The following is a 54,071-nucleotide window of genomic DNA, read 5'->3' as shown; positions in this document are numbered from 1 at the left end:
GCAACACCACGCCTGGGATCCAGTGTGGCCGTGCCGCTTCGATACGTTCTAGCAAATAGCCCTTATACGGATCCAGCTTGGTCGGCCGTGCCGTTCTGGGACTGTATTGCTCGGCTGCCGTCTCTCGTAGATACCGCCTGATCGTATTGCGTGAGCACCCCAGCTCGCGCGCCATCTCTCGAATACCGGCGCCATGCCGCATTAACACCTTGATTTCCACTGCTTGCTCCTGGGTCAACATAGTCGGCGGCCAAAAAACCACCATATTCGCCCAAGTGGGTCAGTTTTACTCCGGCGCAGTGGGTCAGTATTACATCGGCGCTAACAGGCAGGGTAAAGACATCTTCGCTTCGACGAGCTTGCGCCGCCGGACCGGGGTTCGGCGCTGCAAGGTCGACGGCAGCCGATCATCGTCGGGCGGGAGATCTGAATCATGCGTTTTTTTCTGGCTGCATCGCTGGCCGCGGCGGCGTCAGTTCTTGCGGGCGCGCCATCGGATGCCGCCGCGCAGGAAGGCGGCGTTGCGCCCCTGGAACCCATTACCGTAGAAGGCGCGAGCGGTTCCGGCTTGAAACAGCGCGAGCTGGAGCAGACGCTTTCCAACGTTCCGGGCGGCACCAACCTCATCAACCTGGAAACCCGCAAGGGCAGCCAGGCGACGCTGGCCAGCGTGCTCGACTTCGAGCCCGGCATCATCATCCAGGAATTCTTCGGCGGCAATGACCAGCCGCGCCTGAATATCCGCGGCTCGGGCATCCAGGACAATCCGGTCAGCCGGGGGGTGCAGCTGCTCTATGACGGGCTGCCGCTGAACCAGGCCGATGGCTCTTTCATCATCGGGCTGCTGGATCCGGAGCAGGCCCAGTTCATTTCGGTGTACCGGGGAGCGAACGCCATGCGCTACGGCGCCACGACGCTAGGCGGGGCGATAGACTTCAGCCTGCGCAATGCCGGCAACAGCTCTTCGTCGGCGAGCATCGAAGCGGGCTCCTACGGCATGCGCAAGGGCGCCTTGTCGCTTGCGCAGAAAAGCGATGACTGGGACATCTACCTGCGTGCAAGCCGCTATCAGTCTGACGGCTGGCGCGATCACAGTGAAGCCAGCCGCAACAATCTCGCCCTGAACGTGGGGCTGCAGCGCGGCAACTGGGAAAACCGCACATACTTGAACTACACCGACAACAAGTTCGACATCCCCTTCCTGCTGACCAAGGACCGCGCCTTGTCCGATCCGCGTTCGGTGATGGGCGACTATACGCATTTGCCGGCAGACCAGGGCGGGCTGTTCGAGCAGTTCCTGAACGTGCGCACGCGCGACCCGTACCGGGACACCGAGCAATTGCGCCTGGCCAATAAAACCACCTGGTACGGCGAGACATCCGTACAGACCTTTGGCGTCTATGGGGAAAAGGTCAACGACAAATTCAAGAACCCGGCTTCGCAGGCCAATACCGATGCGACCAACTACGGGGTCGACTACGCCCTGGACTATACGCATCTGGGCTCGGGATGGCGCAAGACGGAATACCAGTTTTTCCTGTCGGCCAACACGGGGCGGATGCCGCGCGAATACTTCCTGGTCAGCCCGGTCGACGGGAGCCTGGTGCGACCCTACGCGGACCTTGGCCAGAGGGCGGACAACGTCATAATGGGCGCCCAGGTCCTGCAGGACCTGGTGCCCGACTGGCAAGGCCTGGTCGCGCTCCAGTATGCCTACAACAAGCGCAAGATCGAGGACCGCAAGGCGCCGGGCGTGCTCGACAGCAACTTTGACTACACCGCGCTCAACCCCAAAGTCGGCCTCATTTACACGCCCAGCGAGAACTCGCGCTACTACGCCAATGTCAGCCGCAGTTCCGAGGCCCCGACCTTCTGGCAGTTGGCCGATCTGGGGGCGGGCTCCAATCCGGGGTCGCCCAGCAGCCTGTACCTGCAAGTCAATCCGCTGCGCATGCAGACCGCCAATACCTTCGAGATCGGCACGCAGCAGCGCTCGCGCTATTTCAGCTGGGAAGCGTCCTATTACTATTCGCGCGTCAAGAACGAGCTGATCGCCGAAGTCCGCGATTACGCCATCGACGGCACCACCGTGAACTACACCGACCCGACCAAGCACCAGGGTATCGAATTGGGCTTTAGCGCCCGCACGAAAACAGGCATATTTTCCGGCAGCGATTACTTCACCGTCCGCGGCGTCTACAACTGGAGCGACTTCCGGTTCAAGGGCGGGCGCTATGACGGCAAGCGCATTGCCGGCGTGCCGGTCCACCTGATCTCCGGCGAAATAGGCTACCAGTTCTCCGACAGGGCGGGGGTCAGCCTGAACGCGCGCTGGCAGCCCAGCGATACCCATGTGGACCACCAGAACGCCGACCTGAAACAGGATGCGTACTTCCTGCTGGGCTCGCGGTTTTTCTATCGGCCCAACAAGAAGTGGGAGTTCTTCGTCGACCTGCACAACATCACCGATGAAACCTACCAGACCGCCTATGTCGTGCGCGGCTACTCGCCGGACAACCCCACTTCGCCCTTGAATATGCCCACGTTCGTACCGGGGCCCGGCTTTCACGCGACGGCCGGCCTGACGATGCGCTGGTGACCGCCCTAATGCTATGAACAGGATGCAAATTATGAAGAAGCTTATTGTTGCCGTGGTGCTGGCTTGGGCGGGCTGGTCGCCCGCGGCGTCGTTCGCGCAGGCCGGCGGCACGCCCGGCATAACCGGCGTCTACCATGGCGAGCACATGATCACCATGCGCGGCTGCCCCGGCGCCTGCGGGCCGCAGAATTTCATTGTGCTGGGCAAAGGCGTCAAGAATGCGACATGGACCTGGAATTTCGATGAAGGGTGGGCCGAGATCCAGGGTACGACGCTGACCGTGGGCTTCGTCTACGAAGTGCAGGATCTCGGCAATGTGGATCCGAATCGCAATATCGCCTATTTCGATGACAATGGCGACGGCACCTACACCTTGCAGCACGGGTTCCAGATCTACAACCCCAATGTCGGCAATCCGCGCGCCGACACGTCGACCAAGTTCCGCATCACGCAAGACGGCAACCGGCTGCTCTTCGAGACCCTCGATGACGAGCCCGACGGCCAGGGCGATGGCATTCCCGGCACGCAGATCGTGGGTATCTTTCCCATGACGGTACAGCCCGGCTTCGACGGGCAGGCGCGCCTGGAAGGCAGCAGCAGCGGCGGCGACGGCATCTCCGACGCGGACAAGCTCAGGCTGGGCCTGAACCCGGACAGGCTCGATACCGATGGCGACGGCATCAACGACGCGGACGAGATCGGCGACGATATCGCCGCTCCGCTCGATAGCGACGGCGACGGCGTCATCGACGCGCTGGAACCCGGCGATGCCGCCCAGGATGCGGCGCGCATCGGCGGCCTGGCCTTGCTGGACGGCATACCGGGCGCTCCCCAGTCCGAGGGTTCCCTGTCCGGCGAAACCGTGGCCTTGAGCGTCAACAATGCGTGGCGGTTCAGCGCGGCCGATACCGGCAACATGGCGCTGGAGGCGCCCGAGGGCGGCGCCGCCATCCCGGACACCTCTCTGGGCGATTCGGGCCTGGACTATCGCTATGGCTATACGGGGTTTACCGTGGTCGCGCAAAACCTGGTCGGCGCGGCGCCCGGCTCGGTGACCGTGCGCATGGCATATTCGACCCCCTTGCCGGCGGACAAGCTGCTGGTCTACGCCCTGACGCTGGACGGCGGAAAAGAAAAATACAAGCTGCTGCCGCAGGACGCCTGGTCGCGCGTCGATGACAGGACGCTGGACGTCACCTTCCAGGACAACGGCGGCTGGGATATCGACAGCGCCCAAGGGGTGGTCCGGGCGGGGATCGCGCCGGTGCAGAACACGCTGGGCGGCTTCGAGGAAAAATCCGGCAACGGCGGCGGAAGCGCGGGCGGGGCGGTTCTGCTTGGGCTGCTGGCTGTCCTCGGGCTGCGGCGCGTGGCGCCGTCCGGCATGGCTTATCGGTCCATGGCCGGGCGCCTTCCGTGGCGGCGGCGCGGCGCCGGGGAGGGCCGATGACCGCCACCGGGAAATTCCGCAAGCGCCGGGCATTGCTCGGCGCCTTGCCGGCCTTGTGGGCATCGCCCTGGGCCGCCGCGCGAGCCGCCGCTTCCGGCGCGGGCGCCGATGCCGGGCCCGCGCCGCGCCGCGCCCGCCTGGTGCTGGCCGGGCCGCCGGCCAGCGTGTCCTATCCGCTGGTTCACATCGTCCAGAGCGGCGCCTTGAATGGCGTGGCCGACAAGGTGGAGTTCATTGCCTGGAGCAACCCCGACCAGTTGCGCGCCCTGGCCATGGAAGGGCAGGCGGACTTCATCGCCGCGCCGACCAATGTGGCTGCCAATCTCTATAACCGGGGCGTCCCGCTGGCCTTGCTAAACGTTTCGGTGTGGGGCATGTTGTGGATGGTTTCGCGCCGTCCGGACTACCGCAGCCTGGCTGATTTCAAGGGGCAGGAAATCGCCATTCCGTTCCGGGCCGACATGCCCGATATCCTGTTCAGTTTCCTGGCGGAAAGGCAGGGTCTGGACCCGCGCAAGGATTTCCGGCTGCGCTATACGGCCAGCCCCATGGACGCGCTGCAATTGCTGGTGATGCGCCAGGTGGACCACGCCTTGCTGGCCGAACCGGCCGTATCGATGGCCTTGCGCAAGACGCAGTCCTTTCCGGTGTCCCTGGTGGCGCCCCAGCTTTATCGCAGCGTCGGCCTGCAGGACGAATGGGGCCGCCTGCTGCGGCGCGATGCGCGTATCCCGCAGGCCGGCATGGCCGCCGTGGGCGCCGTCCGGCTCGACGCCGGACTGCTGGCCAATTTCGAGGCCGCCTATGCCGCATCGGCCCTGTGGTGCGCCGCTAATCCGCAGGCTTGCGGCAAGATGGTGGCGGCCCGGATCGATATGCTCGAGGCCGAGGCGGTCGCCGATTCCCTGCTCGCCGTGCCGCAGCATTACGCAACGGCCGCCCAGGCGCGCCCCGAGCTTGAATATTTCTTCCAGCTGCTGCTGGAGCGGGAGCCCGCCACGCTGGGCGGCAAACTGCCCGGCGCCGCTTTCTATGGCGGCGCGCCGGCGCCGGCCTGAATGGAGTCCACCTTGCGGCGATTGCGCGGCGCGTTGTCTGCAACGCTTGCCTACTTATGGAGCGGCTGGGGCGCCATGGCCAGCCTGCTGCTGTTCTGCGCCTTGTGGGAATGGGGCGCGCGGATTTACGGGCCCCTGGTGCTGCCCGGCCCGATGGCCACATTCGAGCGGCTGGAGGCCATGTTCCGCACTGGCATGGCGCTGCCGGAACTGGCGATTTCGGCGCGGCGCACCCTGTATGGGCTGGGGCTGGCATTGGCCGCCGGCAGCTCGCTGGGAGTGCTGGCGGGGCGCTCGCTGACGGCGGCGATGATATCGCGGCCGCTGGTGACATTATTGCTGGGCATGCCGCCCATCGCCTGGCTGGTGCTGGCCATGCTGTGGTTCGGCATGGGCGACGCCACGCCCGTGTTCACGGTATTCGTGGCCTGTTTTCCCATCGTCTTCGCCGCGGCGATGCAGGGCGCCCGCACGCTGGACAACCATCTGAAGGACGTGGCGTGCGTCTATCGGCTTCCCTGGCATATGATGCTCACCGACCTGTATCTGCCGCATGTGGCGTCCTATCTGTTTCCGGCATGGATCACCGCGCTGGGCACGTCATGGAAGGTGGTGGTGATGGCCGAGCTGCTGACCACGGTCGATGGGGTGGGCGCGGCGCTGGCCGTATCGCGCGCGCAGCTGGATACGGCGACCTCGCTGGGCTGGATCGTGGCGGTATTGGGCCTGTTGCTGGCGGTGGAATATCTGTTCCTGGAACCGCTCAAGCGCACGGTCGAGCGCTGGCGCGCGGCTTCCGCATGAATGCCCTGCATATCCGCCACCTGGCGCATCGCTACGGGCTGACGCAAGTGCTGGCAGGCGTTGGCCTGGATCTGTCGGCCGGCGAGACGCTGGCCCTGGTCGGGCCGTCGGGCTGCGGCAAAAGCACTTTGCTGCATATCGTGGCGGGGCTGTTGAGGCCTTCGGAAGGCGTGGTGAGTTCCGGTTTCCGCGGCGTGGGCTGTGTGTTCCAGCAGCCGCGCCTGATGCCCTGGAAGACCGCGCTCGATAATATCTCCCTGGGCTTGAAGGCGCTCGGCGTGCCCGCGGCCGCGCGGCGGCGCCAGGCCGCGGCGCTGGCCGGGCGGCTGGGCCTGGACGCGCAGGACGCGCACAAATATCCGCACGAATTGTCCGGCGGCATGCAAAGCCGCGTGGCATTGGGGCGGGCGCTGGCGCTGGCGCCGGACCTGCTGCTGCTCGACGAGCCCTTCTCGGCGCTCGATATCGGCCTCAAGGCCGAACTGTATGGCCTGCTGCGCGAACAGGTGGCGCAGCGCGGCACGGCGGTATTGATGATTACGCATGACCTGATGGAGGCGGTGCGGCTGGCGGACCGCATCATCATGATGGCGCCTGGCCCGGGGCGCCTGGTGTGCGAGTTCTCCATGGCTTTGCCGCAGGCCGGGCGCACGGACGCCTGGGTGTATCAGACCACCGGCGAGCTGATGCAGGCCGAGCAGGTGCGCATCGGTTTCGGCTTGTCGCCCGGCAGCCTGCCCATGCCCGCGCACGACGCGGCCCATGCCAGGCATGCGGGATGCGCCGTATGAAAGGCTGGCCTGACTATCGGGTTTCGATCGCCCGGCACCCTCTCTTCATGTGCGGCTTCCGGCCCTTCTTCGTGCTCACGGCGGCCAGCGCCACCTTGTTCATGGCGGCCTGGCTGGCCGCCCTGGCCGGATGGCCGCCGGGCTTGTCCGCCTGGCGCGTGCCGGGCGGCTTGAGCGTCTGGCACGCCCATGAGCTGATGTTCGGCTTCAGCATGGCGTCGGTGGCCGGCTTCCTGCTGACGGCGGTGCCCGAATTCACCGGCACCGCGCCGATTTCCCGGCGCGCCCTGGCGGCGCTGGTGCTGCTGTGGCTGGCGGCCCGGGCCGCCTATCTGTGCGCATCGTGGTGGCCGGCGCCGCTGGGGGTCTGGCCGGCCGCGCTGTGCAACCTGGGCATGTCGGCGGTCTTGCTGGCGCAGGTCGGGCCGCCGGTGTGGCGCGATCCCGAGCGGCGCCATATCGGCTTCGCCTGGGCCCTGGGGGCATTGGGCGGACTGCAGGCGGGTTTCTTCGCGTCCCTGGCGCTGGGCGGCGATGCCATGGCCTGGTTGCACGCGGCCGCCGGCGCTTTCATGATTCTTATCGTGATCGCCGGCAGCCGGGTGTCCATGAGCGTGGTCAATGGCTACATCGAAGCCGGGCGGCCCGGCGCGGCGCCGGCCGGCGAGGCGGTCTACCTGGCGCGCCCGCCGCGGCGCTACCTGGCCATTTTCGCGATGGCGGTGTGCAGCGCGGTCGAGTTCGCGCTGGGCGCCGATGTGGTGACCGGCTGGACGGCGCTGGCCGCCGCGGCCGCCATGTTCAATCTGCTGAACGATTGGCATATCGGCCGGGCGCTGTTCACGCGCTGGGCGCTGATGCTGTACGCCAGCTACTGGCTGATCGCGCTGGGCTACGCCGCCATGGGCGCGGCCTGGCTGGGCGCGCCCATGGCGCCCTCCGCCGGGCGGCATTTGCTCATGGCCGGCGCCATGGCGCTGGCCATCTTCACGGTGATGAGCCTGGCGGGGCGCATACACGCCGGGCAATGGCTGGACAGGCGCGGCTGGGTGCCGGTTGCCGCGGCGGCATTGGTGGCCGCGGCGCTGCTGCGCGCCTTGGCCGGCCTGTGGTCGGCGGCCGGCTGGGCGCCGCTATTGGTGCTGGCTTCCGGGGTGCTGTGGTCGGCGGCTTTCGGCGCCTATCTTTGGCATGCCTGGCCGGTGCTGACCGGGCCGCGCAGCGACGGCCTCGATGGCTGCGCCGAACCCGCCGAGAAATCCGCGGCGCCGCATAGCGAGCCCTGTTGATCCCGCAAGCGCCGGCATGGCCGGCGGCCGCCGGCTAGCTGGACAGCCGGCCTATGGATTGCCTGACATAATTGCAGCAATCGAACAGGCTGCTGCCCAGATGGGCCGAGGGGCGCGGATGGTCCACGGTCATGTCCGGCGCCGGCAGGTCCACCGCCTGGCACAAGCCATTGATATCCAGCAGCACGAGCTCGCGGTTGCGTCCGCCTATCAGGCCGGTGCGCTTGAATCCGCCCAACTGGCGCGAGAGCGTTTCAGGCGCGATATTCAACTGGCGGGCCAGCACGTTCTGGCTGGCGGGCAGGACCAGCCATGCGCTGCCTTGCTGCAGATACACGTCCATGAGGTAGGCGACCAGCCGTTGCGCCGAATTGCTGATCGTCAGCAGGTCGATGCGATTGATCGCCTGCGAAATGCGGGTGGCCATGCTTTCCAGCAAGGCGAAGGAAAACTCATTCGAATGCTTCGCCAGGAAAAGCAGCCGCTCGCGGGCCAGGCGGTAGACGAGGCTTTCGGTGTTCGCGTGCGCCGAAAGAGGATAGTGGCAGGGGCTGGCGAACATGGCGGTCTCGGCCAGGAGGTCTCCGTCGCCCACGATGCGGAAGATTTTCTCGTCGCCGCTGTAGCTGGGCCGGTACAGCGTAATGCTGCCCGACTTCACCCAGAAGAAGTAGGCGGCTTCCTCGCCCATATGGAACAGGTGCTGCTTGGGGCTCAGGCGGAGCAGGGTTGCGTCGGCAATGAGCACTTCCAGTGATTCGGCCCCGGCCCCGGCGAACACCGGGGCTGCGGTAAATGCTTGAATCAGTTCGGATTTTGGCATTGGCAGTGATATATGTTCCATGGTGTTACGGCGTATATCCGATGTGCGATCTTATTGCCAATGAGAATCATTGTCAATTAGAATATGGAATAGTTCTGCTATTGCACGAGTTGATTGATCTCGATGATGGGCAGCATGACGGCCAGGACGATGACCAGGACGATGCCGCCCATGACCAGGATCATCAGCGGCTCGAGCAGCGCGGTCATGGTCATGGCGCGGCGCTCGAGTTCGGTCGATAGCGTATGCGCGGCCCGCGCCAGCATGGTGGGCAGTTCGCCCGTCCGCTCGCCGCTGCCGATCAGATGGATGAGCAGCGGCGGAAAGACTTTTTGCGCCTGCAAAGCCGACCCCAGCGGGCTGCCCTCGCGCACGCGCGCCGTGGCTTCGTCGACCGCCAGGCGCAGCCTGTCGTTGCCCAGGGTGCGGCGCGCGGCCTCCAGCGCGGCCAGCAGGGGGACATTGCTGCTGGTCAGGATGGCCAGGGTAGCGGCAAAGCGGGCGACGTCCACGCCCAGGGCATAGCGGCCCAGCAGGGGCAGGCGCAATACGCGGGCATGCCAGGCCAGCCTGGCGGCGGGCCGGCGCAGATGCCAGCGCCAGAGCGCGAACGCGCCCGCCATGATCGCGATGGCGAGCGCGCCCCACGCCCGCACGAAGCCGCTGACGGCCAGCATCAGGCGGGTCAGCGCGGGCAAGGCCTGGTGCGCCTGGCTGAACGCGCCGACCACTTGCGGCACGACATAGCTGAGCAGGAAGATCACGATGCCTATGGAAACGCAGGTGACGATGACCGGGTAGATGAAAGCCGTCAGGATCTTGTTGCGCAAGGCGCCGCGCGACTCGATATAGTCGGCCAGCTTTTCCAGCACCTGGGCCAGGTCGCCGGATTGCTCGCCGGCATCGACCAGGGCCCTGTAGATTTCCGGGAAATCGCGCGGGCGCGCCGCGAGCGCTTCGCCCAGGCGATGGCCGGCGCGGATGTCCGCGCGCACCGACGCCAGGACATGGGCCACGTGCTTGCGTTCGGCCTGCTCCAGGGTGGCGCTCAGGGCGGCCTCGAGCGGAAGGCGCGCGGCCAGCAGGCTGGCCAGCTGGCGCGTGAGCCAGCCCAGATCCGCGTCGTTGATGCGCGCGCCCTTGATGACGCCGCCGCCCCTGGCGCGTCCGCCGGGGGTGGCGCGCAGCGACAAGGGCAGCAGCCCGCGCGAACGCAAGGCCTGGCGCGCATTGCGTTCGCTGTCCGCGTCGATCAGGCCGCGTTCCGTGCGTCCTGCCGCGTCGGCGGCTTCGTACTGGTAGGAGGGCATGGAGGCTCCATAAATGGTCAGGCGTCGCGGGTCACGCGGGCGATTTCTTCCATCGAAGTCACGCCCTGCGCGATCCAGCGCGCGCCGTCCTGGCGCAGGCTGCGCATGCCGGTGGCTTGCGCGGCGCGGCGCAGGGCCTGTTCGTCGGCGCCGGCGTGGATCATGCCGCGCAAGGTGTCGTCGACGGCGAACAATTCGTGCACGCCGGTGCGTCCGCTGTACCCGGTGTGGCTGCAGGCGGGGCAGCCGCCCGGCTTCCAGCTGGCGGTGCCGTCCGGGTGGACGGCCTTGCATTCCGGGCATAGCTTGCGCACCAGGCGCTGCGCCAGGACCCCCTGGAGCGTCGAGGCCAGCAGGAAGGGCTCGACGCCCATGTCGGTCAGGCGCGTCACGGCGGAGATGGCGTCGTTGGTATGCAGCGTGGCCAGCACCAGGTGGCCGGTGAGCGAAGCCTGGACGGCGATCTGCGCGGTTTCCAGGTCGCGGATTTCGCCTATCATGATGACATCCGGGTCCTGGCGCAGAATGGCGCGCAGCGAGGCGGCGAAGGTAAGGTCTATGCGCGCGTTGACCTGCGTCTGCCCTATGCCCGGCAGGTCGTATTCAATGGGGTCTTCGACCGTCAGGATATTGGTGGTGGCCGCGTCCAGCCGGCCCAGCGCGGCATAGAGCGTAGTCGTTTTGCCGCTGCCGGTGGGACCGGTGACCAGCACGATGCCATGCGGCTGGCGTATCAGTTTGTCCAGCTGCTCCAGCACATCGGCCGCCATGCCCAGCCGTTCCAGGTGCAGGCGGCCGGCTTCCTTGTCCAGCAGGCGCAGCACGGCGCGTTCGCCATGGCCGGTGGGCAGCGTGGAGACGCGCACGTCGATAGGCCGCCCGCCGACGCGCAGGGCGATCCGGCCGTCCTGCGGCAGGCGTTTCTCGGCGATATCCAGGCTGGCCATGATCTTGATGCGCGACACCAGCGCGCCGTGCAGCGCGCGGCGCGGGCTGACGATATCGCGCAAGGTGCCGTCGACCCGGTAGCGGACCACCGAGTGGGTCTCGAAGGGTTCGATATGGATGTCGCTCGCGCCATCCCGCGCGGCCTGGGTGAACAGGGCGTTGATCATGCGGATGACGGGCGCATCGTCATGGGTCTCCAGCAAGTCCTCGATTTCGGGTATCTCCTGCATCAGGCGGTCCAGGTCGATCTCGTTGGCGGCCGCGTCCACCACGGCGGCCGCATCGCCGGTCTGGGCATACGCGGCCGCCAGCAGGGTATCGAGTTCGGGGTCCGGCACTACGCGGGCGGGCAGTTCGCCGTAGCGCCGCCGTATCTCGGCCAGGGCCCAGGCCGGCGTGCGCGGGCTGGTGGTCAGCAGGATGCCGGAGGCGCCCGCCTGGATAAGCGCGCGGTAGGTGCGCGCCCAGGCATAGGGAAGCCGGATGTTCATGGCTCGACGGGGGCGGGCGCCCATTTCCGCGCGGGACGGGGCGCGGCGGTCGGCTCCGCGGGGCCCGCGGCGCCCGGCGCCGGCGCCGGGTTCTGCGCCGCGGGATCGCGCAAGTCCAGCAGGCCGGTGTCCGGGTTGCGTTCGATGTCGGGCAATGCCGCCTGCGTCGCATCGGGAGCGAGCCAGGTGGATCGCAGCGGCAGGCGCGCCTGCGCCGCCCGCATGTAGTTGTAGCGGTCCAGCGTCACGCTGGCGCCGTCCTGGGCATTGCGCACGATATGCGGGCGCAGGAAGACCATCAGATTGGTCTTGGAACGCGTGCGGCTGTCGTAGCGGAACAGATTGCCGATGATGGGAATGTCGCTCAGCAGCGGCACCGCCGTCGTGCTGTCCGAGACAGTGTCCTCGAGCAGCCCGCCCAGCACGATGATCTGGCCGTCGTCGACCAGCACATTGGTTTCCAGCGCGCGCTTGCGCGTCACCAGCCCGGAGGTCGAGGTCGAGGCGCTGGTGTCTATGCTGCTGACTTCCTGGTAAAGCGCCAGCTTGACCGTGCCGCCTTCGGAAATTTGCGGCCGGATGCGCAAGGTCAGCCCGACATCCTCGCGCTCTATGGTCTGGAACGGGTTGCTGGCCCCATCCGCGGCGGTCGTGTATTGGCCGGTGACGAAGGGCACGGTGCGCCCCACGACGATGCTGGCTTCCTCGTTGTCCAGCGTCATCAGATTGGGCGTCGACAGTACGTTGGCGCCGCCCTGCGTCTGCATGGCGCGCGCCAGCATCCCCAGGTTGATGACCTCGTTGCCGAGGATATTGACGGTCCCCTTGACGATGCCCAGGTTCAGGCCCTGTCCCAGCGCGTCGATGGTAGTGGCGCCGCCGCTGCTGATACCGCTGCCGCCCAGGTTCGCCCCGCCGATGAAGGAGGTCTTGCCGCTGGAGATATCGCTGCCGCCCAGCATCCACTGGATGCCGAATTCCGCGGCGTTGTCCGCATTGACCTCGACGATCAGGCTTTCGACCAGCACTTGCGCGCGCCGCTGGTCGAGCTGGTCTATGACTTCGCGCAGGCTGCGGTACAGGGGATCGGGCGCGGAGATGATCAGGGTGTTGGTGGACGGGTCGGCCTGCACCGTGGCGCCGCCGGCCGAGAAGGCGAGCGATTGCGTATTTGCGCTATCCGCGCCGCCCAGGGCGCTGCTGGCGCCGGCGCTGCCCAGGGCCGACGTCCTGCGGCTGGCGCTGCCCGATGAGGCCGTCGTCGTGCCCAGCCCCGAAAGGCCTGTCGCGGACGCGCTGCTCGCCATGCCGCCCGACAGGCCGCCGGACGTGCCGGTGGACGCCCCGCCGGATGCCGACCCGCTCGCGCCCTGGCCGGTCAAGGCGCCGCGCAGCACCTCGGCCAGGCGCGCCGCCTGGGCGTTGCGCAAGTACACCACATGGAGATTGCCCGCGCGGGTTTCGGGGCTGTCTATGCGCTGGATCAGGTCGCGGGCAAGCTCCAGCCTGGCCGGGCTGCCGGCGCGCACCAGAACGTTGTTGCTGCGCGGGTCGGCCACGATGGAGATCTGCTGGCTGGCGTCGCCGCTCGCCTTGGCGTCCAGCAGTTGCGAAGCCAGCGCCGCCACGTCGAGGGCCACGCCGTATTGGATGGGGATCACGTCGGTGTTGATCGAGGAAGGCGTATCGATGCCGGCGATGACCTGGGCGATGCGCTCGAGGTTGTCCGCGTAATCCGTGATGACCAGGGTATTGTTGCCGGCATAGGCATTGATGGGATTGTTGGGCGCTATCATGGGGCGCAGCACCGGCACCAGGTTGACGGCGTTTTCATAGCGCAGGGGGAAGACCCGCGTCATGAGCTCGCTGCCGCCCCTGGCGCCCGCCTGCGCGCCGCTGGCCACCGGGCTGCCCTGCAGCTTGGCGTCGGCTTCCGGCACGACGCGGCTCACCCCGCCGACATCGACGACGGCAAAGCCCTGCATGCGCAGCGCGCCCAGCAGCATCGCATAGGCGGTGGGCCGGTCGACCGGGGCTTCGGACACCAGCGTCAACTGGCCCTTGATGCGCGGGTCGACCACGAAATTGCGTCCGGTGAAGCGCGCCAGCGCGCGCACCACGCCCTGCAGTTCGGCGTCCACGAAATTGAGCATGATGTCGCCGCCAGGCGCTTCCTGGCCGGGGGCGCCGGCTTGCGGGGCGGGAGAGGCGGCCGGGGCGGCCCCCGCGCGGGAACGCGCGCGCGGCGGGATGGGCGCCGCCACGGGGGTGGCGCCGGGGCGGCCTTCCTGGCGCCACCCCTGACCCGATGCCGTGTGGACGACCAGCGAAGATGGCTCCAGGCCGGCGTCGGCGGGCGGCTTCAAAGCGGTGCCGCAGCCGGCCAGTGCGACGGCCAGCGCCGATACGGTGCCGGCGCGGCATAAAGCGGAGCCAGGCTGCGGGGCTTTCTTCAGATTTTTCATAAGTCGTTGCGATAAGCCTGCATATAAAGGGCGCTAGCGAAAGCGCAGAAGAGTCCGGTTTCCATCGCGCGGGCCGAGGGCGGCGAGCAAGTCGTCCAGCGCGGCGCGGATATCGGCATTGGCCGCCGGGTCGGCTTGCGCCGCGCCGTCGAACTGCAAGCCGCCGCTTCCGGTCAGCGTGCCTTTGCCTTGCAGCTGCAAGGGGCCCTGCTGGGTGCTCAAAGCCAGGTCGATGCGGTCTTGGGCGCCTTGCGTTATGGCCAGGGTATAGCTGCCCATCGGCCGCAGGGGCGTCAGTGCCGCGCTGGCGTTGCGCCATTGGATATCCACCAGCTTGGCCCCGGGCGGCGGGCCGCCCGCGCCGATGACGCTCGCCGGCCAACTGAGCAGGAGCTCGCCGCCCGGGCCTATTGTGCTCATCGCGGGATGCAGGGCAATGAGCGCCGAGGCGGGCAGCTGCAAGGTTTGCGCCGATACCTTTATGCCGCGCCAGCCCGGCGCCAGGGCCAGGGCGCCGCCCAGCCACGGGTGGGAAGCGAGCACCCGGGGGCCGCCGGCAAGCGAAACGCGCCAGCGCAGCGGCTCGGCCAGCGTGCGGCGGCGGCCCGGCGCGCCGAGCGCGATCGTGGCGCTGCCCGACCAGATCGTGCCGGCGGCGTCGACCACGGCCAGGGGCCAGGCCGCCGGCAGCGCCGCCATCAGCCAGCGCGCGGGCATCACCGCCAGCGCGCCCGCGCAGGCCAGGAGCAGCAGGCCGGCGGCCCCCAGCGCCAGGCGCGTCATGGCGCGCCCTTGGCCGGCAGCTGGACCACGATGCGCCCGGACACATTGCCCGGCCTGTCCCTGCCGTCGATATTCGCGCGCGCCAGCTCGACCTCCCTGGTTTGCAGCTGCAGAAGATAGGGCAGGCCGGCGAGCCATTCCATGACGCGGGCGGCATTGGCGTTCTGCAGCGTGATTTCCCATTGTTGGGCCGGCCCGCCGGACGGTTCGGCGATCGCGGCCAGCGCGCCCGCCGCGCCCAGCCCGGCGCGCTGCAGGCTGCCCTGCAATGCCGCGGACAGGCCGGCGGGCTCTATTGCGCCCGACTGGCCGCTCTGCAAGGCCCGGGCCTCGATGATCAGGGCGTCGACCTGCACGGCATCGGCGCGCAGGCGCGGCAGCAGCTCGCGGGATTTCGCGATCGTGTCCAGCGCCGGCCGCAGCGCCAGCAGCCAGGCCAGCGCCAGGGCCGCCATGGCCGCGCCGGCCTGCAAGAGCAGGCGTTCCCTGGGCTGGCGCTCTTTCCACCAGGCTTGCGCCTGCTGTTTGCGCATATCGGCCTGCCGGCGCCAGGCGGCGGGCAGCCGGGAGCCGGACAGCAAGGGGCGCGCGCTCATGGCCGGGCCCCTTGCGCGGCCTGCGGGCCGGCGCGCCGGACATGCCAGGTATGCGCGAGCTTGTCGTCTTTTTGCAGCGCAAGCGCGTGCACGGCGGCCGACTGCTGCAAGACCGCTTCGTTGCCGGGCGGCGTATAGCCTTCGCTCAGGGTGAGGGTCAGCTGGCCATTTTCATAATGCAGGGCGGCGACGTGGTTGTCGGTGAATTTCAGCGTCGCGGCCGCGGCCAGGGCCAGCGGCATGAAGTCGTCTTCCCCCGCGGCGCCGCGGGCCAGCCGCAGCGCGTCGCGCTGCCCCTGGGCCTGCTTGACGGGATCGATCACCACGGGAATGGCGGGGAAGGCCTTGCGCACCGCCTGCTCCATCGCCGCCTGCAGCGCGCGCGTCTCGTTGCGCAACTGGGCGGCATAGCCTTGCAGCCCGATCAGCCATAGCAGCGCGGCGGCGCCCGCCCACAGGCCGGCGCCGCGCCAGCGGCGCCCTTGCGAGGCCGGCCGCCATTGCGCCTGCGCCAGGGACCAGCGCGGCAGGGCCGCCAGCCAGCGCTCGTCGACGGGAAGCGCCAAGGGCAGGTCGGGGTGGGGATCGCCCGCCGGCAGGGCCAGGCAATGGGGAACGATGGCCGAGAGCGTGAGGCCGGCGCCGGCCAGCAGTTCCCATGCATTCAGGAGGGCGCGCCGCTCCGCCCAGGCGACGCTCATGCTGCCGTCGGCGGCGCGCGGCCCGTGGGCGATGCAGAGATCCGCCGTGTCGGACAGGGTCATCGGTTCGACGCTGGCCTGCACGGCCGCGTCGAACCGTTTTGCGGGCAATGGGGGCAGGGTGATCGATACGACGATGGCGTCGCCCGGATGCAGTATGGCCTGCACACCGCCGGCGGGCAGCGCCGCGGCCAGCCGGTTGAGCGGCAGTTCCCCCGAGCGCAGCAGGCGCCCTTCGTGATCGAGCAAGGCGAATGGCAGCAGGGATTCCGGCGTGAGGCGGGCGAGGGGGGGCAGCGCCAGGCGCAGGGGATGCTTCATGTCAATCCCTGATCCAGACTATGACGGGCGCCCTGCTGCCCTGCCGGTGCAGCAGCGCCTGCATGCCGACGACGCTGCGGTCCAGCGTCACTTCGCCCGCGACGCGGAACCAGTCGCTGTTCACGCCTATCCGCCCGCCCGGGGCGACCTCGGGGTTGCCCAGCCGGTTGGTGAAATCCGCGAGGCTGTTGAACCACTGCCCGCGGTCGCGCTGCCCGGCCAGCGCCCTGGCCTCGGCCAGCGGCAGACCGGCCAGGTTCGCGCTGAGTACTTCCGCGCTGGCGGTATTGGCGTTGACGGTGGTTTTTTCCGGCAGGACGGTCAGGTAGGGCGCGAGGATGTCCACCATGCCCGGCGTCACGCCATCCAGGCCGCGCAGATCGCCGACCCCGCGCAGGCCCGGCGCCAGCGCGCTTCTTTCCTGGCTGGCCTGGGAATCGGCCACACGCTCGGCGATGCTGGCCGCCACCGATGCGGGGATATTCAGTCCGCCCAGCAATCGTTCCAGGACGAGCAGTTCCTGGGGCTGCACGACGCCGTCGATGGCCAGGTTCCGAAGATTGTATTTGCCCTGTTCGTCCTCGATGCGCCCTGAAAACAGCGCCTGGCGCGCGTCGCCGGGCGGGCTGATTTCCAGCCCGGCGATGGGCTGCGCCCACATCGCGTCCTTGTGGGTGATCGGGCTGCGGCGCGCGTCGTAGCGCAAAATGACGCGCGACCAGTCCAGGCCGCTGCGCAACAGCCATTTGGCCTGCGCGCGGTCGCGCTCGCCGATGAGGGTGCGCGCCAGCAAGGCCTGGCGCTCGACGATGGCGGTGGCGGCGATCGAGGCCGCGGCCACCACCAGCAGCGCGCCGATGACCGCCATGCCCCGCTGCCTGAATGCTTGCAGGCGGGTCATGGCAGCAGCACCACTTTGCGGTAGGGCTCGCCGCGGTCGTTGCGCTGGCGCTCGATCACGATTTCCAGGCCGGTGGCCGTGGGGGAATTGGCGGGAGCGGGCAGGGCGGACCAGCCCCGCCCCGGCAGCCAGGCGCGCACGGTGAATTGCCTGACATGGTCCAGCACCACGTCGCCGCGGCCGGGCTCGGGCAAGGGCAGGCGGTAGGCGGCGGGCCCCGCGGCGCGGAGCAAGGTGTCGCCCTCCTGGCGCCAGTACACCTGCTGCCATGCGCCGTCATCGCCCGCGGCCCGCACCAGGGCCAGCACGGGCGTCGCGCCTTGCTGCGCGAGCCAGCGTATGCCGGGCGGCAAGACGGCCGCCGGCGCCGCGACGGCGCCGGCCGGGATGGCCGGCAGGATATCGCCGCCGGCGCGCTGGCCGATATCGCGTTCGATCTGGCCCAGCGCGCGCACGATGGCGAGAGTGTCGTCCGCGCTGGCGTTCAGGCGTTCGCTGGAGCGCTCGACCACATCGAGCGCCCGCCAGGAGATCAGGCTGACCAGGGCCATCAGGGCCAGGGCGACCAGCACTTCGATCAGGGTGAAGCCCCGCTGCCGGCCTGCGCTTGCGGCGTTCATGGCAGCGACGACAGCAAGCTGCTGAGCTCGGCCAGCACCGGGCCGCCGGCAAGCCGCGCGCGCAGGGTGATCTGCCTGAAGCTGCTGTTGCTGGAGTCCTGGATTTCCTGCTCGCACACGAGCGGCAGGGGGCCTTGCGGGCAAGGCTCGCTTTCCCGGCCGGGTTTGGGAAAGGCGCGCAGCAAGCGGATTTCGGCCAGGCGGTTTTCCGCGGCCTGGAGCGCCAGGCTGCGTTCCCGCATGGCCTGGGCGCCGTTGGCGCTCAGGCCCAGCGCCCGCACGCAAGCCGCCAGCGCGACGCTGACGATGGCAAGGGCGACCAGGACTTCGAGCAGCGTGAAGCCGGTTTGCCGCGGCCGGGAATTCATGGCTCGACCTGGTACTGGCCATTGCCCTGGCGCGCGATGCGGACGGTTTGCCGGCCATCGCTCAGTTCCACCACCATGGGGCCCGGCATCCATTCCGCGTTGAACAGCGCCGCCATGGGCGGATCCACGCTCACCCGGATGGCGGCGCCCCCCGCCCAGGGGCGCGGGCGCAGCGCATCGTCGCCGGTGAAATCGTCGATGGCAATGGCGCCGCCGGCCTGCATGGCCATGCCGGCCGGCAGGACCAGGGCACGCGCGCGGCGCACGAAGCGGTATCCGGCGGCGTCGTATTCCCAGGCGATGGGGCGCCCGCCGCTGCGGGCCTCGGCCTGGGCGATGGCAAACAACTGCGACAGGCGCAAGGCTTCCTGCCGCAGCGCCCTGGCCTCGCCATCGGAAAATGCGCCCAGGCTCACGCTTGCCGTCGCGATGCCGATGATCACCAGCACGATGAGTATTTCCAGCAGCGAAAACCCTTTCTGCAAGGCGCTGGACGGCCGCGGCTTACCTGGCCCAGGAACCGATATCGGCATTGTTGCCTTCGCCTCCGGGCTGGCCGTCGGCGCCCAATGAAAAGACATCGATTTCCCCATGCACGCCCGGATTCAGATATTGATAAGGCGTGTTCCAGGGATCATTGGGCAGCCGGTCCATGTAGGCGCGCCAGTTATTGGGCAGGGGGCCGGCCGCCGGCTGCCGGGCCAGCGCCTGCAGGCCTTGTTCCGAGGTGGGATAGCGGCCGTTGTCCAGCCTGTAGAGCTTGAGCGCCTGCATGATGGCGCCGATGTCCTGGCGCGCCGCCACGGCGCGCGCCTGATCGGGCCGGTCGAGCAGATTGGGCACCACCAGCGCCGCCAATATGCCCATGATTACGACAACCACCATGATTTCGATCAAGGAGAAACCATGCTGCCGGCTGCTGTGCGTGAGACCTTGTGGGGAAATTGATAAATCGCGATTCATCGGGGAATGCCGCTACGAAAAAATGGATGGATATGGCATAGTGGCCGGCGGGCGCGCCGCCGCCAGACGGATGAGAAAGCAAACTATTCACGAGTATATTTTTCAAACCCCGAAACAGTAATTGACAATTGTCATATGTCTGCGGCAAATTGATAAATGGCAAGAGTGTTCCGGGCATTTACGGGGCATCATGGTCGTCTTTTCATTTCATGTTCCCCGGCCCGGATGCCCGGCCGCGGGACGGGCTTGCGCAAAATGGCTTTTTTCCACCTGATGTCCAACGCCGATTGGCCCGCCGTCGTCCGCCGCGCCGGCATCCTGGCTTTTGCCGCGGGCGTGGGCATATGGGGCGCGCTGCTTTTCGCGCCCGCCCCGGGCGCGCTGCCCGCGGCGCTCGGCCCCGCCACGACTGCAGGTTCCGATACCGCCGCGGTGGCGCGCTGGTTCGGCGGCGGCAGCCAGCGCTTGCGGGTCGCCGTGACGGGCCTGATCGCGGCGGGCGGCGATAGCGGCGCCGCATTGCTGGCCGTCAATGGCGGCGCCGCGCAGGCCTATCGGGTCGGGCAGGCGCTGGCCCCGGGCGTGACCTTGGCCGCGGTGACTCCCAAGGCGGTGTCCATAGACCAGGACGGCGTGGTCGAGCAACTGCCGGTGCCGGCCAATCCGGCGGCCGTGATCCAGGGCTTCGTCCCCGTCGCTCCCGCCGCCCCGGCCGCCGGCGCGGCGCGGCCCTGATGCGTGATTTTTTTTCCCCCGCCCGGCCGGCTGCCTGGCTGCGCGCGCTGGCGCTGGGCGCTTTCGCGCTGCTTTTGCAGGCGGGCGGCGAGCCGCTGCGCATGGCCTTGCGCCTGGACCGCCAGGCGCTGGCCGCGGGCGAGTGGTGGCGCGTCTTCAGCGCGCATTTCGTGCATCTGGGCTGGGCCCATGCCGCCTTGAATGTCCTGGGCATATTGCTGTGCTGCTGCCTTGCGCCGGAACTCTACGATCGCCATTTCTGGCGGCGGATCGCGGGCCTGGCCCTGGGCGTGGGCCTGTGCCTGTGGTGGGGCTCGCCCGGCGTCCAGGATTATGTCGGCTTGTCGGGCGTGCTCTACGGCATGTTTGCGCTGGGGCTCCTGCCCCAGGCATGGCGCGGCGACCGCGCCGCCGGGCTGGCCCTGGCCGGCATCGCGGCCTGGATGCTTTGGCAATGGGGCGTCGCGCCCTCGGCGTCCGAGGAAGCCATGATAGGCGGGCGCATCGTGGGCATCGCCCATGTCTACGGTTTCCTCCTGGGCATGGCGGCCATGGGCTGGCGGGGCTGGCGCGGATCACGTCGCCTCACCTGATGCTCGAGGCCGGCTGTGGTGTGTCGACCAGGGCATGCGTATGATCATGCGCATGAATGCACGGAGGTCCGCATGGTTGCGCCACTAGTCAAAAATCCGCCGAAACGAGCCACTAATATCTCTTTATCGCTTGATGTCTACAACGACGCCAAGGCATTGGGCATCAACTTGTCCCAGACATGCGAACGTTTCCTGCGTGTGGCGATTCAGGAGGAAAAGGCGCGGCAATGGGGCGAGCAGCATGCCGGCTTTATCGAGGCGTACAACGTGTCCGTGGAATCGGAAGGCTTGCCCCTGGCCGACTGGCGCTCGCTCTGACGTGGCCCGCTATGACATTTACCGCAATCCGGGACGGCACCAGGAACCACTCCCTATCTGGTCGATGTGCAAAGCGACCACCTCCGCGGTTTGGCGACGCAGGTCGCCATTCCATTGCGATTGATCAGCACATTTCCTAAGGTCGCGCTGCCCGGCGATCTCGCTCCTGTCTTGCAAGTCGAAGGCCGGGCCTGTTTTCTGGACACGGCCAAACTGGCTGCCGTACCCATTAAAGAATTGAAAAAGCCAGCGCAGCCCCGCCTGGCCCGCATATTCGGCCCCTTGCCGCAAGCCATCCAGCAGCGCCTGCGGGTTGCCACCCTGGCGCGGTTGGAAACCTGGTCCCTGAATATTCTGGACGCCGCCACGCTGGAAGAGGTTTTGCAGGAATAGCTTTTGGCGGGCCGGCGCGCCTGCTTGCGGTCCTTCAGCCGGTCGTTCCTCGTCTCCGCCGTCTCCATCAATTATTGGATTATTAATAACTGGCGGCAATCCGCCAATGGGGCCCGGCCTTGCCAGCCTGGCCGCTTTTCACATCGCGATTTCGCTTGGCCAACGCCAGTTGGCCGGACAGCGACGCCCGCGCCAACACGCCAACACGCCAACACGCCAACACGCCAACACGCCAACACGCCAACACGCCAACACGCCAACACGCCAGGCAAAAGTTTTTCCGGCCCGTTGACAATTGTCATTTGTAAGAGTTCCCTCCCCAGCCAACAATGGCGCGAATAAGAATTGTTATCAATTCTTATCGATGGCCTGCATGCCCGGGCGCTTGCGCCCCAATGCCGGTCTTCAGCGTCGATGGCCGATGGCGAGGGGCGGCCGCCGATGATTTTCTCTCTTGCACTCCTATAAAGGAATCGCTATGAAAGCTAGTCAATTTTTCGCCAAGTCCATGCTGGCGGCATCGCTGGCATTGGGAAGCATAGGCATCGCATGGGCAGGCACGCCCAACCTGACGGGCGTTTATGCCGGCAACCACAACTTGACGATGCGCAGTTCCGACAACGTCATCCGCGGCGTCAGCACCTTCAGCCCGGCTTGGGTATTCAACTTTGACGCGAAGACGGCAACCATCAGCAACGGCGCGGTGAGCGGCCCCATGGGAACGTTCGCCTATGCCGCGCATCCGCAGAGTGGTCAAAGCCACGTCACCATCACCGACAACCTGGACGGCACCTACACGCTTGCCTACAACTTCCAGGCCTACAACCCCAATTTTGGCAACCCGGTGGGGCCGACCACCAGCACGCTTGAAATCACCGAAGACGGCGCGGGCAATATCTCCGTCGTCACGCTCGATGTCGAACCGGGCGGCACGCCGGACGGCGTGATAGGCACGCGACTGTCTGGTTTCGGCTTCCCCTTCATCGTCGAGCGCGACTGGACGGGCACGGCCACCCTGCAGTAAGCCGCAAGCCGCGCGGCCAGGCCTTCATGCCCCAGAAAGCATGAAGGCCTGGCCGGTGGCGGCCCGGATTCAACCTTTTTCTTTTTGCCGGATACTTAAATGAAGACTCAACGCAACCCCATGAAACATAAGAACGCAGCGCCTCGAAAGGCTGGGCGGCTTGCCTGCGCGCTGGCTTTGCTGTCGCCCCTGGGCGCGGCGCTGGCGGCGGGATCGCCCGGCATCACCGGAAAATATGTCGGCGAATATCAGTTTTACATGAATTCGGCCATCGATTCCGGCGCGCCGCATTTCCGCATCGTTACCGGGGAAAACGGCGTCAAGTACAACGTGCTGGGCGGCAGCTTCAAGCGCGCCTACTGGGAGTGGGACTTCGACAAGAAAACGATAGTCATGGGCGGCGGCTATCTTCGCGCCATGAACATCGTCTATCCGCCCTACCAGCTGCGCAACTACGGCTATACGAAAATCATAGGCCAGACCATGCCGCCGGCCGTGCCCGACCTGAATGAGGTGACCGGCACCTTCGTCGACAACGGCGACGGCACTTACACCGCGCGCTACGCCCTGCAGATCTACTTTGACATGGCGGGATACCCCGTGGGCAACATCATCCAGAAATTCCGCATCGACCAGCAGGACGGCAAGCTGAAGATAGTTTCCCTGGACGCGGATGCCGAAACCGGCGAGGAAGACGGCATGCCGGGCCGCAAGATCGTGGGCGTATTTCCGTTTGTCGTGTCGCCGCAATGGGATGCGGACGTCATGTTCAAGGACGACGGCACGGACAGCAACGGCGATGGCATCCCCGATGCGCTGGCCCTGGCGCTCGGGCTGGACCCCAAGGTGTCCGACAATGACGGCGACGGCATTGCCGATGCCGATGAGATAGGGCCTTTCGCGCTGCAGCCGCGCGACAGCGACAACGACGCCTCGCCCGACATCTGGGAAGCCGGCGATTTCGCCAACGACGGCACGCCGGACCTGGCGCAGGGCATGGGCAGCGTCAAGGTCGTCAGCAACCTGCGCACCGTCAACGGCGAGCGCGTCAGCTTGTACGCCCCGCCGAACGACTATTTCGTCACGCCCGCGGCGCGCGGCGAAGCCATAGATTCCGACTATGTCCCGCTGCTCGCGGCCAACGGTGCCGACGGCAAGGCGCTGGATTATTCGCTGGGGACCGTGTACTACAAGGTCACCACGTTCGACACGCCTTATCAACGCTTTTACGACTATAACGTTACCCTTCTGACTATTTACGAATTGCAGACAACGCACATTCCCAACCAACAGGGTTACGTGGAGCAAGCACAAATCTGGCTCGATACGCATGATGCGTCTGATTCGGCTTATGCGTCATGGGTAACCCGGCTGACCAACAGGCAGGCAACGCTAGTCGGTTTTCAGAATGATCTGGCCGCCAAGCAAGCCATACTGCCGGACTACCTTGCGGCCTTCAAGGAAGAAGGCACCGCGGTCTTCGGCGAAGGTTTCGAAAATCTTTCTTCGCCCGATTTCCAGGCGCTTCTGACCCCCGACGACACGGATCCAAGCAACGGCCGGGTCGGGCGCTTCCGGGACAATGTCGTCGTGCGTCTGCAGTTTGCCCAGGGCATACCGCAAGGGCTGACGCTGGTGCGCGGACGCAAGTCCTCTTACGCCGACGATGCGGGCCAGGCGATCTGGACGCCTCACATCGATCCGGTGGCGTGGAAGGCGGTGGACGCCAACACGATAGAAGTAATGGTCGACAGTATCCAAAAATATACCGGAACGGTCGCCGATCCTGTCACGCCTGAATTCGTCTCGCTCATTGTCGCCCACACCGAGACCGGCCGCGGCGCGGGCGATAATGATGACGACAGCGGCGGCGACAATGGCGGTGACGGCGGGGCCGTTGCGCCGCCTGTCGCGCATGGCGGCGGCGGAAGCGGAAGCCTGGGCTGGCTTTCCGCCCTGGGCCTCGCCGGCCTGGCGCTGACCCGCCGGTTGCGCAAAGGCCCGGGCGGGCGGCCCGCGGGCCGCCCGGGTTCGGGGGGATAATTGTGGCATGCCGCCGCGCTCCTGGTCCGCCCGGGTTGCGGCGGTTTTTTGGAACGGGGGCATTCAGTGCAAGGCATGTGGACAACATGGAATATAGGCCAGGCGGGGGCGCTGCTGTTGGCGGCGCTGCTGGCGCTGCCCTTGGCGGTCCTGCTATCCAGGGCCGCCTATCTGTTGCCGCGCGCATTGGACGCCGGCATGGCGGCCGAGCCGTCCCTGGCTCACCGGCGCTGGCGCAATGGCTTCCATGCCGCCTGCCTGGGCATGGCCATGCTTTGCGCCTGGCGCTTCGGCGCGACGCTGGCGGCTGTGGCCGCCATCGTATATACATTGACGCTTCTGGCGCTGGCGTGGGTCGATGCCGAAACCGGCTTCCTGCCCGACAGGCTGACCTTGCCTTTGCTCTGGCTGGGTTTGCTGGCGAACCTGGATGGCGCGTTCGCGCCCTTGCCCGAGGCGGTGCTGGGCGCGGCGGGCGGGTATGCGGCGCTTTGGTCCATCCGCCAGCTCTTCCTGTGGCTGACCGGCCGCGTAGGCATGGGCGACGGCGACTTCAAGCTGCTGGCTGCGCTGGGCGCCTGGCTGGGGTGGATGTCTTTGCCTTGGGTATTGCTGGCAGCGTCGTCGTCGGCCTTGGTCGTCGCCCTGGGCCTGCGCCTGGCGGGGCGGGCGCAGGCCGGGGACGCCCTGCGCTTCGGCCCCTATCTGGCCGCGGCGGGCATTCTGGGCCTGTTGCGGCTGTAGCCTGGGCGGGCGCGCGTCAGGCCAGGGCCCGCTCCAGCACGCATGCCACATGGACGGCGTTGTATGGCCCGTCGCTGCGCATGCCGTCGGCGATCTGATGCCGGCAGCTGGTGCCGTCGGCGATCAGCAGGGTGCCGGGCGCGGCCTTGCGGATGGCGGGCAGCAGCGACAGTTCGGCCATCCGCAAGGATGCCTCGTAGTGGCTGGCCTCATAGCCGAAGCTGCCGGCCATGCCGCAACAGCTCGATTCGATCAGCTCCACTTGCAGTTCCGGGATCAGCGCCAGCACCTGCTGTATGGGCTGGACGGCGTCGAAGGCTTTCTGGTGGCAGTGGCCGTGCAGCAAGGCGCGCTTTTCCGGCAGCGCGGCCAGCTTGAGATCGAGGCGGCCCGCCTTGTGCTCGCGGGCCAGGAATTCTTCGAACAAATATGAATTGTCCGCCAGCAACTGGGCGTCGCCGCCCAGTCCCATCACCAGGAACTCATCGCGCAGGGTGAGCAGACAGGATGGCTCCAGACCGACAACGGCTATGCCGCGGCTGACGAAGGGGCGCATTGCCTCGATGACGCGGCGCGCTTCGGCCTTGGCCTGGTCGACCAGACCGGCCGCCAGATAAGTGCGGCCGCAGCATAGCGGCCTTTGCGCGTCGGCGTCGCCGGGCGCGGCGCTTGCAATATGCACCCGATAGCCGGCGGCCCGCAACACCTTGTGCGCGGCGCGGGCGTTCTCGGAGTCGAAATAGTTGTTGAAGGTGTCCACGAACAGCACTACGTCGGCGCTTGCGTCATCGGTCGCGGGCGCCCGGTTCAGGAAGGTGTCGCGGCGCCACTTGGGCAGCGAGCGTTTCGCGGAAAACCCCAGCCAGCGCTGCGACAGCGCCGCGGCGCCCGGCATGGTGTCGCGCAGATTGAACAGGAAGGGCAGGCGGGCGGCCCACGGCGCCCAGCGCGGCAAGGTGGCGATCAGCCTGTCCTTGAACTTCAGGCCGTGCTTGTCTTGCCATTGATGCAGGAATTCGACCTTCATTCTGGCCATGTCCACGCCCGTCGGGCAATCGCGCTTGCAGCCTTTGCAGCTTACGCATAAATCCAGCGTCGCGCGCATTTCCTCGGACGCGAGTCCTTCGGGTCCCAACTGGCTGGACAGGGCCAGGCGCAGGGTGTTGGCGCGCCCGCGCGTCAAGTGCCGCTCGTCCCTGGTAATGCGGTAGCTGGGGCACATCGTGCCGGCGTCGAATTTTCGGCAGTGGCCATTGTTGTTGCACATTTCCACGGCTTTGGCCAAGCCGCCGCTAGGGTCGCCGCCCGTGCCGGGAGCGCTGGTCGTGTCGGCGGCCGGGTCGCTGGCGACATTCCATGCCGACCAGTCGAGCGCCGGCTTCAGGGCGATGGTCCGGTAGCCCGGCTGGTAGCGGAATAGCGAGGCATCGTCCATTTTTTCGCAGCGCACGATCTTGCCGGGGTTCATGATCCCGGCGGGGTCGAAGATGTCCTTGATTTCTTCGAACGCGGCCGTCAGGCGCGGGCCGAACTGCCAGGACACCCATTCGCTGCGCACCAGGCCGTCGCCATGCTCGCCCGAGAACGCCCCTTTGTAGCGCCGCACCATGGCGGCGGCTTCCTGGGCGATGGCGCGCATTTTCTCGGCGCCGCCGGCGCGCATGTCGAGAATGGGGCGCACATGCAAAGTTCCCACCGATGCATGCGCGTACCATGTGCCGCGCGTGCCGTGCTTGCGGAAGACCTCGGTCAGGCTGCTGGTGTATTCGGCCAGGTGCTCCAGCGGCACCGCGCAGTCCTCGATGAAGGATACGGGCTTGCCATCGCCGCGCATGCTCATCATGATGTTGAGCCCCGCCTTGCGCACTTCCCATAGTGCTTTCTGCGCGCCCGCGTCGCTCATCTCGACCACGGATCCCGGCAGGCCCAGGTCGCCCATCAGTTCCACCAATTGCGCCAGCTTGGCCAGTTGCTCCGCCTGCGATTCGCCGGCGAATTCGACCAGCAAAATGGCTTCGGGCGCGCCGATCAGCGCCTTTTCTATGACGGGCCTGAACGCGGGATTGCCGCGGGCCAGTTCTATCATCGTGCGGTCCACCAGTTCGACGGCGCAGGGCGCCAGTTGCACGATATGGCGGGTCAGGTCCATGGCCTGGTAGAAGGTGGGGAAGTTGACCACCCCCAGGGTTTTGCTGGCGGGCAGGGGCGCCAGCTTCAGGGAGATCTGCCGGGTATAGGCCAGGGTGCCTTCGCTGCCCACCAGCAAGTGCGCCAGGTTCACGCCGCCGTCGCCGGTATAGGGCCTGGGGCTTTGCGGATGGAAAATGTCGAGGTTGTAGCCGCCGACCCGGCGCAAGACCGCCGGCACCATGCTTTGCATTTCGTCGCGTTCGCGCAGGGCTATGGCGTGCAGTTGCTCGATGATTCCGGCCACGCGCGGCGGGGCGCCGCGCATCTGGCGTTCATCGCCGAACAGGGCTTCGGTGCCGTCGGACAGCAGGGCGTCGATGCCGAGCACGTTGTGCACCATGTTGCCATAGGCTATCGATCTGGACCCGCAGGAGTTGTTGCCCGCCATGCCGCCCAATGTGCATTGGGCGGCTGTGCTGACATCGACCGGAAACCATAGGCCTTGCGGCTTGAGCCATGCGTTCAGGTGATCCAGCACCATGCCCGGCTCGACCGTGGCGCTCATGGCTTCGGGATTGAATTCGATCAGGCGATTCAGGTATTTGCTGTTGTCGATGACCAGCGCCGCGCCCACCGTCTGGCCGCATTGCGAGGTGCCCGCGCCCCGGGCCAGCAGCGGTATTTCCAGTTCCCGGCAAAGGCCGATCGCCGCGCGCACGTCATCGATGCTTTTGGGAATCAGCACGCCGACGGGGTCTATCTGGTAGATGGACGCGTCGGTGGCGTAGCGGCCCCGGGAGCCCTGGTCGAACAGGACCTCGCCTTCGGCCGCGAGCCGCAGGCGGGCGGCCAGCTCATTGCTTTTTGCGCTGGAAGACAGCTGCGATTGCTTGGGCGTGGGGGCGTTCATCGACGGATTCCTGGTTCAAGTCTTGCCCGGCCCGGTCAAGCCGGGGGGGCGGCGCCGGGAGCCTGCTGTTTCAAGCCTTCGAGCACCGCTTCACCCTTGCGCTGCAGGTGGATGCGCATGATCCGCGCCAGGCGCTCGCCATCGCGCGCGGCCAGGGCCTCGACCATGTCGATATGTTCCTGCATGGCCTTGTCCCATTTTTCGTGGTTCAGGTTGGAGCGGAAGCGCAGGTTCTGCAGGCGCAGGTTGATGGTTTTATACACCTGCGACAACAACTGGTTGTGCCCGGCCGCGTTGATGCGGTCGTGGATCTCGCGGTTGACGTGGTAATAGGCGGGCAGGTCGCGGCGCGCATGGCATGCCTGCATTTCAAAGGTGAGCGCCTTGATCTCGGCGATTTCGCGGTCGCTGATGTGCAGGCAGGCCAGGCCGCCCGACAGCGCTTCAAGCGCGCCCATGACCTCGAAGCTTTCGCGTATGTCTTTTTCCGACAGGGCGACAACCTGGGCGCCGCGATTGGGCTGTATGCGCACGAGGCCGTCGGCGGCGAGCAGCCGGAAGGCTTCCCGCAAGGGCGTGCGCGAAACCTGCAACTGGTCGCACAAGGCGCGCTCGTTCAGGCGGACGCCCGCCGCCAGCTGGCCTTCGATGATCATTTCCCGCAGCCTGTCGGCCACCGCGGTCGGCAGGGTGCGCCGGTCCACGGCCTGCGCCGCGCCGGCCGGCGGGGCGGTGGGCGGCGTGCGCGGGTCCTTGATGTCGCCTAGCTGTTCAATTTTCATTTGGTATACAAAACAAGATTGCCATGCCATGAATTGTAAGCCATGGCCTGAGCGCTTTATGCCGTAGCGCAGCAAAAATTCCGCTTGCGTGCAAATTGCTTGATGTTTATTATTCCCTAAAGTTTGTATTTTGTATACCAAATTTAGCGGGAGCTTGTTCATGATTGCCTTGCATTCTCATCCGTCCGGACGGCATTTTCTGCAGATCCCGGGCCCCACCAACGTTCCGGACCGGGTGCTGCGCGCCATCGACAACGCCACCATCGACCATCGCGGTCCGGAATTCGGCGTATTGGGCAAGTCGGTCCTGGCGGGCATGAAAAAGGTGTTCAAGACCGAGGCGGACGTGGTCATCTATCCTTCATCGGGAACCGGGGCCTGGGAAGCGGCGCTGGTCAATACGCTTTCGCCCGGCGATCTCGTCCTGATGGTGGAAACCGGCCATTTCGCCACCTTGTGGAAAAAGATGGCGGTCAAGCTGGGCCTCAGGGTGGAATTCCTGGAGGGCGATTGGCGCCATGGCATCGATGCCGCGCAGATCCACGCCCGGCTCACCGCCGACAAGGCCCATGAAATCAAGGCGGTCTGCGCCGTGCACAATGAAACGGCGACCGGCGTGACCAGCAATATCGCGGCGCTGCGCCAGGCGATGGACGACAGCGGGCACCCGGCCCTGTTCATGGTCGATACCATTTCATCGCTGGGCTCCATGGATTATCGCCACGATGAGTGGGGCGTGGACGTGACGGTGGCGGGCTCGCAAAAGGGCTTGATGCTGCCCCCGGGCCTGTCCTTCAACGCGATCAGCGCCAAGGCGCTGGCGGCCTCCGGTACGGCGGCCTTGCGGCGCTCATACTGGGACTGGAAGGAAATGCTCGCCATCAATCCCTCTGGCTATTTCCCCTATACGCCGGCGACCAATTTGCTGTATGGCTTGCACGAGGCGCTGGAGATGCTTTTCGCCGAGGGCCTGGACCATGTCTTTGCGCGCCACCGCCGCTATGGCGAGGCGACGCGCGAGGCGGCGCGGGCCTGGGGCCTGGATATCCTTTGCAAGAACCCCGATGAATACAGTTCTGTGCTGACCGCCGTGGTCATGCCCGACGGCCATAGCGCCGATGCATTCCGGAAAGTCGTGCTGCGGCATTTCGATATGTCGCTGGGCCAGGGCCTGAGCAAATTGTCCGACAAGGTGTTTCGCATCGGCCACCTTGGCGACATGAATGATTTGACCCTGTGCGGCACGCTGGCCGGGGTGGAAATGGGTCTGGGGATTGCGGGGGTACCGCATAGAAAAGGCGGAGCACAGGCGGCTATGGACCACCTGGCCCAATCAAGCATGGCGGCACTGGCGCAGGCAGCTTAGGCCGTTTTCGTAGCACCAACCGGAGGAGAGACAAATGAAGCATTCAACCCGCAGGCTACCGAATAAAACCTACCTGCTGCCGGCGCTGGCCTTGCTGGCCGGCCTGGGCTGGGCTCCCGCACAGGCCGCGTGGGAGCCCGCGCGATCCGTCGAAATCATAGTCCCCGCCGGCGCGGGCGGCGCTTCCGATCAAATGGCGCGGACCATCCAGAGCATCATCCTCAAGCACAAGCTCATGAAGCAGTCCACCCTGGTCTTGAACAAGGGCGGGGCCAGCGGCGCGGAAGGCATCATGGACACCAAGGCCTCCCAGGGCGATCCGCACAAGCTGATGGTGGCTTTCTCCGCCATCTACACTTTGCCCATCGCCGTCGATCTGCCGTTCAATTGGAGCGACCTGAATCCGGTCGCCATGATCGCGCAGGACGAGTTCCTGCTGTGGACCAATGCCGAGGCTCCTTACAAGACGGCGGCCGATTACCTGAAGGCGGTCAAGGCGGCGGCGCCCGGAACCTTCAAGATGGGCGGAACGGGAGCCAAGCGCGAAGACCAGATCATCTCTGTCGCGCTCGAAAAGGCGGCCGGCGTCAAATTCACCTATGTGCCGTATAAAAGCGGCGGCGAAGCCGCCACGCAGCTGGTGGGCAAGCACACCGATTCGAATGTCAACAACCCCAGCGAAAACATAGCCCAGTGGCGGGCCGGCCAGATCCGCGCGCTTTGCGTGTTTTCCAATGAGCGCATGGTCTACAAGGACAAGATCACCGCGGATCAGTCCTGGGCCGATATCCCCACGTGCAAGGAAGCGGGTTATGACGTCGAGTACCAGATGCTGCGCGGCTTCTTCCTGCCCGGCGGGACCACGGCGGAGCAGGTGGCCTATTACGACGGCTTGCTCAAGAAAGTGACGCAGACGCAGGAATGGAAAGACTACCTCGCCAAACAGGCGCTGAAAAGCGACTACCGCGACGGCGCCGATTTCGTGGCATTCCTCAAGCAGGACGAGGCCAAGCACAAGACCTTGATGCAGGAAGCCGGCCTGGCCAGCAAAAAGTGAAACCGGGGAGCCATGAATGAAGCATGAACAAGCAGGCAGCCGTCCGCCGGGCGGCGGGTGGTCGCACAGCGCCATCGACGCGGCGGCCGCGGCCGTCGTCTTTGCCATCGGCGTCGTCATGATGATAGACAATCATCGTATCGGCGCGAGCTGGGCCGCCGATGGCCCCGAGTCGGGCTACTTCCCTTTCCATATCGGCCTGATACTCTGCATCGCCGGCGCGGCGGTGCTGCTCAAGTCGCTATTGGGCCGGCGGCGCAATCGCGAGGTATTCGTCACCTGGGCGCGCTTCAGGCTGGTGCTGATGGTGCTGGCGCCCACCGCGGTCTACGTGCTGGCCATACAGTTTCTCGGCATCTACCTGGCTTCGGCATGCTTTATCGCGGCATTCATGCGCCTGCTGGGCAGGATAGGCTGGCTCAAGACCGTGCTGATCAGCCTGGGCGTGAACGCGCTGCTGTTCTGGATGTTCGAAATCCAGTTCATGGTGCCCCTGCCCAAAGGCCCCCTGGAGGCCTGGTTCGGCTATTGAAACCCACGGCAGGAGAACCCACCAGTGGATGAAATCAACGCTTTATTTCATGGATTTGCCACCGTACTGAGCTGGTACAACATCGGCATGATGCTGATAGGCCTGGTCCTCGGTGTCATCATAGGGGTGCTGCCGGGACTGGGCGGCCCCAACGGGGTGGCGATCCTGCTGCCGCTCACCTTCACCATGCCCCCGACTTCCGCCATCATCATGCTGTCCTGCATTTACTGGGGCTCGCTGTTTGCCGGGGCGATCACATCGATTCTGTTCAATATCCCCGGGGAGACATCCTCGGTGGCCACCACCTTCGACGGCTACCCCCTGGCCCAGCAGGGCAAGGCCGGCAACGCGCTGACGGCTTCCTTTACGGGATCGTTCTTCGGCGCCCTGGCGGGCGTGCTGCTCATCACCTTCCTGGCCCCGCTGGTGTCCCGGTTTGCGCTGCGCTTCGGTCCGCCCGAATTCTTCGCCGTGTTCCTGCTGACCTTCTGCAGCTTTGTGGGCACGGACAAGAAGACGCCGTTCAAGACCGTCATTTCCATGATGCTCGGCTTTGGCCTGGCCGCCATAGGAATGGACACCGTGAGCGGCGGGCTGCGCATGACTTTCGGCTGGTCCGAACTGTTGAGGGGCGTCGATTTCCTGGTCGTGGTCATAGGCCTGTTCGGCATAGGCGAAATCCTGGTCAGCATGGAGGAAGGGCTGGCATTCGAAGGCAAGAGCGGCAAGATCAACCTGAAGGTGGTGCTGCAAACCTGGAAAGAAATGCCCAGATACTGGGCGACCCTGCTGCGCAGCGTGGTCGTCGGCTGCTGGATGGGGGTGACGCCCGGCGGCGCGACGGCGGCATCGTTCATGGGCTATGGGCTCGCCCAGCGCTTTTCGCGCAATGGCCACAAATTCGGCACGGGGGAGCTGGAAGGCGTCATCGCGCCCGAGACGGCGGCCCATGCGTCGGGAACCTCCGCGCTGCTGCCCATGCTCGCGCTGGGGATTCCGGGCTCCGCGACCGCCGCCGTGCTGTTGGGCGGACTCATGATCTGGGGCTTGCAGCCCGGCCCGCTATTGTTCGTCGAACAGAAGGAGTTTGTCTGGGGGCTGATCGCCAGCATGTACCTGGGGAATTTCGTCGGCTTGATCCTGGTGCTCAGCACCGTGCCCCTGTTCGCCGCCATCCTGCGCATACCGTTTGCGATTGTCGCGCCCATCATCATCGTGGTGTGCGCCATAGGCGCCTACTCGGTCCACAGCGCCATGCTGGACGTCTGGTTCATGCTGCTGTTCGGCGTCGTGGGCTATGTGCTGAAAAAGCTCTCCTACCCGCTGGCGCCCATGATCCTGGCCCTGGTGCTGGGAGACCGCATGGAAGACGCCTTCCGCCAGTCCATGCTGGGGCCGAACACCGGCCTGCATGTTTTCTGGTCCAATTCGCTGGTCGGCACGATCACCACGCTGGCCCTGGTCATGCTCTTCTGGCCGCTGGTGCCCTGGCTGTGGCGCGGCATGCGCAGGATGTGAAGCGATAAGCCGCTCCAGGCGCAGATCAGGATTGCGCCTGGCCCGATTGCAGGAGCCGCCAGGTTTCGAACACCGGCAAGCCCATCACGCCGGTGTAGCTGCCGGCGATGTATTCGATGAACACGGCGGCCCTGCCTTGTATGCCGTAGGCGCCCGCCTTGCCCATGGGCTCGCCCGTGGCGCAGTAAGCGTCGATTTCCGCTTCCGAGAGCGGCTTGAACCGTACCTGGGTGATGGACACATCCTGCAGAAGCTGGCCGTCGCGCGCCAGCACCACCGCCGTGTGCACCACATGCGTGCCGCCGGACAGGCGGGCAAGCATGCGGCGCGCCTCGTCCAGGCCTGCCGGTTTGCCCAGGATATCCCCGTCCAGGATCACCGTGGTGTCGGCCGACAGCACGGGGCGCGCCGCATCCAGCGCAGCCGCCGCGCCTGGCGCGCGCTGCCGGGCCAGCCACTGCCTGGCCCGTATCGCCTTTTCGCGCGCGGTGCGCAGCACATAGGCCTCGGGCGCTTCATTGGCCAGGCGCGGCTCGTCCTCGCCTTCCGGGGCGGGCACATTCAATACCTCGTGCTCGACGCCCATCTGCAGCAGGATCTCATGCCGGCGCGGGCTGGCCGAAGCCAGATAAATAGGGGCTGGTTTCATCGCATAGCCTCAATTCACCTTCAGTATCTTCATTCCGTTCGTCCCGCCGCTATTGCTGAAGAAATCGCCCTTGGTCAGGATGATCCAGTCGCCCTCCTGCAGCAGCGATTGCTCTTTGAGCTTCTCGATGGCGGCATCGCTCACCAGGGCCGGGTCGAGGTCCGCGGCATCGAAAGCCACCGTGTAGACGCCGCGGAACAGCGCCGCGCGCCGCTGCGTGCCGGCATGGCGCGTGTAGCAGTAAATAGGCACGCCCGACCGTATCCGCGACATGATCAAAGGCGTGTGCCCGCTTTCCGTAAGGCTGATGATGGCCTTGACGCCCGGGAAATGATTCGCCGCGTACATGGTCGCCAGCGCTATGGTCTCATCGCAGCGGGTGAAGGTTTCCCCCAGGCGGTGCTGGGACCGCGTCGTGGTCGGCTCCTGCTCCGCGCCCAGGCATACCCTGGCCATGGCCGTGACCGCTTCCACCGGATACTGCCCCGAGGCGCTTTCCGCCGACAGCATCACGGCATCGGTGTAGTCCAGCACCGCGTTGGCCACGTCGGACACCTCGGCGCGCGTGGGCAAAGGGCTGCCTATCATGGATTCCATCATCTGCGTGGCCGTGATGACCAGCTTGTTGTGGGTGCGGGCATGCTGGATGATGCGCTTCTGTATGCCTACCAGGCGGGCGTCGCCCACTTCCACGCCCAGGTCGCCGCGCGCCACCATGACGCCGTCGCTCACCATGATGATGGCGTCCAGCGCGCGATCATCGGCCACGGCTTCCGCCCGTTCTATCTTGGCGATGATCCATGCCTGGCTGCCCGCCTCTTCCACCAGCTTGCGCGCTTCCTCGATGTCGCGGCCATAGCGCGGGAAAGACACCGCGACATAGTCCATGTCGAGTTCGGCCGCCAGCTTGATGTCCTCGCGGTCCTTGTCGGTCAGGCTGGGCGCCGAAATGCCTCCGCCGCGCCGGTTGATGCCCTTGTTGTTGGACAGGGGGCCGCCCACCGTCACAATCGTGTGCACGGCGTACTCGTCGACGTTCTCGACCACCAGCACCACCCGGCCGTCGTCCAGCAGCAGCTCGTCGCCGGGATGGCAGTCCTGCACGAGGCTGGGGTAATCGATGCCGACGATGGTCTCGTCGCCTTCTTCGGCCGGATGCTGGTTGGACAAGGTAAAGGGCTGGCCGGCGGCGAGCGTCACCCGGGTATTCCTGAAGCGGGCGATGCGGATCTTGGGCCCCTGCAAATCCCCCATGATGGCGACATACCTGCCGTGTTTCTCCGCCAGCGATCGCACCAGTTGCACCCGTTGCCGGTGGTCCTCGGCTTCCCCGTGCGAGAAATTCAGGCGCGCCACGTCCATGCCCGCGAGGATGAGCTGCTCGATTTTTTCGGGGCTGGAGCTTGCGGGCCCCAGGGTCGCAACGATTTTGGTACGGCGTCTGGTCATAATGGCGATGGGTCCAGGTATTGCGCCGTTCAGGCGCGATGATAGGGATGACCGGTCATGATAGCCCAGGCGCGATAGAGCTGCTCCGCCAGCACCACGCGCACCATGGGGTGGGGCAGGGTCAGCGACGACAGCCGCAGGCGGCCGCTGCAGCCTTGCTTGAGTTCCGGATCGAGGCCGTCGGGCCCGCCGACCAGGAAGACGATGTCCTGGCCGCTGCCGCGCCAGCTTTCCAGTTCGCGCGCCAGGCCCATGGTGTCCATGTCCCTGCCGCGCTCGTCCAGGGCGATGCGCATGGCCTGCGGCGGGATGGCGGCTTCGATGCGGCGGGCTTCCGCCTGCATCATCTGGGCGGCGGTCTTGCCGGAAGTGCGGGGCTCGGGCTTGATTTCCTTGAGTTCGAGCGCGCAGTCGGAGGGCAGGCGCCGCGCGTAGTCGCGCCAGGCGGTTTCAACCCAGCCGGGCATGCGCACACCCACGGCGATCACGATCAGTTTCATCGCCCCGCCCGTTATTCCTCTTCGTCGTAGTCGAAGGACTCGGGCATGCTGGGCTGCATGGACTGCGCCAGCAGTTTTACGTGCACCGGCTTGCCGCCCCAGATTTCCTCCAGATTGTAGTACTGGCGGATCGCGGGCGTCATGCAGTGCACGACGATGTCGCCCAGGTCGACCAGGACCCATTCGCCGGTGTCCTCGCCTTCGTAGGCGACGATGGGGATCTTGCGTTCCCTGGCGCTGTCGGCGACGCTGGAGGCGATGGCGCGGGTCTGGCGATTGGATGAGCCGGTGGTGATGACGACACGGTCGAACAGGCCCGTGATATGCGTGGTGTTGAAGATTTTGATGTCCTGTGCTTTGACGTCTTCAAGGGCGTCAATGACCAGGCGTTGCAGTTTTTGAATTTCCATGGGTGAACTATACCGTGAGACGTTAGGCAACAGGCGCTGGATAGAGCCCATTTTGTTGAATATATTGTGCTACGGCAAGGTCCAGCATGCCGTCGGTGGGCTCGCCGGCCGCCAGGCGTTCGCGTATGAGGGTGGCGGATATCGCCGTGGGGGCGAAGGGCAGTTGTATCAGGCGGCCCCCCGATTCCCGCAGATGCTCGGTCAGCGCCCGGGGCGGGGCGAGATGGGCGCCAGGGCGCTGGGCCACGGCCAGCGTCACGAGGCCGGCGATCTCGCGCCAGCACTGCCAGGTGCAGAAATTGCGCAACTGGTCGGCGCCCAGTATCCAATAGTAATCGATGTTACGCGGCAGTTCGCGCACGGTGTCTATGGTGTAGGTGGGGCCGCCGCGCTGGATTTCCACCGGATTGACATGCAGATGGGGGTGGGCGCGGGTGGCGATCTCCAGCATTTCCAGCCGCTGCTGGCCGGTCGCGGCCAGCGGGGCGCGCTGCCAGGGGTCGGCCGCCGGAATGAGCTGCACTTCGTCCAGGCCCAGCGTCCGCCTGGCGCTTTCGGCCAGGGCGATATGCGCCAGATGCACGGGATCGAAGCTGCCCCCCAGCAAACCCGTTTTTCTTATAGCCATTCGCGCGGTTTCAGGTAATCCGAAAGCGCGGCCTCGGCCGTCCCTTCCTTGGGCGACCAGCTGTAGCGCCAGGCGGCCATGGGCGGCATGGAAAGCAGAATCGATTCGGTGCGTCCGCCCGACTGCAGGCCGAATAGCGTGCCGCGGTCGAAGACCAGGTTGAACTCGACGTAGCGGCCGCGCCGGTAGGCCTGGAAGTCGCGCTGTTTTTCCGTGTACGGCAGGCGCTGGCGCTTCTCGACGATGGGCATATAGGCATCCAGGAAGGAATCGCCCACCGAGCGGGTCAGCGCGAAGCTGTGGTCGAAGCCCTGTTCGTTCAGATCGTCGAAGAAAAGGCCGCCCACGCCGCGGGTTTCGTCGCGGTGCTTGAGGTAGAAATAGTCATCGCACCATTTTTTGTAGGCGGGGTATTTGTCGGCCCCGAAGGGCTCCAGGGCGTCATGGCAGACCTGATGGAAATGCCGCACGTCCTCCTCGAAGGGGTAATAGGGCGTGAGGTCGAGGCCGCCGCCGAACCAGAAGACATCGTCCTCGTCTTTTTGCGCCGCATGGGCGACAAACAGCCGCACATTCATGTGCGTGGTGGGCACGTGGGGATTGCGCGGGTGCAGCACCATGGATACGCCCATGGCCTCCCAGGAACGGCCGGCCAGTTCGCCGCGGTGGGCGCTCGCCGACGCGGGCAGGGTTTTGCCCTGGACGTGGCTGAACAGCACGCCGGCGCGTTCAAATAGCGGGCCGCCTTCCAGGTAGCGCGACAGGCCGCCGCCGCCTTCCTCGCGGGTCCATTGGTCGGACTGGAAGCGGGTGCCGTCGGCGGCTTCCAGGGCCGCCACGATGCGCGCCTGCAGATCCAGGAAATAATCGTAGGCGGTGGAAATGGGAACGGTCATATCGGTCTCCGTGGGTCCTCTGCGCGGCAGGGGGATCGTTATGTCGGACTGGCCGCCGCGGGTATGGCGCGCCATCCGATATCCGTACGGTATTGCTGCCCGTCGAAATGCGTCTGGGCGATGGCCGCGTAGGCCGCCGCCTGGGCGCGCTTGACCGAGTCCGCCAGCACGGTCACGCACAGCACGCGCCCGCCCGAGGTCTTGAGTATGCCATTATCCAGAACGGTGCCGGCGTGGAACACCATGCATTCGTCGGTGTCCCTGGGCAAACGGCTGATGGTGTCGCCGCTGCGCGGCGCGGCGGGATAGTTGTGGGCCGCCATGACGACGCCCAGCGCAGTGCGGCGGTCCCAGTCTATCGTGGCTTCGTCGAGCCGGCCCGCGACGGCCAGTTCGAATACCTGCGCCAGGTCGCTTTTTATGCGCATCATGATGGGCTGGGTTTCGGGGTCTCCCATGCGGCAGTTGAACTCGAGCACTTTTATCGAGCGGGTGGCGTCGGGGCCGCCGCCTATCATCAGGCCGGCATACAGAAAGCCGGTGTAGGGAATGCCGTCCTTGGCCATGCCCGCAACCGTCGGGTGTATGACTTCGCGCATGATGCGGTTATGCAGCGCCGGGCTGATGACCGGCGCCGGGGAATAGGCCCCCATGCCGCCCGTGTTGGGGCCCAGGTCATTATCCTTGAGGCGCTTGTGGTCCTGGCTGGTGGCCAGCGCCAGTATGCTGCGCCCGTCGCACATGACGATGAAGCTAGCTTCTTCGCCGGCCAGGCATTCTTCTATCACCACGCGCGCGCCCGCCGCGCCGAAAGAGCCATCGCCCAGCATCTGGTCCACCGCCGCGAGCGCCTCGTCCACGGTCTCGGCCACGACGACGCCCTTGCCGGCGGCCAGGCCGTCGGCCTTGACGACTATCGGCGCGCCTTGTCCGGCGATGTAGGCCTTGGCCTGCGCCGGGTCGGTGAAGGTCTGGTAGGCGGCCGTGGGGATGTGGTGGCGCACCATGAACGCCTTGGCGTAGTCCTTGGAGCTTTCAAGCTGCGCGGCGGCCTGCGTCGGACCGAAGATCTTCAGCCCCGCCGCCTGGAACGCGTCCACCACGCCGGCGGCCAAAGGGGCTTCCGGCCCGACGACCGTGAAGGCGATTTTTTCTTTCTGCGCAAACGCGACCAGCTCGTCGATATCGCCGAGCGCCACGTTCTGCAATTGCGCCCCGCGGGCCGTTCCGCCGTTGCCGGGCGCCACGTATACGGTCTGGACCCGTGCAGACTTTGCCAGCCGCCAGGCCAGTGCATGTTCGCGGCCACCGCCACCGATTACGAGTAGTTTCATAGTGAGAAATTGTTAGTGCTGTAAGGCAGGTTGATGGTCAAGGCGCCAGAAACGACGGGCGCCCCTTATTCGGATTCGTCGAGAACCGCGGTGGTATAGACTTCCTGGACATCGTCCAGGCCTTCGAGCACGTCCAGCATTTTCTGCATCTTGATGGCGTCGTCCCCGGTGAGCTCGGTTTCGCTCAGCGCCTTCATGATGACGCCCTGCACTTCGGGCACCAGCGACGCCTGCTCGAAAGCGGCCTTGACCGCCGCGTAATCGGCGGGAGGGCAGATCACTTCTATCATTCCCTCGGCATCGGTCTGGATGTCTTCGGCGCCGGCCTCCAGCGCGGCTTCCATCACCTGTTCTTCCGAAGTGCCGGGCGCAAACAGGAATTGGCCGCAATGCTGGAACATGAAGGCGACCGAGCCTTCCTGGCCCAGGTTGCCGCCGTGCTTGCTCAGGGCGTGGCGCACTTCGGCGACCGTGCGGATGCGATTATCGGTCATGCAGTCGATGATGACCGCCGCGCCGCCCAAGCCATAGCCCTCGTAGCGCACTTCTTCGTAGTTGGCGCCATCGGCCCCGCCGGCGCCGCGCTGGATGGCGCGCTGGATGTTTTCCTTGGGCATGTTGGCGGCCATGCCCTTGTCCCACGCCATCCGCAGGCGCGGGTTGGCGTCAGGGTCGGCGCCGCCGGCGCGCGCGGCCACCGTGATTTCGCGGATGATCTTTGTCCAGAGCTTGCCTCGTTTGGCATCTTGGCGACCCTTGCGGTGCTGGATGTTCGCCCATTTACTGTGACCGGCCATAAAGTGTCATTACATTGAGGATAAAGAAGGTGATTTTAGCGCGTGCAGAGCAAGGAGCATCGAATTACACTTGGATCTTCTCTTTGCACCGCCCGGAATGGTAAAAAAATGGCCGATCCCATCGTTATCGCGAAAAATGCCAATACAGAGTCTCTCCTGCTGCCGCAGCTCGCCAATCGCCACGGCTGCATCACCGGCGCCACCGGAACCGGCAAGACTGTAACATTGCAGCTGCTGGCCGAGGCCTTTTCCCGCATGGGCACCGCGGTCTTCATGGCGGACGTCAAAGGCGACCTCAGCGGCATTTCGCAGCCGGGCGCCGCCAGCCCCAAGCTGCGGGAGCGGCTCGCCGCGCTGGGCCTGCCCGAGCCCGTGTGGGGCGCCAGCCCCGTCGTGCTGTGGGACATCTTCGGCGAGCAGGGGCATCCGCTGCGGGCGACGGTCTCCGACATGGGGCCATTGCTGCTGGCGCGCATGCTGGAATTGAACGACACCCAGGAAGGCGTGCTCAGCCTGGTCTTCAAGGTGGCCGACGACGAAGGCCAGCTGATACTGGACCTCAAAGACCTGCGCGCCATGCTGCAGGACGTCGCCGACAGGTCGGCCGAATTGCGCACGCGCTATGGCAATGTGTCCGCGGCGTCCATAGGCGCCATCCAGCGCAGCCTGCTGCGCCTCGAATCGCAGGGCGCCGCCCAGTTCTTCGGCGAGCCCATGCTGGACATCTTCGACTGGATACGCGTCGACGAACGGGGGCGGGGCATCGTCAACATCCTGGCGGCCGACAAGCTGATGCAGTCGCCGCGCCTGTATGCGGTCTTTCTGTTGTGGATGCTGGCCGATCTGTATGAAGGCCTGCCCGAGGTCGGCGACCCGGACAAACCCAAATTCGTGTTCTTTTTCGACGAAGCGCATTTGCTGTTCAATGACGCGCCCAAAGCCCTGCTGGAAAAAATCGAACAGGTCGTGCGGCTGGTGCGCTCCAAAGGGGTGGGCATCTATTTCATTACGCAGAATCCGCTGGACATACCCGATACGATACTGGGCCAGCTGGGCAATCGCGTGCAGCACGCCTTGCGCGCCTTCACCCCGCGCGACCAGAAAGCCGTCAAGACCGCCGCGCAGACCATGCGGCCCAATCCCGGCCTCGATATCGAACAGGCCATCACCGAATTGGGCGTGGGCGAGGCCCTGGTTTCCCTGCTCGATGCCAAGGGCAGCCCCACCCCGACCGAGAGGGCCTGGATGCTGGCCCCCGGCAGCCGCATCGGGCCGGCCGCGGAGGCCGAGCGCCAGGCCCTGCGCAACGCTTCCCCGCTTGGCGGCAAATACGATCGCATCATCGATCGCGTATCGGCCTATGAAGTGCTGCAAAAGCGCATGGAAGGCGGGGCGGCGGACCAGCCCGGGCCGGCAGGCAAGGGCGCGGCCGGCAAGCCGCCCGCGGCGGACGCCGGCTTCATGGGTACGGTCAATGATTTCCTGTTCGGCTCGACCGGCCCGCGCGGCGGGCGGCGCGATGGCGTGGTGCAGTCGGTCGCCAAAAGCGTTGCGCGGCGCACCGCCAATCAATTGATACGCGGGGTGCTGGGGTCGCTCACCGGCCGCCGGTAAGGCCGGCGCGCGGCGGGCCCCGGCCGCCGCGGGATATGGCGGTTCATGATTTTGTTCAACTGAAAATAGAGAGAGCTCAAGGTGTCTAAAGTCCACAAGATTGCGGTGATTGCAGGCGACGGTATTGGTAAAGAGGTAATGCCCGAAGGCCTGCGCGTGCTTGAAGCCGTCGCCGGCCGCCATGGCCTGCGCTTCGAATGGGAGGCTCTGGACTGGAGCTGCGACTACTACGCCAAGCATGGCCGCATGATGCCGGAGGACTGGAAAGAGCGCCTGAGCGGCCATGAAGCCATCTTCTTCGGCGCCATAGGCTGGCCCGATCTGGTTCCCGACCATGTCGCCCTGTGGGAATCCCTGTTCAAGTTCAGGCGCGAGTTCGACCAGTACATCAATTTGCGCCCCGTGCGGTTGATGCCCGGCGTAAAAACGCCGCTGGCCGGCCGCAAGCCGGGCGATATCGATTTTTTCATCGTCCGCGAAAATACCGAAGGCGAATATTCCAACAGCGGCGGGCGCCTGTTCGAGGGCACGCAGCGCGAGGTCGTGATCCAGGAAAGCGTGTTCACCCGCGTGGGCGCCGAGCGCGTATTGAAGTTCGCCTTCGAGCTGGCGCAGAAACGCGGCAAGCACCTGACGGCGGCGACCAAGTCCAACGGCATTTCGATTTCCATGCCATGGTGGGACGAGCGCGTCGCCGACATGGCCCGGCACTACCCGGACGTGCGCTGGGACAAATACCACATCGATATTCTCTGCGCCCATTTTGTCCAGCATCCGGACTGGTTCGATGTGGTGGTGGCGTCCAACCTGTTCGGCGATATCCTGTCCGACCTCGGGCCCGCCTGCACGGGCACGATAGGCATAGCGCCTTCGGCCAACCTGAATCCGGAGCGCAAGTTTCCGTCCCTGTTCGAGCCCGTGCACGGCTCGGCCCCGGACATCTATGGCAAAGGCATAGCCAATCCCATAGGGCAAATCTGGAGCGGCGCCATGATGCTGGATTTCCTGGGCTACCCGCAAGCGGCGCAGGAGGTGCTGGAGGCGATCGAAACGGTATTGGAAAACGGCCCGCGCACGCCGGATATGCAGGGCGGCGCCAGCACCCGGGAAGTCGGCCAGGCCATCGCGGACCTCATCGCGCAGCGCTGATTTTCCGGGCGGCCCTGCTTTCAGGCTGGCGCAGGCCCGACCATACGATGGCGCCTATCATCAAGGCGCCGCCGAACAGCGCCCGCGCCGACGGGTACTGGGCGAACAGCACGGCCGCGAAGAAAATCGCATAGATGGGCTCGAGCGCGATCACGATGCCCGCGCTGCGGGCCTTCAAGGTCATGAGGCTGGATACCAGCAGGTAATGGGACAGGGCGGTGCAGAATACGCCCAGCAGCGCTATCCATAGCCAGTCCAGGGCGTCCAGCCCGGCCATGGCCGGGAAGGAAAAAGGCAGGGTAAGCAGGGCCACCACCAGGTTTTCCCAGCAGGCGACTTGCTGCGCCGGGATATGCGCGGCGGCGCGGCGGTTGACCAGCGTGAAGATGGCGAAGGCCAGGCCCGACAGGATGGCCCAGGCCAGGCCCACGGTCGCCTCGTCCCGCAAGTCGAAGGAGGGCGTGACCAGCACCAGGCCCAGGGTGACCAGCAGCAATATCAGCCATTCTGCAATGCTGATTCTTTCTTTGAAGAAAAGGCATTCGCACAGGGTGATGAAGGCCGGGAAGCTGGCAAAGCCCAGGGTGGCGACGGCGACGCCGGCGATTTTCACCGCAATGAAGAAGGTGACCCAATGCACGGCCAGCATGGCGCCCGCCGCGGCCAGCACGCCTATGCTGCCGGCCTTGAGGCCTTGCGTCAGCGAGCCGCCCTGGAAGCGTATGAAGGCGAACAGGGCGAAAACGGCGAAGCTCGCCCGGCCGGCGGTAATGGCCATGGCGTCGGCCTGGATGAGCTCGCCAAAAATGCCGGTCAGGCCGAACAGCACGGCAGCGATATGAATCGCAAATAGAGCACGCTGACGATTCATATTTTCAGGTACAGGGTCGCAATAAGGATTTAAACTAGGCGCTATTATCGCGCAGCCGGCGTCTGTCCATGTTATGTCTATGAAAGGAGTCCGTCTTGGAAAACCAGGTCAAAGCAATACGTATCGAAGAAAACGGTGGCCCCGAAGTGCTCAAGCTCGTTTCGGTGCAGGTGCCGCCACCCGAAAAAAACGAGGTCACCATACGCCAGAAAGCGGTGGGCCTGAATTTCATCGACATCTACTACCGAAGCGGGCTGTACAAGCACCCCTTGCCCCATGGCCTGGGCTTTGAAGCGTCGGGGGTGGTCGAGGCCGTGGGCGCCGGCGTCAGGCACTTGAAGGTGGGCGACCGCGTCGCGTACGGCCAGAGCCCCCTGGGCGCCTATGCCGAGGCGCGCAATGTGCCCGCCGACCGCGTCGTCAAGATACCCGGGGGCGTCGACTTCGACCAGGCCGCCGCGCTGATGCTCAAGGGCCTGACGGTGCAGTACCTGTTCCGCCAGACCTACCGCCTGCAAGGCGGCGAAACCATATTGTTTCATGCCGCGGCCGGCGGCGTCGGCCTGATTGCCTGCCAATGGGCCAAGGCCCTGGGCGTCAAGCTCATCGGCACGGCGTCCACCGCCGAAAAGGCCGCTCTCGCCAAGGCCCACGGCGCCTGGGAAGTCATAGACTATTCCAGGGAAGACGTGGTGGAGCGGGTCAAGGAACTGACCAATGGCAAGAAAGTGCCTGTCGTGTACGATGGCGTGGGCAAGGATACCTGGCTCGCATCGCTGGACTGCCTGGAGCCGCGCGGCTTGATGGTCAGCTTCGGCAATGCCTCGGGGCCGGTCGAGGGCGTCAACCTGGGCATATTGGCCGCCAAGGGTTCGCTGTTCGTCACCCGCCCCACGCTGGGGACGCACGTGCCGACCCTGGAAAAGATGCAGGCCGCGTCGGACGAGCTCTTCGGCCTGGTGGCCAAAAAGAAAATCGGCATCACCATAGGCCAGCGTTTCGCCCTGGAAGACGCCGGCGCCGCCCAGGAGGCCCTGCAAAGCCGCAAGACCACGGGGGCGACCATTCTTACCCTGGATTGACGGGGCTGGCTACCCAGGGTTGACGGCTACAGCGCTTCCTGGTGGTAGCGCCGCACCCGTTCGACCTCTTCCCTGGACCCCAGTATTACGCCTATGCGCTGGTGCAGCGCCGTGGGCTGCACATCGAGGATGCGCCGGCTGCCGTCGTGGGCGGCGCCGCCGGCCTGCTCGACAATAAAGCTCATGGGGTTGGCTTCGTACATCAGGCGCAATTTGCCGGCCTTGCCCGCGGGCCGTTCGTCGCGCGGATACATGAAGATGCCGCCGCGCGTGAGGATGCGATGCACGTCGGCCACCATGGAAGCGATCCAGCGCATGTTGTAGTCTTTGCCCAGGGGGCCGGTCTCGCCGGCCAGGCAGTCATCGATATAGCGTTTGACCGGCGCTTCCCAGTGGCGCATATTCGACATATTGATGGCGAATTCGGCGGTCTGCTCGGGGATGGTGATGTTGTCATCGGTCAGCACCCATGAGCCCATTTCGCGGTCCAGCGTGAACCCCACCACGCCCGTCCCCACCGTCAGGACCAGCATGGTCTGCGGGCCGTACACGGCATAGCCGGCGGCGACCTGGCGCACGCCCGGCTGCAGGAAATCGTCCTCGTCCACATCGCGCCCGGAGGCATGCTGCGGCGCATGCAGCACCGAGAATATCGTGCCTATGGAGACGTTCACGTCTATGTTGGACGAGCCGTCCAGGGGATCGAACAGCAGCAGGTATTCGCCCTTGGGGTAGCGGTTGGGGATGCGGTGTATGGTCTCCATTTCTTCGGAAGCCATCGCGGCCAGGTGCCCGCCCCATTCGTTGGCTTCCAGCAGGATCTCATTGGACAGGACGTCCAGCTTCTTTTGCACTTCCCCCTGCACATTCTCGCTTTCCAGGCTGCCCAGCACGCCGCCCAGGGCGCCTTTGCTTACCGCGTGGCCTATCGCCTTGCAGGCGCGCGACACGGTTTCGATGAGCAGGCGCACTTCGGCCGAGACGGCCTGTTTCTTTCTTTGCTGCTCGACCAGGTACTGCGTCAGTGTTTTGCGTTTCATTTGTACTCCTGCTGTATTTTCAAGGCCTTGGAAATGATTTCCGCTACGTTGCGCGACAGCGCCGGGTGCCGCTGTATGCGCTGCAGGGCGTCGTGCATGGCGTCGCGGTTGGGCGCGGCGAAGCGCGCCCAGTTGTCGAACGCCCGCGCCAGGCGCGCGGCGATCTCGGGGTTGAGCTCATCCAGCGCCATGACCTGCTCGGCCCAGAATTCATAGCCTTGCGGCGTATGCACGCCCTGCAGATTGTTCATGCAGAACTGGAAGATCAGCGAGCGGGCCCGGTTCGGGTTGCGCAGGGAAAAGGCGGGATGCAGCATCAGGGCCCTCACGGTTTCGACCGTCGTGCCCGGCGCGCCGGCCTGCAGCGCAAACCATTTGTCTATGACCAGGGGATCCTGCTGCCATTGTTCGTAGAAGTGGTTCAGCGCCTCCTGGCTTGGCGCCCCGGCGGAAAAATGGACCAGCGCGGACAGACCGCCCATGCGGTCCGTCATGTTGCCCGCGCCGTAATACTGCGCCGCCGCCAAGGCCTGCGCCTCGGGATGCGCCGCGGCCATCAGGTAGTGCAGGCATAGATTGCGCAGCGAGCGGCGGCCGGAGGAAAGGGGGTCGGGCCGGTATTGCTCCGCGTCATCGGCGCAGGCATGATAGGTTTCAAGCCAGAGGGGCGCCAGGGCCTGGCCCAACTGGCCGCGCAAATGCCTGCCGGCCTGCACGACGGCGGCGGGATTCATCGGACTGGTTTTTTCCAGCAACTCTTTTTCGGTCGGCTGGCTGAGTATTCTGGTTTTGTAGGCCGCGCTCAGGCCCGGGTCGCGCAGCAGGCCGCGCCAGGTATCGGCCAGGCCGGGATGGACGACGGGCTCTCCGCCATCGGTGAAGGCGCGCACCAAGGCCAGCAATTGGCGCGTGGCGAGCTCCTGGACGGCTTCCCAGCGGGCGTAGGGGTCGGGGTCGTGTTGCGCCAGCAGCGTCAGTTCGGCGTCCTGTCTTTCGAACTCGACGATGACGGGCGCCGAAAAATCGCGCAGCAGCGAGGGCACGGGTTTTTCGGGGATATTGGGAAATTCCCAGGTTTGCCGTTCATCGACCAGTTCCAGCAGGACCGTGTCCAGCGCGCGGCCGCCATGCTCGATGGCCAGCGGCCTGCCTTGCTGGTCCAGCAAGCCCAGCGCGAAGGGAATATGCAGCGGCGGTTTCGGCAGCGCGGGAGACTGCAGCTTTTCTATGCCGACCGGCTCGCAATGCTGGCTCAGGGTGACGGCGCAGGTTTTTCTGGCGGCGTCGTAGGCCAGTTCGACCTTGACGCGGGGCGTGCCCGCCTGGCTGTACCAGCGGCGGAAGACATCCAGATTCTTGCCCGGATTCTGCTGTACATATACCGATTCCATGGCGCTCACGAAGTCGTCGCAGGTGACGGCGGCGCCGTCATGGCGGCGGAAATACTCGTCCATGCCGGCCCGGAAGCCCGCCTCGCCCAGTATGGTGTGCTGCATGCGTATCACCTCGGCGCCTTTCTCGTACACGGTCGCCGTGTAGAAATTGCCGATTTCCTGATAGCTTTCGGGCCTTATGGGATGCGCCATGGGTCCCGCGTCTTCGGGGAACTGGGCTATGCGCAAGGTGCTGACGTCATCGATGCGCTTGACGGCCCGCGCGCTGGCGGCTTCGGCGCCGGACAAGTCCTGCGCCAGCATGTCGGCCGAGAACTCCTGGTCGCGGAATACCGTCAGGCCTTCCTTGAGCGACAGCTGAAACCAGTCGCGGCAGGTGACGCGGTTGCCGGTCCAGTTATGAAAATACTCATGGCCGATGACCGCTTCGATGGCCCGGTAGGCCGGATCGGTGGCGGAATCCTTGTCGGCCAGGACATAGGCGGAATTGAATACATTCAAACCCTTGTTTTCCATGGCCCCCATATTGAAGTCCCTGGCGGCGACCACCATGAAGCGGTCCAGGTCCAGCTCCAGCCCGAAGCGCTGCTCGTCCCATTGCACCGAGCGGACCAGGCAGTCCAGCGCCCATTGCGTCTTGTTTTCGGAGCCGCGGTCGCTGTAGATCTGCAGCAGCGCGTCGCGTCCGCTGCGGGTGCGCAGGGTTTGCTCGCGGCAGGCGAAGTCGCCCGCCACCAGGGCGAACAGATAGCAGGGCTTGGGGTGCGGGTCTTCCCAGACGGCCTGGTGGCGGCCGTCGGGCAGGTCGCCGGCCTGCAGCCGGTTGCCGTTGGACAGCAGCAGGGGATAGCGTTCTTTATCGGCGCGCAGGGTCACCTGGTAGCGCGACATGACGTCGGGGCGATCGGGAAACCAGGTAATGCGGCGAAAGCCTTCGGCCTCGCACTGGGTGAACAGCTTGTCGCCCGATACATACAGGCCCATCAGGCTGGAATTCTGCGCCGGCCTGCACAGGCTGGTGATCTCCAGGGTGAAGCGCGCCGTCTTGGGGAAGACCGTCAGCATTTCATCCTGCAACTGATACTGGCTGGCATTCAGCGCCTGCCCGTCCAGCGCCAGGGATTCCAGGTCCAGATCTTGCCCGTTGAGGACCAGAGGCTGGTTTTCGTCGCCCACGCGCTCGAAGACCAGCCGCGAGCGGACCCGGGTTTGCGCCGCGTCCAGGTCGAATTGCAGGGCGACCTCGGGCAGGCGATAGGGGTAGGGCCGGTAGTCGTGGCGCGATATGGTGGGTGCTGTGTCGGTACGCATGGCTGGGAACTCGCTGTTCAATGATGGGCTATTGTAGTATTTGCGCCGCGCCGCGGTTTTTACTGGGAAAATGCAACCTTTGGCGCGATGCGGCGGTCTCATGGCAATGGCAGTATGCAATGTTTTGTGGTGCGCGGCCCGGCAGATGCCGCGCCGCTTAATTCAATATGAAGCAGGGGAATAGCATGTGGAACAGAGTAAGGCGTTCTAATGGCTCGATATTATGGTTCTGGATGGTCATGGCCAGCCTCTTTCTGGTGGCGGGCTGCGCGTCGACCCTTTCGGCGCGCGTGACCAGCTACCAGAAGTGGCCCGCGAATGCGCAGGGGCAGTCCTATCGCATAGTGCCTTCCACCAACCAGCTCAATAATCTGGAATTCGAATCGGTGGCCGATACCGTGAGGGCGGCCATGGGCCCGACCGGGCTGGTCGAGGCGCGCTCGGGGCAAACCGCAAGGTTCGACGTGTCGATCAATTATGAAAATCCGCTCAGCCAGGTCTGGGTGCAGCGATATTACGACCCTTATATGGACGGCTGGGGTTTCGGCCCGGCGTTCGGCGGCTATTATGGCGGTTATCGCGGCTGGGGCGGCGGTATATATATGGCGCCATCGGTGCGCAGCGAACCGGTCGAAGTTTATAAAAATACTTTGACGGTGATTATCAAGGATAATCAAAACAACGGCGCGGAGGTGTACCGTTCTAGCGCCGTGAATGTCAGTTCGTCGGATAATCTCGCGCAGGCGGTGCCTTATCTGGCTCAAGCTGTGTTCGACGGCTTTCCAGGCAATAATGGCCAAGTGCGCGAAGTGAATTACAAGCGCGGCCGCTAGGCGGCTCGAACGCGGCCAGGCGGCTTGCGCCGCACTGGCCGCCGGGGCTTACGCCTTGATCAGGAAGTCGGCGCGGTTCTGGCCTTCGGCTTCGGCGGCGGTCACCCAGCGTGGCGCCTTGCCGCGGCCAGTCCAGGTGGCTCCGGTCTGGGGATGGCGGTACTTGGGCGGAACCGGGCGTTTGGCGCCCGCCGCCGCGGGAGCGGGCTTGCGCGCCACGGCCCGCGTGGTTTTCTTGTTGAAGGCTTCGGCGATTTCCTCCGGCGTGATATCGTATTCGCGCATGGAGCGGATAATGGACGTTATGACCGGCGCGCGCTGTCTGGTTTGCAGGGCCTGCGCCTGTTTTTGCAATTTGAGTATCTCTTTTTCGATTTTTTGCTTCTGGGAAGAATACGTATCTCGGGTCATTGTTGTTCCTGGGTGAATGTATTCAAGTACTTGCCGCAAGACGAGGTAATGCGGTATCAAGACCAAACCGAATTCTAACTTGTCCGCTTTATATTTAATAACAAAATGATGAGCCAAGTCTTTATATTTTGTATTGGCGGGACGCCTTGATCTTTGAATGACGGCAATAATATGACTGAAATAAAGAATAACTTTCGCGTGGCGGCGATTCAAACCGTCTCCTGCGCCCGGCTCGATGAGAATCTGCGCGAGGCCGGATTATTGATAGCCCGCGCCGCGCAGGCTGGCGCCGAATTGGCCGTGCTGCCTGAATATTTCTGCTTCATGGGACATAAAGACGCGGATAAACTCGCCATCAGGGAAATGCCCGGCAGCGGCCCCATCCAGGATTTTCTTTCCAGCCAGGCCAGACAGCACGGTATATGGCTGGTGGGCGGAACCCTGCCTCTTGATAATGACGATCCCGGCCGCATCTATAATTCGAGCTTGGTTTACGACCCCAGCGGAACGCGGATCGCGCGCTACGACAAAATCCATTTATTCGGTTTCAACAAGGGCCAGGAATCTTACGATGAATCGGTTTCCATACGCGCCGGGGAAAATCCGCCACAAACCTTCATGGCGCCTTGCGGCAGGGTCGGGCTTTCGATTTGCTACGATTTGCGTTTTCCTGAATTCTTCAGGGCCCTGGGCCAGGTAAACCTCATTATCCTGCCGGCCGCTTTCACCTATACCACCGGGTCGGCGCACTGGGAAGTGCTGCTGCGCGCCCGCGCCATCGAAAATCAATGCTATGTCCTGGCCTCGGCGCAAGGCGGCAAACACGAAAATGGTCGCCGCACCTGGGGGCATTCTGTTCTAATTGATCCATGGGGCGACATCGTCGACAGTATCGCCGAAGGGCCCGGTTTCGCCATTGGCGACATCGACCTTCAGCGCTTGTCCGATGTGCGCGCATCCTTGCCCGCCCTTAAACACCGAACGATGTGATTTGTCGTTTGTTACGGTACTCCTTTTATGAAACTTGCTGATCCTGCCATCAACGCACTGGCCACCGCCAAAGCGGTTCTGCTCGACCCCTGGGGCCTGGGCGAATCCGACATGGCGCGCGCGCTGGGCGAAATCTTTACCCACAAAGTCGATTATGCCGACCTGTATTTCCAATATACGCGCAGCGAAGGCTGGAGTCTTGAAGAAGGCATAGTCAAGACCGGCAGCTTTTCCATCGAACAAGGGGTGGGCGTGCGCGCCATCAGCGGCGAAAAAACCGCTTTCGCCTATTCCGATACGCTGTCGCCCGATGCGCTGCTGTCGTCGGCGCGCGTCGTGCGCACCATCGCCCGCCAGGGGGCCGGCCGCCAGAAAGTGGTAAGCGGGCATCCGCCCCTGGGACACGCGCTTTATCCCGCCATCGATCCGGTCAACACGCTGTCCGCGCCCGAAAAAGTGGCCCTGCTCGAGCGCTTCGAAGCCATGGCGCGCGCCGCCGACCCGCATATTATCCAGGTCATGGCCGGCCTGGGCGCCGAATACGACGTCATCCTGGTCGCCGGCAGCGATGGCCGCCTGGCGGCCGATGTCCGCCCGCTGGTGCGCCTCTCGCTGACGGTGATCGCCGAACGCAATGGCCGGCGCGAGATGGGCCATGGCGGCGGGGGCGGGCGCAGCGGCCTGGCCTATTTCACCGATGACGTATTGCGTTCCTATGTGCAGCGCGCTACCCACGAGGCCCTCGTCAACCTCGACGCCAAGCCCGCGCCGGCCGGCGAAATGACCGTGGTGCTGGGCTCGGGCTGGCCGGGCATACTGCTGCATGAGGCGGTGGGGCATGGCCTCGAAGGCGATTTCAATCGCAAGGGCTCCAGCATCTTTTCCGGGCGCATAGGCGAGCGCGTCGCCTCCAAGGGCGTGACCGTCATCGACGACGGCACCATCGCCGACAGGCGCGGTTCGCTCAACATCGACGACGAGGGCAACGCGACGCAGCGCAACGTGCTGATCGAAGACGGCATCCTCAAAGGGTATATGCAGGACTCGATGAATGCCCGGCTCATGAAAATGCCGGTGACCGGCAACGGGCGGCGCGAATCCTATGCGCATCTGCCCATGCCCCGCATGACCAACACCTTCATGCTTGCCGGGCAGGTGCCGCCGCCGGAAATCATCGCTTCGGTAAAAAAAGGCCTGTACGCCGTCAATTTCGGCGGCGGCCAGGTCGACATCACCAGCGGCAAGTTCGTGTTCTCGACTTCCGAAGCCTATATGATAGAAAACGGCAAGGTCAGCTATCCGGTCAAAGGCGCCACGCTGATCGGCAACGGCCCGGACGCCATGAACCGCGTCAGCCTGATCGGCGATGATTTGCAGCTGGACTCGGGGGTCGGAACCTGCGGCAAGGAAGGCCAGAGCGTTCCCGTGGGCGTAGGCATGCCCACGGTGCGCATGGACGGCCTGACTGTGGGCGGCACCGCCTAGCTTGCCCCGCCGCAGCTCCCTGCGGCAGCTTTCGTCCTGTCATCGAACGAGCGGCGCCCCAGGGCGCCGCTTGCGCATTCCCCTTTCCCGTCATCCCGCCTGCGCCGGCGCCGCGGCTTCCTGCGGGCTTGCCCGCGGGCCGCGCGATGGCTTGACTCGATCCATTCCAGGACTTATCATTTCGATAGAAATTAATTTAGTTGAACTCTTTTTTGAGATGAATACTACAGTGACTACCCAACAATACGATCTGCGTATCCTGCGCGCCTTGCGGCGCATTACGCGTTCGATCGCCCTGCATTCGCGCCAACTGGCGGCCTGCAGCAACATCACGGCGCCGCAGCTCATCTGCCTGAGGGCGGTGATAGACCGCGGGCCGCTTACCGCCACGGCGATCAGCCGCGAAATCCATGTCAGCGCCAGCACGGTGGTGGGCATACTCGACCGCCTCGAAGACAAGGGGCTGGTGCGCCGCGAGCGCGGCAGGGAAGACCGCCGCATTGTCTTCGTCACGGCCACCGAGGCGGGCATAGAGCTCGCCAGGGAAACGCCCTCGCCGTTGCAGAAAAAGCTCTCGGATGCGCTCAATGCTTTGCCCGAACTCGAGCAGATCACGATGACGATGTCGCTTGAACGCATCGTGGACCTGATGGAGTCCGACGGCATCGCGCCCAAGGAGGCGCCGGGCGAGCTCGCCTCGCCCATCCTCGACGTTCCCGCAACGGGGGCGCTACCCGAGTCGGGATTGGTGGTGTGACGGATTGCGCAAGCTTATTTACCCCTAATGACTCTTGCGCCGCTGGCGCGCGGGCGGGCGCGCCGGCGGACGCCCGCGAATGGATGCGCGCGCCGGGCAAAACCGACGCGGCCGGCATCCACCGCCTGGTGGCCGACTGCCCGCCGCTCGATCTCAACTCTGTCTATACCTACTTGCTGCTGAGCGAGCATTTCGCCGGCACCTGCGTGCTGGCGGGTTCGGGCGACGCGCTCGAAGGCTTTGTTTCCGGCTACGTCCTCGCGCAGCGCCCGGATGTGCTGTTCGTCTGGCAGGTCGCGGTGCACGAGCGCGCCAGGGGCAAAGGCCTGGGCCTGCGCATGCTGCGCCACCTGCTGCGCCGCCCCGGCTTGGCCGCCGTCCAATATGTCGAAACCACAGTAAGCCCCGGCAATCTCGCCTCGCGCGGCATGTTTGCCGGCCTTGCGCGGGGGCTAGCGGCGGGGATGCGCGAAGAGCCTTTTTTCGAGCCCGGCCTGTTCGGCCAGGCCAGCCATGACGACGAACCTTTACTACGCATCGGCCCTTTCCAGGCCGCGGCCGCATAGCGGCCGCCCTGACACAGGCCGGTAGTTTTAAACAGAGGCGCCAGGGGGCATATCCATGCTGCCGGTTTTCCTACAGGACGCCTCGCAACCAGGAGAAAAAAATAATGATGGACTTAAAAATATTCGACCGGATGGAGTCGGAAGTACGGGGCTACGTCCGGTCGTTTCCTGTCATTTTCAAGCAGGCCAGAGGTTCCGTACTCATCGATGAAGACAACAAGGAATACATTGATTTCTTCAGCGGCGCAGGGACGCTGAACTACGGGCACAATAACCCCATCCTGAAAAGCAAGCTGATCGAATACCTGGATACCGACGGCCTGGTGCACGGCCTGGACATGGCCACCAGCGCAAAGAAGTATTTCCTCGAAACCGTGGACCGGGTATTGTTCAAGCCGCGCAAGTGGCAGTACACCCTGCAATTCACCGGACCCACCGGCACCAATGCGGTCGAAGCCGCGCTCAAGCTGGCGCGCCAG

52 protein-coding genes and 1 pseudogene (1 of these 53 only partly in view) are annotated in these 54,071 nt (G+C 65.3%); 26 read left to right on the top strand and 27 right to left on the bottom strand.

What is annotated here, in order from left to right:
* The coding region (locus BUB23_RS03185) for a helix-turn-helix domain-containing protein (RefSeq protein ID WP_143160853.1) at positions 1-241 on the bottom strand (241 nt) is incomplete at its 3' end.
* A gap of 192 nt (positions 242-433) precedes the next feature.
* Here BUB23_RS03185 and BUB23_RS03180 point away from each other — a divergent pair.
* The 6 genes from BUB23_RS03180 to BUB23_RS03155 are packed head-to-tail and all read left to right on the top strand — an operon-like array spanning position 434 to position 7,991.
* Positions 434-2,599 carry a TonB-dependent receptor family protein gene (locus BUB23_RS03180; protein WP_073101587.1) on the top strand — a complete coding sequence of 722 codons (2,166 nt, stop codon included), beginning with the start codon at positions 434-436 and terminating at the stop codon, positions 2,597-2,599.
* 31 nt (positions 2,600-2,630) lie between these two features.
* A complete protein-coding gene (locus tag BUB23_RS03175) occupies positions 2,631-4,049 on the top strand; it encodes a hypothetical protein (RefSeq protein WP_143160852.1) in 1,419 nt (472 codons plus the stop codon).
* Positions 4,046-5,107 (top strand): ABC transporter substrate-binding protein, encoded by a 1,062-nt coding sequence (locus BUB23_RS03170; protein WP_084135682.1) that lies wholly within the window; start codon positions 4,046-4,048, stop codon positions 5,105-5,107. The genes BUB23_RS03175 and BUB23_RS03170 overlap by 4 nt, the downstream gene beginning before the upstream one ends.
* Positions 5,108-5,911 carry an ABC transporter permease gene (locus tag BUB23_RS03165; protein ID WP_073101585.1) on the top strand — a complete coding sequence of 268 codons (804 nt, stop codon included), beginning with the start codon at positions 5,108-5,110 and terminating at the stop codon, positions 5,909-5,911.
* A complete protein-coding gene (locus BUB23_RS03160; RefSeq protein ID WP_073101584.1) occupies positions 5,908-6,702 on the top strand; it encodes an ABC transporter ATP-binding protein in 795 nt (264 codons plus the stop codon). Before BUB23_RS03165 ends, BUB23_RS03160 begins: the two co-directional genes overlap by 4 nt.
* Complete coding sequence (locus BUB23_RS03155; protein ID WP_073101666.1) at positions 6,699-7,991, top strand: NnrS family protein; 1,293 nt, start codon at positions 6,699-6,701, stop codon at positions 7,989-7,991. The genes BUB23_RS03160 and BUB23_RS03155 overlap by 4 nt, the downstream gene beginning before the upstream one ends.
* 34 nt (positions 7,992-8,025) lie before the next feature.
* Here the strand turns inward: BUB23_RS03155 and BUB23_RS03150 are convergent, their stop codons facing one another.
* The 12 genes from BUB23_RS03150 to gspG all read right to left on the bottom strand — a co-directional run bounded on the left by BUB23_RS03150 (position 8,026) and on the right by gspG (position 19,281).
* Positions 8,026-8,814 carry a Crp/Fnr family transcriptional regulator gene (locus BUB23_RS03150; protein WP_073101665.1) on the bottom strand — a complete coding sequence of 263 codons (789 nt, stop codon included), beginning with the start codon at positions 8,812-8,814 and terminating at the stop codon, positions 8,026-8,028.
* Positions 8,815-8,912: 98 nt separating this feature from the next.
* Positions 8,913-10,124, bottom strand: a complete 1,212-nt coding sequence (gene gspF, locus BUB23_RS03145) for a type II secretion system inner membrane protein GspF (protein ID WP_073101583.1) — start codon at positions 10,122-10,124, stop codon at positions 8,913-8,915.
* Between the two features lie 17 nt (positions 10,125-10,141).
* Entirely contained in the window at positions 10,142-11,563 is a 1,422-nt protein-coding gene (gspE, locus tag BUB23_RS03140; protein WP_073101582.1) for a type II secretion system ATPase GspE, read from the bottom strand.
* Positions 11,560-14,028 (bottom strand): type II secretion system secretin GspD, encoded by a 2,469-nt coding sequence (gspD, locus tag BUB23_RS03135; RefSeq protein ID WP_073101581.1) that lies wholly within the window; start codon positions 14,026-14,028, stop codon positions 11,560-11,562. The genes gspE and gspD overlap by 4 nt, the downstream gene beginning before the upstream one ends.
* Before the next feature lie 33 nt (positions 14,029-14,061).
* The gene (gspN, locus tag BUB23_RS03130; protein WP_073101580.1) at positions 14,062-14,811 is read right to left on the bottom strand and encodes a type II secretion system protein N; all 750 of its coding nucleotides are present in this window, start codon (positions 14,809-14,811) and stop codon (positions 14,062-14,064) included.
* Complete coding sequence (gene gspM, locus BUB23_RS03125) at positions 14,808-15,407, bottom strand: type II secretion system protein GspM (RefSeq protein WP_073101579.1); 600 nt, start codon at positions 15,405-15,407, stop codon at positions 14,808-14,810. Before gspM ends, gspN begins: the two co-directional genes overlap by 4 nt.
* Positions 15,404-16,429, bottom strand: a complete 1,026-nt coding sequence (gene gspL / locus BUB23_RS27250) for a type II secretion system protein GspL (RefSeq protein ID WP_073101578.1) — start codon at positions 16,427-16,429, stop codon at positions 15,404-15,406. The genes gspM and gspL overlap by 4 nt, the downstream gene beginning before the upstream one ends.
* 1 nt (position 16,430) lies before the next feature.
* Positions 16,431-17,330, bottom strand: a complete 900-nt coding sequence (gene gspK / locus BUB23_RS03115) for a type II secretion system minor pseudopilin GspK (protein ID WP_073101577.1) — start codon at positions 17,328-17,330, stop codon at positions 16,431-16,433.
* The gene (locus BUB23_RS03110; protein WP_073101576.1) at positions 17,327-17,950 is read right to left on the bottom strand and encodes a PulJ/GspJ family protein; all 624 of its coding nucleotides are present in this window, start codon (positions 17,948-17,950) and stop codon (positions 17,327-17,329) included. Before BUB23_RS03110 ends, gspK begins: the two co-directional genes overlap by 4 nt.
* Complete coding sequence (gspI, locus tag BUB23_RS03105; RefSeq protein WP_073101575.1) at positions 17,947-18,318, bottom strand: type II secretion system minor pseudopilin GspI; 372 nt, start codon at positions 18,316-18,318, stop codon at positions 17,947-17,949. The genes BUB23_RS03110 and gspI overlap by 4 nt, the downstream gene beginning before the upstream one ends.
* On the bottom strand, positions 18,315-18,851 hold the full coding sequence (locus BUB23_RS03100; protein WP_073101574.1) for a prepilin-type N-terminal cleavage/methylation domain-containing protein: 537 nt from the start codon (positions 18,849-18,851) through the stop codon (positions 18,315-18,317). Before BUB23_RS03100 ends, gspI begins: the two co-directional genes overlap by 4 nt.
* Entirely contained in the window at positions 18,823-19,281 is a 459-nt protein-coding gene (gene gspG, locus BUB23_RS03095; RefSeq protein WP_073101573.1) for a type II secretion system major pseudopilin GspG, read from the bottom strand. The genes BUB23_RS03100 and gspG overlap by 29 nt, the downstream gene beginning before the upstream one ends.
* Before the next feature lie 255 nt (positions 19,282-19,536).
* On the opposite strand from gspG, the gene BUB23_RS03090 reads away from it, so the two are divergent.
* The 7 genes and pseudogenes from BUB23_RS03090 (at position 19,537) to BUB23_RS03055 (ending at position 25,131) form a co-directional block, all read left to right on the top strand.
* Positions 19,537-20,016 carry a type II secretion system protein N gene (locus tag BUB23_RS03090; protein WP_073101664.1) on the top strand — a complete coding sequence of 160 codons (480 nt, stop codon included), beginning with the start codon at positions 19,537-19,539 and terminating at the stop codon, positions 20,014-20,016.
* Positions 20,016-20,609 carry a rhombosortase gene (gene rrtA, locus BUB23_RS03085; protein WP_073101572.1) on the top strand — a complete coding sequence of 198 codons (594 nt, stop codon included), beginning with the start codon at positions 20,016-20,018 and terminating at the stop codon, positions 20,607-20,609. The genes BUB23_RS03090 and rrtA overlap by 1 nt, the downstream gene beginning before the upstream one ends.
* 72 nt (positions 20,610-20,681) lie before the next feature.
* On the top strand, positions 20,682-20,927 hold the full coding sequence (locus BUB23_RS03080) for a type II toxin-antitoxin system CcdA family antitoxin (RefSeq protein ID WP_073101571.1): 246 nt from the start codon (positions 20,682-20,684) through the stop codon (positions 20,925-20,927).
* A gap of 54 nt (positions 20,928-20,981) precedes the next feature.
* Positions 20,982-21,320 (top strand): annotated as a pseudogene (locus BUB23_RS03075) (CcdB family protein); the annotation flags it as partial.
* A gap of 478 nt (positions 21,321-21,798) precedes the next feature.
* Complete coding sequence (locus BUB23_RS03065; RefSeq protein ID WP_073101568.1) at positions 21,799-22,344, top strand: hypothetical protein; 546 nt, start codon at positions 21,799-21,801, stop codon at positions 22,342-22,344.
* Between the two features lie 99 nt (positions 22,345-22,443).
* Positions 22,444-24,387: a hypothetical protein gene (locus tag BUB23_RS03060; protein WP_073101567.1), complete on the top strand. Its 1,944-nt coding sequence runs from the start codon at positions 22,444-22,446 to the stop codon at positions 24,385-24,387.
* A 75-nt stretch (positions 24,388-24,462) separates the two neighbouring features.
* Positions 24,463-25,131 carry a prepilin peptidase gene (locus tag BUB23_RS03055; RefSeq protein WP_073101566.1) on the top strand — a complete coding sequence of 223 codons (669 nt, stop codon included), beginning with the start codon at positions 24,463-24,465 and terminating at the stop codon, positions 25,129-25,131.
* Between the two features lie 16 nt (positions 25,132-25,147).
* Here BUB23_RS03055 and BUB23_RS03050 read toward each other — a convergent pair whose 3' ends face one another.
* Complete coding sequence (locus BUB23_RS03050) at positions 25,148-28,171, bottom strand: FAD-binding and (Fe-S)-binding domain-containing protein (RefSeq protein WP_073101565.1); 3,024 nt, start codon at positions 28,169-28,171, stop codon at positions 25,148-25,150.
* 35 nt (positions 28,172-28,206) lie between these two features.
* On the bottom strand, positions 28,207-28,953 hold the full coding sequence (locus tag BUB23_RS03045; protein ID WP_073101564.1) for a GntR family transcriptional regulator: 747 nt from the start codon (positions 28,951-28,953) through the stop codon (positions 28,207-28,209).
* A gap of 160 nt (positions 28,954-29,113) precedes the next feature.
* On the opposite strand from BUB23_RS03045, the gene BUB23_RS03040 reads away from it, so the two are divergent.
* Genes BUB23_RS03040 through BUB23_RS03025 form a run of 4 tightly spaced genes read left to right on the top strand, consistent with a single transcriptional unit; the run spans position 29,114 to position 33,426 of the window.
* A complete protein-coding gene (locus BUB23_RS03040; protein ID WP_073101563.1) occupies positions 29,114-30,319 on the top strand; it encodes a pyridoxal-phosphate-dependent aminotransferase family protein in 1,206 nt (401 codons plus the stop codon).
* Between the two features lie 34 nt (positions 30,320-30,353).
* Complete coding sequence (locus tag BUB23_RS03035; protein WP_073101562.1) at positions 30,354-31,376, top strand: Bug family tripartite tricarboxylate transporter substrate binding protein; 1,023 nt, start codon at positions 30,354-30,356, stop codon at positions 31,374-31,376.
* Positions 31,377-31,392: 16 nt separating this feature from the next.
* A complete protein-coding gene (locus BUB23_RS03030) occupies positions 31,393-31,908 on the top strand; it encodes a tripartite tricarboxylate transporter TctB family protein (protein WP_073101561.1) in 516 nt (171 codons plus the stop codon).
* A gap of 24 nt (positions 31,909-31,932) precedes the next feature.
* Entirely contained in the window at positions 31,933-33,426 is a 1,494-nt protein-coding gene (locus tag BUB23_RS03025) for a tripartite tricarboxylate transporter permease (protein WP_073101560.1), read from the top strand.
* A 25-nt stretch (positions 33,427-33,451) separates the two neighbouring features.
* Here the strand turns inward: BUB23_RS03025 and BUB23_RS03020 are convergent, their stop codons facing one another.
* The 8 genes from BUB23_RS03020 to BUB23_RS02985 all read right to left on the bottom strand — a co-directional run bounded on the left by BUB23_RS03020 (position 33,452) and on the right by BUB23_RS02985 (position 40,089).
* Positions 33,452-34,075 carry a Maf family protein gene (locus BUB23_RS03020; RefSeq protein WP_073101559.1) on the bottom strand — a complete coding sequence of 208 codons (624 nt, stop codon included), beginning with the start codon at positions 34,073-34,075 and terminating at the stop codon, positions 33,452-33,454.
* 9 nt (positions 34,076-34,084) lie between these two features.
* Entirely contained in the window at positions 34,085-35,527 is a 1,443-nt protein-coding gene (gene pyk, locus BUB23_RS03015) for a pyruvate kinase (protein WP_143160851.1), read from the bottom strand.
* Between the two features lie 26 nt (positions 35,528-35,553).
* The gene (rlmH, locus tag BUB23_RS03010) at positions 35,554-36,024 is read right to left on the bottom strand and encodes a 23S rRNA (pseudouridine(1915)-N(3))-methyltransferase RlmH (protein WP_073101557.1); all 471 of its coding nucleotides are present in this window, start codon (positions 36,022-36,024) and stop codon (positions 35,554-35,556) included.
* Between the two features lie 11 nt (positions 36,025-36,035).
* Positions 36,036-36,434 (bottom strand): ribosome silencing factor, encoded by a 399-nt coding sequence (rsfS, locus tag BUB23_RS03005; protein ID WP_073101556.1) that lies wholly within the window; start codon positions 36,432-36,434, stop codon positions 36,036-36,038.
* 22 nt (positions 36,435-36,456) lie between these two features.
* Positions 36,457-37,062 (bottom strand): nicotinate (nicotinamide) nucleotide adenylyltransferase, encoded by a 606-nt coding sequence (nadD, locus tag BUB23_RS03000; protein WP_178372252.1) that lies wholly within the window; start codon positions 37,060-37,062, stop codon positions 36,457-36,459.
* Complete coding sequence (gene hemF / locus BUB23_RS02995) at positions 37,053-37,958, bottom strand: oxygen-dependent coproporphyrinogen oxidase (protein WP_073101663.1); 906 nt, start codon at positions 37,956-37,958, stop codon at positions 37,053-37,055. The genes nadD and hemF overlap by 10 nt, the downstream gene beginning before the upstream one ends.
* A 38-nt stretch (positions 37,959-37,996) precedes the next feature.
* On the bottom strand, positions 37,997-39,292 hold the full coding sequence (gene purD / locus BUB23_RS02990) for a phosphoribosylamine--glycine ligase (RefSeq protein ID WP_073101555.1): 1,296 nt from the start codon (positions 39,290-39,292) through the stop codon (positions 37,997-37,999).
* Between the two features lie 65 nt (positions 39,293-39,357).
* On the bottom strand, positions 39,358-40,089 hold the full coding sequence (locus BUB23_RS02985) for a YebC/PmpR family DNA-binding transcriptional regulator (protein ID WP_073101554.1): 732 nt from the start codon (positions 40,087-40,089) through the stop codon (positions 39,358-39,360).
* A 108-nt stretch (positions 40,090-40,197) separates the two neighbouring features.
* On the opposite strand from BUB23_RS02985, the gene BUB23_RS02980 reads away from it, so the two are divergent.
* Both BUB23_RS02980 and BUB23_RS02975 read left to right on the top strand, forming a co-directional pair.
* Positions 40,198-41,703, top strand: coding sequence for a helicase HerA-like C-terminal domain-containing protein (locus tag BUB23_RS02980; protein ID WP_073101553.1), 1,506 nt, complete (start codon positions 40,198-40,200; stop codon positions 41,701-41,703).
* 81 nt (positions 41,704-41,784) lie between these two features.
* Positions 41,785-42,852: a tartrate dehydrogenase gene (locus BUB23_RS02975; protein WP_073101552.1), complete on the top strand. Its 1,068-nt coding sequence runs from the start codon at positions 41,785-41,787 to the stop codon at positions 42,850-42,852.
* On the opposite strand, the gene BUB23_RS02970 is transcribed toward BUB23_RS02975, so the two are convergent.
* Positions 42,836-43,723 (bottom strand): DMT family transporter, encoded by an 888-nt coding sequence (locus BUB23_RS02970; protein WP_073101551.1) that lies wholly within the window; start codon positions 43,721-43,723, stop codon positions 42,836-42,838. The genes BUB23_RS02975 and BUB23_RS02970 overlap by 17 nt on opposite strands.
* A gap of 95 nt (positions 43,724-43,818) precedes the next feature.
* Between BUB23_RS02970 and BUB23_RS02965 the strand changes: the two genes are divergently transcribed.
* The gene (locus BUB23_RS02965) at positions 43,819-44,805 is read left to right on the top strand and encodes a quinone oxidoreductase family protein (RefSeq protein ID WP_073101550.1); all 987 of its coding nucleotides are present in this window, start codon (positions 43,819-43,821) and stop codon (positions 44,803-44,805) included.
* Positions 44,806-44,831: 26 nt separating this feature from the next.
* Here BUB23_RS02965 and BUB23_RS02960 read toward each other — a convergent pair whose 3' ends face one another.
* Together BUB23_RS02960 and pepN are read right to left on the bottom strand one after the other, a co-directional pair.
* Positions 44,832-45,845, bottom strand: a complete 1,014-nt coding sequence (locus BUB23_RS02960; RefSeq protein ID WP_073101549.1) for a class 1 fructose-bisphosphatase — start codon at positions 45,843-45,845, stop codon at positions 44,832-44,834.
* Positions 45,842-48,550, bottom strand: coding sequence for an aminopeptidase N (gene pepN / locus BUB23_RS02955; RefSeq protein ID WP_073101548.1), 2,709 nt, complete (start codon positions 48,548-48,550; stop codon positions 45,842-45,844). Before pepN ends, BUB23_RS02960 begins: the two co-directional genes overlap by 4 nt.
* Positions 48,551-48,789: 239 nt before the next feature.
* Between pepN and BUB23_RS02950 the strand changes: the two genes are divergently transcribed.
* The gene (locus BUB23_RS02950) at positions 48,790-49,383 is read left to right on the top strand and encodes a DUF4136 domain-containing protein (RefSeq protein ID WP_245801139.1); all 594 of its coding nucleotides are present in this window, start codon (positions 48,790-48,792) and stop codon (positions 49,381-49,383) included.
* Between the two features lie 48 nt (positions 49,384-49,431).
* Here BUB23_RS02950 and BUB23_RS02945 read toward each other — a convergent pair whose 3' ends face one another.
* Positions 49,432-49,794 (bottom strand): H-NS histone family protein, encoded by a 363-nt coding sequence (locus BUB23_RS02945; protein WP_073101546.1) that lies wholly within the window; start codon positions 49,792-49,794, stop codon positions 49,432-49,434.
* Between the two features lie 171 nt (positions 49,795-49,965).
* Here BUB23_RS02945 and BUB23_RS02940 point away from each other — a divergent pair, with 171 nt between their 5' ends.
* The 5 genes from BUB23_RS02940 to ectB form a co-directional block, all read left to right on the top strand.
* Positions 49,966-50,784, top strand: coding sequence for a carbon-nitrogen hydrolase family protein (locus BUB23_RS02940; RefSeq protein WP_073101545.1), 819 nt, complete (start codon positions 49,966-49,968; stop codon positions 50,782-50,784).
* A gap of 27 nt (positions 50,785-50,811) precedes the next feature.
* On the top strand, positions 50,812-52,269 hold the full coding sequence (gene tldD / locus BUB23_RS02935) for a metalloprotease TldD (protein ID WP_073101544.1): 1,458 nt from the start codon (positions 50,812-50,814) through the stop codon (positions 52,267-52,269).
* Positions 52,270-52,486: 217 nt separating this feature from the next.
* Positions 52,487-53,026 (top strand): MarR family winged helix-turn-helix transcriptional regulator, encoded by a 540-nt coding sequence (locus tag BUB23_RS02930; protein ID WP_073101543.1) that lies wholly within the window; start codon positions 52,487-52,489, stop codon positions 53,024-53,026.
* Between the two features lie 83 nt (positions 53,027-53,109).
* Complete coding sequence (gene ectA, locus BUB23_RS02925) at positions 53,110-53,592, top strand: diaminobutyrate acetyltransferase (RefSeq protein WP_073101542.1); 483 nt, start codon at positions 53,110-53,112, stop codon at positions 53,590-53,592.
* Between the two features lie 107 nt (positions 53,593-53,699).
* A protein-coding gene (gene ectB, locus BUB23_RS02920; protein WP_073101661.1) for a diaminobutyrate--2-oxoglutarate transaminase crosses the window boundary here: on the top strand, positions 53,700-54,071 show its start. 936 nt of this gene lie beyond the right edge of the window; the window shows 372 of its 1,308 coding nt (coding positions 1-372); its start codon is at positions 53,700-53,702; its stop codon lies off the right edge, out of view.

This window comes from Pollutimonas bauzanensis (assembly GCF_900129885.1).
Taxonomy (GTDB): Bacteria; Pseudomonadota; Gammaproteobacteria; order Burkholderiales; family Burkholderiaceae_B; genus Pollutimonas; species Pollutimonas bauzanensis.
The sequence above is the reverse complement of the archived record's forward strand: the minus strand, read 5'-3'. Positions and strand labels throughout refer to the sequence as shown.

What these genes read in the sequence shown, in the direction of transcription:
- BUB23_RS03180 (WP_073101587.1), top strand. Translation starts at nt 434, where the DNA reads ATGCGTTTTTTTCTGGCTGCATCGCTGGCCGCGGCGGCGTCAGTTCTT.
- BUB23_RS03175 (WP_143160852.1), top strand. Translation starts at nt 2,631, where the DNA reads ATGAAGAAGCTTATTGTTGCCGTGGTGCTGGCTTGGGCGGGCTGGTCG.
- BUB23_RS03170 (WP_084135682.1), top strand. Translation starts at nt 4,046, where the DNA reads ATGACCGCCACCGGGAAATTCCGCAAGCGCCGGGCATTGCTCGGCGCC.
- BUB23_RS03165 (WP_073101585.1), top strand. Translation starts at nt 5,108, where the DNA reads ATGGAGTCCACCTTGCGGCGATTGCGCGGCGCGTTGTCTGCAACGCTT.
- BUB23_RS03160 (WP_073101584.1), top strand. Translation starts at nt 5,908, where the DNA reads ATGAATGCCCTGCATATCCGCCACCTGGCGCATCGCTACGGGCTGACG.
- BUB23_RS03155 (WP_073101666.1), top strand. Translation starts at nt 6,699, where the DNA reads ATGAAAGGCTGGCCTGACTATCGGGTTTCGATCGCCCGGCACCCTCTC.
- BUB23_RS03150 (WP_073101665.1), bottom strand. Translation starts at nt 8,814, where the DNA reads ATGCCAAAATCCGAACTGATTCAAGCATTTACCGCAGCCCCGGTGTTC.
- gspF (WP_073101583.1), bottom strand. Translation starts at nt 10,124, where the DNA reads ATGCCCTCCTACCAGTACGAAGCCGCCGACGCGGCAGGACGCACGGAA.
- gspE (WP_073101582.1), bottom strand. Translation starts at nt 11,563, where the DNA reads ATGAACATCCGGCTTCCCTATGCCTGGGCGCGCACCTACCGCGCGCTT.
- gspD (WP_073101581.1), bottom strand. Translation starts at nt 14,028, where the DNA reads ATGAAAAATCTGAAGAAAGCCCCGCAGCCTGGCTCCGCTTTATGCCGC.
- gspN (WP_073101580.1), bottom strand. Translation starts at nt 14,811, where the DNA reads ATGACGCGCCTGGCGCTGGGGGCCGCCGGCCTGCTGCTCCTGGCCTGC.
- gspM (WP_073101579.1), bottom strand. Translation starts at nt 15,407, where the DNA reads ATGAGCGCGCGCCCCTTGCTGTCCGGCTCCCGGCTGCCCGCCGCCTGG.
- gspL (WP_073101578.1), bottom strand. Translation starts at nt 16,429, where the DNA reads ATGAAGCATCCCCTGCGCCTGGCGCTGCCCCCCCTCGCCCGCCTCACG.
- gspK (WP_073101577.1), bottom strand. Translation starts at nt 17,330, where the DNA reads ATGACCCGCCTGCAAGCATTCAGGCAGCGGGGCATGGCGGTCATCGGC.
- BUB23_RS03110 (WP_073101576.1), bottom strand. Translation starts at nt 17,950, where the DNA reads ATGAACGCCGCAAGCGCAGGCCGGCAGCGGGGCTTCACCCTGATCGAA.
- gspI (WP_073101575.1), bottom strand. Translation starts at nt 18,318, where the DNA reads ATGAATTCCCGGCCGCGGCAAACCGGCTTCACGCTGCTCGAAGTCCTG.
- BUB23_RS03100 (WP_073101574.1), bottom strand. Translation starts at nt 18,851, where the DNA reads ATGCCGATATCGGTTCCTGGGCCAGGTAAGCCGCGGCCGTCCAGCGCC.
- gspG (WP_073101573.1), bottom strand. Translation starts at nt 19,281, where the DNA reads ATGAATCGCGATTTATCAATTTCCCCACAAGGTCTCACGCACAGCAGC.
- BUB23_RS03090 (WP_073101664.1), top strand. Translation starts at nt 19,537, where the DNA reads ATGGCTTTTTTCCACCTGATGTCCAACGCCGATTGGCCCGCCGTCGTC.
- rrtA (WP_073101572.1), top strand. Translation starts at nt 20,016, where the DNA reads ATGCGTGATTTTTTTTCCCCCGCCCGGCCGGCTGCCTGGCTGCGCGCG.
- BUB23_RS03080 (WP_073101571.1), top strand. Translation starts at nt 20,682, where the DNA reads ATGGTTGCGCCACTAGTCAAAAATCCGCCGAAACGAGCCACTAATATC.
- BUB23_RS03065 (WP_073101568.1), top strand. Translation starts at nt 21,799, where the DNA reads ATGAAAGCTAGTCAATTTTTCGCCAAGTCCATGCTGGCGGCATCGCTG.
- BUB23_RS03060 (WP_073101567.1), top strand. Translation starts at nt 22,444, where the DNA reads ATGAAGACTCAACGCAACCCCATGAAACATAAGAACGCAGCGCCTCGA.
- BUB23_RS03055 (WP_073101566.1), top strand. Translation starts at nt 24,463, where the DNA reads ATGTGGACAACATGGAATATAGGCCAGGCGGGGGCGCTGCTGTTGGCG.
- BUB23_RS03050 (WP_073101565.1), bottom strand. Translation starts at nt 28,171, where the DNA reads ATGAACGCCCCCACGCCCAAGCAATCGCAGCTGTCTTCCAGCGCAAAA.
- BUB23_RS03045 (WP_073101564.1), bottom strand. Translation starts at nt 28,953, where the DNA reads ATGAAAATTGAACAGCTAGGCGACATCAAGGACCCGCGCACGCCGCCC.
- BUB23_RS03040 (WP_073101563.1), top strand. Translation starts at nt 29,114, where the DNA reads ATGATTGCCTTGCATTCTCATCCGTCCGGACGGCATTTTCTGCAGATC.
- BUB23_RS03035 (WP_073101562.1), top strand. Translation starts at nt 30,354, where the DNA reads ATGAAGCATTCAACCCGCAGGCTACCGAATAAAACCTACCTGCTGCCG.
- BUB23_RS03030 (WP_073101561.1), top strand. Translation starts at nt 31,393, where the DNA reads ATGAAGCATGAACAAGCAGGCAGCCGTCCGCCGGGCGGCGGGTGGTCG.
- BUB23_RS03020 (WP_073101559.1), bottom strand. Translation starts at nt 34,075, where the DNA reads ATGAAACCAGCCCCTATTTATCTGGCTTCGGCCAGCCCGCGCCGGCAT.
- rlmH (WP_073101557.1), bottom strand. Translation starts at nt 36,024, where the DNA reads ATGAAACTGATCGTGATCGCCGTGGGTGTGCGCATGCCCGGCTGGGTT.
- rsfS (WP_073101556.1), bottom strand. Translation starts at nt 36,434, where the DNA reads ATGGAAATTCAAAAACTGCAACGCCTGGTCATTGACGCCCTTGAAGAC.
- nadD (WP_178372252.1), bottom strand. Translation starts at nt 37,062, where the DNA reads ATGGCTATAAGAAAAACGGGTTTGCTGGGGGGCAGCTTCGATCCCGTG.
- hemF (WP_073101663.1), bottom strand. Translation starts at nt 37,958, where the DNA reads ATGACCGTTCCCATTTCCACCGCCTACGATTATTTCCTGGATCTGCAG.
- purD (WP_073101555.1), bottom strand. Translation starts at nt 39,292, where the DNA reads ATGAAACTACTCGTAATCGGTGGCGGTGGCCGCGAACATGCACTGGCC.
- BUB23_RS02985 (WP_073101554.1), bottom strand. Translation starts at nt 40,089, where the DNA reads ATGGCCGGTCACAGTAAATGGGCGAACATCCAGCACCGCAAGGGTCGC.
- BUB23_RS02980 (WP_073101553.1), top strand. Translation starts at nt 40,198, where the DNA reads ATGGCCGATCCCATCGTTATCGCGAAAAATGCCAATACAGAGTCTCTC.
- BUB23_RS02970 (WP_073101551.1), bottom strand. Translation starts at nt 43,723, where the DNA reads ATGAATCGTCAGCGTGCTCTATTTGCGATTCATATCGCTGCCGTGCTG.
- BUB23_RS02960 (WP_073101549.1), bottom strand. Translation starts at nt 45,845, where the DNA reads ATGAAACGCAAAACACTGACGCAGTACCTGGTCGAGCAGCAAAGAAAG.
- pepN (WP_073101548.1), bottom strand. Translation starts at nt 48,550, where the DNA reads ATGCGTACCGACACAGCACCCACCATATCGCGCCACGACTACCGGCCC.
- BUB23_RS02950 (WP_245801139.1), top strand. Translation starts at nt 48,790, where the DNA reads ATGGCCAGCCTCTTTCTGGTGGCGGGCTGCGCGTCGACCCTTTCGGCG.
- BUB23_RS02945 (WP_073101546.1), bottom strand. Translation starts at nt 49,794, where the DNA reads ATGACCCGAGATACGTATTCTTCCCAGAAGCAAAAAATCGAAAAAGAG.
- BUB23_RS02940 (WP_073101545.1), top strand. Translation starts at nt 49,966, where the DNA reads ATGACTGAAATAAAGAATAACTTTCGCGTGGCGGCGATTCAAACCGTC.
- tldD (WP_073101544.1), top strand. Translation starts at nt 50,812, where the DNA reads ATGAAACTTGCTGATCCTGCCATCAACGCACTGGCCACCGCCAAAGCG.
- BUB23_RS02930 (WP_073101543.1), top strand. Translation starts at nt 52,487, where the DNA reads ATGAATACTACAGTGACTACCCAACAATACGATCTGCGTATCCTGCGC.
- ectA (WP_073101542.1), top strand. Translation starts at nt 53,110, where the DNA reads ATGCGCGCGCCGGGCAAAACCGACGCGGCCGGCATCCACCGCCTGGTG.